This window comes from Moheibacter sediminis (assembly GCF_900176425.1).
Classification (GTDB): domain Bacteria; phylum Bacteroidota; class Bacteroidia; order Flavobacteriales; family Weeksellaceae; genus Moheibacter; species Moheibacter sediminis.
Genome location: NZ_FWXS01000003.1, coordinates 1 through 57,671, shown reverse-complemented (window position 1 = coordinate 57,671; position 57,671 = coordinate 1). Strand labels below are relative to the sequence as shown.

The 57,671-nt window shown below is 36.5% G+C and carries 52 protein-coding genes and 1 pseudogene (1 of these 53 running past the window's edge); 19 read left to right on the top strand and 34 right to left on the bottom strand.

The window, feature by feature from the left end:
• Together B8977_RS05310 and B8977_RS05305 are read left to right on the top strand one after the other, a co-directional pair.
• Nucleotides 1-882: the 3' portion of a 3-hydroxybutyryl-CoA dehydrogenase gene (locus tag B8977_RS05310; protein WP_084016651.1), read on the top strand. It extends 9 nt beyond the left edge of the window; 882 of the gene's 891 nt are visible here — the last part of the coding sequence; its start codon lies off the left edge, out of view; the stop codon is at nucleotides 880-882.
• A 77-nt stretch (nucleotides 883-959) separates the two neighbouring features.
• A complete protein-coding gene (locus B8977_RS05305; RefSeq protein WP_084016650.1) occupies nucleotides 960-2,225 on the top strand; it encodes an OmpA family protein in 1,266 nt (421 codons plus the stop codon).
• Nucleotides 2,226-2,297: 72 nt separating this feature from the next.
• Here the strand turns inward: B8977_RS05305 and B8977_RS05300 are convergent, their stop codons facing one another.
• Both B8977_RS05300 and tpx read right to left on the bottom strand, forming a co-directional pair.
• Nucleotides 2,298-4,010, bottom strand: coding sequence for a T9SS type A sorting domain-containing protein (locus B8977_RS05300; protein WP_084016649.1), 1,713 nt, complete (start codon nucleotides 4,008-4,010; stop codon nucleotides 2,298-2,300).
• A gap of 155 nt (nucleotides 4,011-4,165) precedes the next feature.
• Nucleotides 4,166-4,666, bottom strand: a complete 501-nt coding sequence (gene tpx, locus B8977_RS05295) for a thiol peroxidase (RefSeq protein ID WP_084016911.1) — start codon at nucleotides 4,664-4,666, stop codon at nucleotides 4,166-4,168.
• Nucleotides 4,667-4,770: 104 nt separating this feature from the next.
• Between tpx and B8977_RS05290 the strand changes: the two genes are divergently transcribed.
• From B8977_RS05290 to B8977_RS05280, 3 genes are all read left to right on the top strand, one after another.
• The gene (locus B8977_RS05290; protein ID WP_084016648.1) at nucleotides 4,771-5,949 is read left to right on the top strand and encodes a pyridoxal phosphate-dependent aminotransferase; all 1,179 of its coding nucleotides are present in this window, start codon (nucleotides 4,771-4,773) and stop codon (nucleotides 5,947-5,949) included.
• 96 nt (nucleotides 5,950-6,045) lie between these two features.
• A complete protein-coding gene (locus B8977_RS05285) occupies nucleotides 6,046-7,098 on the top strand; it encodes an NAD(P)/FAD-dependent oxidoreductase (RefSeq protein ID WP_084016647.1) in 1,053 nt (350 codons plus the stop codon).
• Between the two features lie 220 nt (nucleotides 7,099-7,318).
• Nucleotides 7,319-8,242: a PfkB family carbohydrate kinase gene (locus B8977_RS05280; RefSeq protein ID WP_084016646.1), complete on the top strand. Its 924-nt coding sequence runs from the start codon at nucleotides 7,319-7,321 to the stop codon at nucleotides 8,240-8,242.
• A 65-nt stretch (nucleotides 8,243-8,307) separates the two neighbouring features.
• Here B8977_RS05280 and B8977_RS05275 read toward each other — a convergent pair whose 3' ends face one another.
• From B8977_RS05275 to B8977_RS05260, 4 genes are all read right to left on the bottom strand, one after another.
• Complete coding sequence (locus B8977_RS05275) at nucleotides 8,308-9,201, bottom strand: DMT family transporter (protein WP_084016645.1); 894 nt, start codon at nucleotides 9,199-9,201, stop codon at nucleotides 8,308-8,310.
• A gap of 265 nt (nucleotides 9,202-9,466) precedes the next feature.
• Nucleotides 9,467-10,051 carry a porin family protein gene (locus tag B8977_RS05270; RefSeq protein ID WP_084016910.1) on the bottom strand — a complete coding sequence of 195 codons (585 nt, stop codon included), beginning with the start codon at nucleotides 10,049-10,051 and terminating at the stop codon, nucleotides 9,467-9,469.
• A 139-nt stretch (nucleotides 10,052-10,190) separates the two neighbouring features.
• Nucleotides 10,191-11,066 (bottom strand): lysylphosphatidylglycerol synthase transmembrane domain-containing protein, encoded by an 876-nt coding sequence (locus tag B8977_RS05265; protein WP_143736339.1) that lies wholly within the window; start codon nucleotides 11,064-11,066, stop codon nucleotides 10,191-10,193.
• The gene (locus B8977_RS05260) at nucleotides 11,026-12,012 is read right to left on the bottom strand and encodes a glycosyltransferase family 2 protein (RefSeq protein ID WP_084016643.1); all 987 of its coding nucleotides are present in this window, start codon (nucleotides 12,010-12,012) and stop codon (nucleotides 11,026-11,028) included. Before B8977_RS05260 ends, B8977_RS05265 begins: the two co-directional genes overlap by 41 nt.
• A gap of 56 nt (nucleotides 12,013-12,068) precedes the next feature.
• Between B8977_RS05260 and B8977_RS05255 the strand changes: the two genes are divergently transcribed.
• From B8977_RS05255 to B8977_RS05245, 3 genes are read left to right on the top strand one after another with little or no spacing between them, the layout of a single operon-like run.
• Nucleotides 12,069-13,655, top strand: a complete 1,587-nt coding sequence (locus tag B8977_RS05255) for an ArnT family glycosyltransferase (RefSeq protein ID WP_084016642.1) — start codon at nucleotides 12,069-12,071, stop codon at nucleotides 13,653-13,655.
• Nucleotides 13,652-14,449 (top strand): SDR family oxidoreductase, encoded by a 798-nt coding sequence (locus B8977_RS05250; protein WP_084016641.1) that lies wholly within the window; start codon nucleotides 13,652-13,654, stop codon nucleotides 14,447-14,449. Before B8977_RS05255 ends, B8977_RS05250 begins: the two co-directional genes overlap by 4 nt.
• A 1-nt stretch (nucleotide 14,450) precedes the next feature.
• A complete protein-coding gene (locus B8977_RS05245) occupies nucleotides 14,451-14,897 on the top strand; it encodes a GNAT family N-acetyltransferase (RefSeq protein ID WP_084016640.1) in 447 nt (148 codons plus the stop codon).
• A 2-nt stretch (nucleotides 14,898-14,899) separates the two neighbouring features.
• Here B8977_RS05245 and B8977_RS05240 read toward each other — a convergent pair whose 3' ends face one another.
• Nucleotides 14,900-15,346, bottom strand: a complete 447-nt coding sequence (locus tag B8977_RS05240) for a hypothetical protein (RefSeq protein WP_084016639.1) — start codon at nucleotides 15,344-15,346, stop codon at nucleotides 14,900-14,902.
• Nucleotides 15,347-15,370: 24 nt separating this feature from the next.
• On the bottom strand, nucleotides 15,371-15,859 hold the full coding sequence (locus tag B8977_RS05235) for a hypothetical protein (protein WP_143736338.1): 489 nt from the start codon (nucleotides 15,857-15,859) through the stop codon (nucleotides 15,371-15,373).
• Nucleotides 15,860-16,097: 238 nt separating this feature from the next.
• Between B8977_RS05235 and B8977_RS05230 the strand changes: the two genes are divergently transcribed.
• On the top strand, nucleotides 16,098-16,706 hold the full coding sequence (locus B8977_RS05230) for a bifunctional nuclease family protein (protein ID WP_084016637.1): 609 nt from the start codon (nucleotides 16,098-16,100) through the stop codon (nucleotides 16,704-16,706).
• 22 nt (nucleotides 16,707-16,728) lie between these two features.
• Nucleotides 16,729-18,108, top strand: coding sequence for a nucleoside permease (locus B8977_RS05225; RefSeq protein WP_084016636.1), 1,380 nt, complete (start codon nucleotides 16,729-16,731; stop codon nucleotides 18,106-18,108).
• 100 nt (nucleotides 18,109-18,208) lie between these two features.
• On the opposite strand, the gene B8977_RS05220 is transcribed toward B8977_RS05225, so the two are convergent.
• The 5 genes from B8977_RS05220 to B8977_RS05200 form a co-directional block, all read right to left on the bottom strand.
• Nucleotides 18,209-18,694, bottom strand: a complete 486-nt coding sequence (locus tag B8977_RS05220) for a dihydrofolate reductase (protein ID WP_084016635.1) — start codon at nucleotides 18,692-18,694, stop codon at nucleotides 18,209-18,211.
• A 67-nt stretch (nucleotides 18,695-18,761) separates the two neighbouring features.
• On the bottom strand, nucleotides 18,762-21,302 hold the full coding sequence (locus B8977_RS05215; protein WP_084016634.1) for a M1 family metallopeptidase: 2,541 nt from the start codon (nucleotides 21,300-21,302) through the stop codon (nucleotides 18,762-18,764).
• A gap of 89 nt (nucleotides 21,303-21,391) precedes the next feature.
• Nucleotides 21,392-22,093 (bottom strand): hypothetical protein, encoded by a 702-nt coding sequence (locus B8977_RS05210; RefSeq protein WP_084016633.1) that lies wholly within the window; start codon nucleotides 22,091-22,093, stop codon nucleotides 21,392-21,394.
• A 36-nt stretch (nucleotides 22,094-22,129) separates the two neighbouring features.
• Nucleotides 22,130-22,870: a subclass B1 metallo-beta-lactamase gene (gene bla, locus B8977_RS05205; RefSeq protein WP_084016632.1), complete on the bottom strand. Its 741-nt coding sequence runs from the start codon at nucleotides 22,868-22,870 to the stop codon at nucleotides 22,130-22,132.
• Between the two features lie 37 nt (nucleotides 22,871-22,907).
• Nucleotides 22,908-23,702 (bottom strand): thymidylate synthase, encoded by a 795-nt coding sequence (locus B8977_RS05200; protein WP_084016631.1) that lies wholly within the window; start codon nucleotides 23,700-23,702, stop codon nucleotides 22,908-22,910.
• Nucleotides 23,703-23,833: 131 nt separating this feature from the next.
• Here B8977_RS05200 and rlmB point away from each other — a divergent pair, with 131 nt between their 5' ends.
• The 4 genes from rlmB to B8977_RS05180 all read left to right on the top strand — a co-directional run bounded on the left by rlmB (nucleotide 23,834) and on the right by B8977_RS05180 (nucleotide 28,135).
• Nucleotides 23,834-24,583, top strand: a complete 750-nt coding sequence (rlmB, locus tag B8977_RS05195; protein ID WP_084016630.1) for a 23S rRNA (guanosine(2251)-2'-O)-methyltransferase RlmB — start codon at nucleotides 23,834-23,836, stop codon at nucleotides 24,581-24,583.
• A gap of 31 nt (nucleotides 24,584-24,614) precedes the next feature.
• Nucleotides 24,615-24,992: a hypothetical protein gene (locus tag B8977_RS05190; protein ID WP_084016629.1), complete on the top strand. Its 378-nt coding sequence runs from the start codon at nucleotides 24,615-24,617 to the stop codon at nucleotides 24,990-24,992.
• Between the two features lie 66 nt (nucleotides 24,993-25,058).
• Nucleotides 25,059-27,755 carry a TonB-dependent receptor domain-containing protein gene (locus B8977_RS05185; protein ID WP_084016628.1) on the top strand — a complete coding sequence of 899 codons (2,697 nt, stop codon included), beginning with the start codon at nucleotides 25,059-25,061 and terminating at the stop codon, nucleotides 27,753-27,755.
• A gap of 128 nt (nucleotides 27,756-27,883) precedes the next feature.
• Nucleotides 27,884-28,135 (top strand): hypothetical protein, encoded by a 252-nt coding sequence (locus B8977_RS05180; RefSeq protein ID WP_084016627.1) that lies wholly within the window; start codon nucleotides 27,884-27,886, stop codon nucleotides 28,133-28,135.
• Nucleotides 28,136-28,142: 7 nt separating this feature from the next.
• Here the strand turns inward: B8977_RS05180 and B8977_RS05175 are convergent, their stop codons facing one another.
• Nucleotides 28,143-28,598 carry an exosortase F system-associated membrane protein gene (locus tag B8977_RS05175; RefSeq protein ID WP_084016626.1) on the bottom strand — a complete coding sequence of 152 codons (456 nt, stop codon included), beginning with the start codon at nucleotides 28,596-28,598 and terminating at the stop codon, nucleotides 28,143-28,145.
• Nucleotides 28,582-29,133, bottom strand: coding sequence for an exosortase family protein XrtF (gene xrtF / locus B8977_RS05170; RefSeq protein ID WP_084016909.1), 552 nt, complete (start codon nucleotides 29,131-29,133; stop codon nucleotides 28,582-28,584). The genes B8977_RS05175 and xrtF overlap by 17 nt, the downstream gene beginning before the upstream one ends.
• Nucleotides 29,134-29,210: 77 nt before the next feature.
• Between xrtF and B8977_RS05165 the strand changes: the two genes are divergently transcribed.
• From B8977_RS05165 to gyrB, 3 genes are all read left to right on the top strand, one after another.
• The gene (locus B8977_RS05165) at nucleotides 29,211-29,657 is read left to right on the top strand and encodes a GAF domain-containing protein (RefSeq protein WP_084016625.1); all 447 of its coding nucleotides are present in this window, start codon (nucleotides 29,211-29,213) and stop codon (nucleotides 29,655-29,657) included.
• Nucleotides 29,657-30,283 (top strand): 16S rRNA (guanine(527)-N(7))-methyltransferase RsmG, encoded by a 627-nt coding sequence (gene rsmG, locus B8977_RS05160; protein WP_084016624.1) that lies wholly within the window; start codon nucleotides 29,657-29,659, stop codon nucleotides 30,281-30,283. Before B8977_RS05165 ends, rsmG begins: the two co-directional genes overlap by 1 nt.
• Before the next feature lie 96 nt (nucleotides 30,284-30,379).
• The gene (gyrB, locus tag B8977_RS05155; RefSeq protein WP_084016623.1) at nucleotides 30,380-32,320 is read left to right on the top strand and encodes a DNA topoisomerase (ATP-hydrolyzing) subunit B; all 1,941 of its coding nucleotides are present in this window, start codon (nucleotides 30,380-30,382) and stop codon (nucleotides 32,318-32,320) included.
• A gap of 64 nt (nucleotides 32,321-32,384) precedes the next feature.
• Here the strand turns inward: gyrB and B8977_RS05150 are convergent, their stop codons facing one another.
• From B8977_RS05150 to B8977_RS05140, 3 genes are read right to left on the bottom strand one after another with little or no spacing between them, the layout of a single operon-like run.
• The gene (locus B8977_RS05150) at nucleotides 32,385-32,966 is read right to left on the bottom strand and encodes a Maf family nucleotide pyrophosphatase (protein WP_084016622.1); all 582 of its coding nucleotides are present in this window, start codon (nucleotides 32,964-32,966) and stop codon (nucleotides 32,385-32,387) included.
• 60 nt (nucleotides 32,967-33,026) lie between these two features.
• Complete coding sequence (locus B8977_RS05145) at nucleotides 33,027-33,554, bottom strand: KdsC family phosphatase (RefSeq protein ID WP_084016621.1); 528 nt, start codon at nucleotides 33,552-33,554, stop codon at nucleotides 33,027-33,029.
• The gene (locus tag B8977_RS05140; protein WP_084016620.1) at nucleotides 33,526-34,308 is read right to left on the bottom strand and encodes a Rossmann-like and DUF2520 domain-containing protein; all 783 of its coding nucleotides are present in this window, start codon (nucleotides 34,306-34,308) and stop codon (nucleotides 33,526-33,528) included. Before B8977_RS05140 ends, B8977_RS05145 begins: the two co-directional genes overlap by 29 nt.
• Nucleotides 34,309-34,529: 221 nt before the next feature.
• Here B8977_RS05140 and B8977_RS05135 point away from each other — a divergent pair, with 221 nt between their 5' ends.
• Nucleotides 34,530-34,955: a carboxypeptidase regulatory-like domain-containing protein gene (locus B8977_RS05135; RefSeq protein ID WP_084016619.1), complete on the top strand. Its 426-nt coding sequence runs from the start codon at nucleotides 34,530-34,532 to the stop codon at nucleotides 34,953-34,955.
• 166 nt (nucleotides 34,956-35,121) lie between these two features.
• Nucleotides 35,122-37,512 carry a TonB dependent receptor gene (locus B8977_RS05130; protein WP_245828449.1) on the top strand — a complete coding sequence of 797 codons (2,391 nt, stop codon included), beginning with the start codon at nucleotides 35,122-35,124 and terminating at the stop codon, nucleotides 37,510-37,512.
• A 437-nt stretch (nucleotides 37,513-37,949) separates the two neighbouring features.
• On the opposite strand, the gene B8977_RS05125 is transcribed toward B8977_RS05130, so the two are convergent.
• The 16 genes and pseudogenes from B8977_RS05125 to B8977_RS05055 all read right to left on the bottom strand — a co-directional run.
• A complete protein-coding gene (locus B8977_RS05125; RefSeq protein ID WP_084016617.1) occupies nucleotides 37,950-38,963 on the bottom strand; it encodes a T9SS type B sorting domain-containing protein in 1,014 nt (337 codons plus the stop codon).
• Nucleotides 38,964-39,026: 63 nt separating this feature from the next.
• Nucleotides 39,027-39,716: a hypothetical protein gene (locus B8977_RS05120; RefSeq protein WP_143736337.1), complete on the bottom strand. Its 690-nt coding sequence runs from the start codon at nucleotides 39,714-39,716 to the stop codon at nucleotides 39,027-39,029.
• A gap of 21 nt (nucleotides 39,717-39,737) precedes the next feature.
• The gene (locus B8977_RS05115) at nucleotides 39,738-40,430 is read right to left on the bottom strand and encodes a hypothetical protein (protein ID WP_084016615.1); all 693 of its coding nucleotides are present in this window, start codon (nucleotides 40,428-40,430) and stop codon (nucleotides 39,738-39,740) included.
• Between the two features lie 18 nt (nucleotides 40,431-40,448).
• On the bottom strand, nucleotides 40,449-41,363 hold the full coding sequence (locus B8977_RS05110; protein ID WP_159447454.1) for a lamin tail domain-containing protein: 915 nt from the start codon (nucleotides 41,361-41,363) through the stop codon (nucleotides 40,449-40,451).
• Between the two features lie 404 nt (nucleotides 41,364-41,767).
• Nucleotides 41,768-41,896, bottom strand: a pseudogene (locus tag B8977_RS15340) (IS1 family transposase); the annotation flags it as partial.
• A gap of 389 nt (nucleotides 41,897-42,285) precedes the next feature.
• Nucleotides 42,286-42,576: a hypothetical protein gene (locus B8977_RS05105; protein WP_084016613.1), complete on the bottom strand. Its 291-nt coding sequence runs from the start codon at nucleotides 42,574-42,576 to the stop codon at nucleotides 42,286-42,288.
• A gap of 6 nt (nucleotides 42,577-42,582) precedes the next feature.
• Nucleotides 42,583-42,906 carry a hypothetical protein gene (locus B8977_RS05100; RefSeq protein WP_084016612.1) on the bottom strand — a complete coding sequence of 108 codons (324 nt, stop codon included), beginning with the start codon at nucleotides 42,904-42,906 and terminating at the stop codon, nucleotides 42,583-42,585.
• Nucleotides 42,894-43,553 carry an RHS repeat-associated core domain-containing protein gene (locus tag B8977_RS05095; RefSeq protein ID WP_084016611.1) on the bottom strand — a complete coding sequence of 220 codons (660 nt, stop codon included), beginning with the start codon at nucleotides 43,551-43,553 and terminating at the stop codon, nucleotides 42,894-42,896. The genes B8977_RS05100 and B8977_RS05095 overlap by 13 nt, the downstream gene beginning before the upstream one ends.
• A 284-nt stretch (nucleotides 43,554-43,837) precedes the next feature.
• Nucleotides 43,838-44,116 carry a hypothetical protein gene (locus B8977_RS05090; protein ID WP_084016610.1) on the bottom strand — a complete coding sequence of 93 codons (279 nt, stop codon included), beginning with the start codon at nucleotides 44,114-44,116 and terminating at the stop codon, nucleotides 43,838-43,840.
• 109 nt (nucleotides 44,117-44,225) lie between these two features.
• Entirely contained in the window at nucleotides 44,226-44,615 is a 390-nt protein-coding gene (locus B8977_RS05085) for an Imm63 family immunity protein (protein ID WP_084016609.1), read from the bottom strand.
• 17 nt (nucleotides 44,616-44,632) lie between these two features.
• The gene (locus B8977_RS05080) at nucleotides 44,633-45,433 is read right to left on the bottom strand and encodes a TNT domain-containing protein (RefSeq protein WP_143736336.1); all 801 of its coding nucleotides are present in this window, start codon (nucleotides 45,431-45,433) and stop codon (nucleotides 44,633-44,635) included.
• Between the two features lie 541 nt (nucleotides 45,434-45,974).
• Complete coding sequence (locus B8977_RS05075) at nucleotides 45,975-46,331, bottom strand: hypothetical protein (RefSeq protein ID WP_084016607.1); 357 nt, start codon at nucleotides 46,329-46,331, stop codon at nucleotides 45,975-45,977.
• 427 nt (nucleotides 46,332-46,758) lie between these two features.
• Nucleotides 46,759-47,199 (bottom strand): DUF4304 domain-containing protein, encoded by a 441-nt coding sequence (locus B8977_RS05070; RefSeq protein ID WP_084016606.1) that lies wholly within the window; start codon nucleotides 47,197-47,199, stop codon nucleotides 46,759-46,761.
• Nucleotides 47,200-47,202: 3 nt separating this feature from the next.
• On the bottom strand, nucleotides 47,203-50,910 hold the full coding sequence (locus B8977_RS05065; protein ID WP_084016605.1) for a DUF6443 domain-containing protein: 3,708 nt from the start codon (nucleotides 50,908-50,910) through the stop codon (nucleotides 47,203-47,205).
• 3 nt (nucleotides 50,911-50,913) lie between these two features.
• Nucleotides 50,914-57,015 (bottom strand): SpvB/TcaC N-terminal domain-containing protein, encoded by a 6,102-nt coding sequence (locus B8977_RS05060; protein ID WP_084016604.1) that lies wholly within the window; start codon nucleotides 57,013-57,015, stop codon nucleotides 50,914-50,916.
• Nucleotides 57,016-57,080: 65 nt separating this feature from the next.
• Nucleotides 57,081-57,671: T9SS type A sorting domain-containing protein (locus B8977_RS05055; protein WP_143736335.1), on the bottom strand; the 591-nt coding region annotated here is incomplete at its 5' end.

Here is a 57,671-nt window from a genome sequence, read left to right as displayed (position 1 = left end):
ATAGCTGTAATCGGAGCCGGGACGATGGGAAACGGAATTGCCCATACTTTTGCTCAGAAAGGATTTAAAGTAAATCTGATTGATATTTCAGAAAAATCTTTGGAAAAAGGAATCGCAACTATTTCCGGAAATCTGGACAGAATGGTTGCAAAAGAAACCATTTCAGAACAAGATAAACAAGATACTTTAGCCAACATCAAAACTTTTACTCAAACAGAAGAAGGTGTAAAAAATGTTGATCTGGTTGTTGAGGCTGCAACTGAGAATGTTGATTTAAAACTAAAAATATTTAAACAATTAGATGAAATTACAAGTTCCAATACAATTCTTGCAACTAACACTTCATCGATTTCTATCACACAAATCGCTGCCGTAACTAATCGTCAGGACAAAGTAATCGGAATGCACTTCATGAATCCGGTTCCAATCATGAAGTTGGTGGAAATCATACGCGGTTACAATACTTCAGACGAAGTAACAAAAGCGATCATGGACATGTCTGAAACACTTGGAAAAGTTCCTGTGGAAGTAAATGATTATCCGGGATTTGTTGCCAACAGAATTTTGATACCGATGATTAATGAATCTATCGAAGCACTTTACAATGGAGTTGCCGGTGTTCAGGAAATAGATACGGTAATGAAATTGGGAATGGCACATCCTATGGGACCACTTCAACTTGCAGATTTTATAGGATTGGATGTTTGTCTCTCTATTTTAAATGTAATGTACAATGGGTTTAAAAATCCAAAATACGCACCTTGTCCATTATTGATAAATATGGTTACAGCAGGGAAATTGGGAGTAAAATCAGGAGAAGGATTTTATGATTATTCTGAAAGCAAAAAAGCAGAAAAAGTATCTAAATCGTTTATAAATTAGCTCATATTAACATAAAATTAATAAAATTTTAAAAAATGTTTATATATTAGTCTATTCATAAATTCTAAAGCTTGAATATGAAACAATTTTCTATTTTATTTACAACAATTTTATTATTTATATCGGCAGATTTATTTTCGCAGAATATGCTGAAAAAATGGTACATCAGCGGGGGTGTACATGCTGTCAATCATGTTAGTGCCAGAGGATTTGGCGAGGGATTAACCGATACAGACAATTGGTCTTTTGTTCCTCCATTGTCACAAATTTCCGTTGCAAGGACGCTAAACCGTTCCTTTGCCGTTGATTTACAAGCTTCAATCGGAGAAATAGACAACAAACGATTGATGATTGACAATGAATTCATGGTCTTAATTGGAATGGGATTGCGTTATCGATTTGCTAACGGATATATTTTAAAAGAAACCTCCTGGTTCGATCCATATCTAAGATTCGGTGCAAATTATTACAGAATGCCTTACCGTGGATTAGAATTCAATCCTGTAGTATATGGTGATGATGGATTGGGAAATCAAATTCCTTTGAGTGGTGTAATTGACGTACACGGAGACGCTTTGGAAAATGGGTCTATAGCCAATGATGATCACTTTGCAATTTCTGGAGGATTGGGGATGAATTTCTGGATTTGGCCTAAAATAGGTTTAAATATAGAAGCCCAATATGTAGCAATTCCGGGAATGAAATCAGATTATATTGACTTTTTCCAGGCAAAAGCCGGATTGGCATTTAGATTTGGCAAAAATGACCGTGATAAGGACGGAATTCCTGATGAAGAAGATGAATGTCCGGATACACCAGGTTTGAAAGAATTCAATGGGTGTCCTGATACCGACGGAGACGGTATTGAAGATAGACTGGATGAATGTCCACTAGAACCATGTCCTAATGGAGAAGAAACAGACGAATACTACTGCCAGAACGGATGTAAGATTATGAAAGAGAAACCTGTTGAGCCGGTAACTCCGATTGAACCAACTCCAGTTGTAGTCGATATGAAATTTGATGATGTTTTATTTGAATTTGACAGCAGCAAATTAACTTCAGAAGGTGAGCAAAAAGTAAAACTTGCAGCTGATAAAATCAAGAAAGATGGTGGAAACTACTTTGTAGATGGTTTTGCTGATAGCGTAGGAACTGATGCTTATAACATGGGATTATCAAAAAGACGTGCACAATCGGTAAAAGATGGCTTGGTTAAGGAAGGTGTTGATGCAAAAACATTAGAAGTTCGTGCATTTGGAGAACAATATCCGAAATGTACAAACGATACTGAAGAAGGCAGAGCTTGTAATAGACGTGTAATTGTATTAGAAAGATACTAAAAATTGGTTTTTATTATAACGAGAAAAGGTGAGCAAATGCTCACCTTTTCTTTTACACAAAAATTAAAAGAATTAATTAATCACTAATTTCTTAGAGACTGATTTTCCGTCGATATTTAATTTCAAAACATATACACCTTTTGGTAAAGATGAAACGTTGATTGAATTGTCTGAATTTAATTTTACATCTAGTTTTCTTCCTTGTAAGTCGTACAATTCAACTGAATTTAATTTATCAGCTTTTACGAAAACTTTGTCAGAAGCAGGATTTGGATAAATCTGTAAATTATTTACAAAAGCATTTTCAGCAACAGAAAGTTGTCCTTCGTCAGAAGCATCTGAATAAACTTTAGAAGCATCAATTGATTTTACGCTCCAGTAAACATTTGCAGGAATTTCTTCCAATTCCAAAAACCAAGATGGCGTTGTCACTACATATTTTGCTATGTCTTGTGCACCAGAAATTGTACCTACTTTGATTTCATATTGCAAAGCTTCAGTTGGCGTTTTGTCATCCGTTGCACCGTTCCAAGAGAAATTCAATCTATTTCCTTCTTGTTCCAAATTCAATTCCGTCGGTGCAACCGGTTTTTGATTCTCTTCTGTTGAAAGGTTTTTAAATAATTTAGTCAAAGAAGGCATATCTTCATGTGCCCAATCAAATCCCGCCATCAAAACATCTAAATGATTGTCATTATTAAAATCCAATAATTGAATATTCCCTTGGCTTCCTAAATTGAAAAGTCCGGTTTCTTCTGCTTTGGTAAACCTTTCCTCACTTGAATCATACAAAAATATATTAACCCATCCATTGTAATCCGCATCATTTCCCATCACGATGAAATCGTAATATCCGTCATTATTTAAATCACCTGTCTCTACACTAGAACCGGAAAGTCCCTCATTTTCGATGACTTCCGTGGTAAAATTACCTGTTCCGTCATTCCATAAAATTGCTAAATATTCAGTATAATCTTCATCAACTCCAGATACAACCAAGTCTAAAAATCCATCTGCATTGAAATCTGCGTATGCCATTTTTCCATCACTCATAACCGGAAGATCCTGAGAAAATTCCATCGTACCTTCATTGTTCAGATAAACTTTGAATATAGGTTCCAAATCTGCATCAAATCCAAAAATTACTGCATCCAACAAATTATCATTGTTCAAATCAATTACCTTAAAACTTCCATTTTGAGTTCCGGCAAGCCATGCCGCAGAAATATCAAATCCGTTTCCATTGTTTTGGTAAAAATCTACATCATAAGTAAATCCTGTTCCTTCCACATATTGGGTTCCGTTCAAAGCATAATCAGTTTTTCCATCATGGTTAAAGTCAAATATTTCCAATCCTCCGTAAATTTTTCCAGCTAGGTTTTCTTCCAATTCAAATCCTGTTCCTGTGTTCAGAAAACGGTATTGCTGATAATTCACAATGTCATTATAACTCAATCCGGTTGAAACGATATCCAACCATCCATCGTTGTTAAAATCAATGAATTTGATATCTCCTAAATGTGTAGAATTCAATCCCAAATCGTCTGACAAAGTAAATGTTCCACCATTATTTTTATAAATTTCATTCAAAGTCGTGTCAACATTTCCATCTCCATCAGAATCAATCGCTCCGTTGTGGACAATATCTATAAAGCCATCACCATCGAAATCACCTACATGACTTGATGAATAGTAAAAATCTTTGAATACAGTTTCTGTTTCTTCAAAGATTTGCGCCTGAATCACAAATGGAAGCAAGGCGGCTAAAATTGTAAACTTTTTCATTTTTTGCTTTTTATTTTTATTTAGTCTAAATTAAATGCAAATTTATCAGAACTAAATCACAGCACAATGAAAAACCACCTAACCTTTGTCATCATCAATAAAAAAATCCCAAACTTAACGTTTAGGATTTTATTCTTTTATGGAAAAATTTAATTCTAATTCAAAACTGCCAAAGCATTTTCATAATTGGGTTCGTCAACAATTTCAGGAACTTGTTCCGTGTAAACTACATTTCCTTCTTCATTGATAACCACCACTGCACGGCTCATCAATCCTGCCAGCGGGCCATCCATGATTTTCAATTGGTAGGCATCAGAAAAATTATTGTCTTTGAATTCTGACAATGACACTACATTTTCCAATCCTTCCGCTGCACAAAATCTGCTCTGCGCAAAAGGCAAATCTCTCGAAATGCACAACACAACTGTGTTTTCCAATCCAGATGCTTCCGCATTAAATTTTCTAACAGAAGCCGCACAAGTTCCCGTATCTACACTTGGAAATATATTCAAAACCACTTTTTTTCCTTTAAAATCTGAAATTGATTTCTCTGACAAATCAACTGCTGTCAATTTAAAATCAGGCGCTTTTGCACCCACAGAAGGTAAATTCCCTTGTGTATGAATCGGGTTCCCCTTTAATGTAATATCTGCCATATTTTTTTCTTTGCAATTTACAGCATTTTTTACTTCTATCATCCAGCTTCGGACTTCCGGCAAAAAATATTTATCTTCGCACCGCAAAACAAACAAAGAAAAGTATGTTACTTTCAACCAGATTACAAAAATTGCAGCCACCCGCGACGATTGCTATGACGCAAAAGGCAAGGGAATTAAAGCAACAAGGAAATGATGTCATCAGTTTAAGCATCGGCGAGCCGGACTTTGACACGCCTGATTTCGTAAAAGAAGCCGCCAAAAAAGCGATTGATGAAAATTACTCTCACTATCCACCTATTTCCGGTTACCCTGAGTTGAAAGACGCCATCGTTCATAAATTCAAAAGAGATAACAATTTAGATTATAAACCTTCACAAATTGTAGTTTCGACTGGTGCGAAACAATCGATTTACAATGCTTTTCAAGTAATTATTGATGAAGGTGATGAAGTGATTATCCCAATTCCGTATTGGGTTACCTATGCTGACATTGTGGAATTGGCAGGTGGAAAACCTGTTTTTGTGGAAACTTCGATTGAAAATGATTTCAAAGCTTCGGCTGAAATGATTGAAAAAGCAATTACACCCAAAACCAAAGCCATCATTTACAGTTCACCTTGTAATCCAAGCGGAAGTGTTTATAATTATGATGAATTGAAGGCAATAGCAAAATTGGTCGAAAAACATGATTTAATTGTCATTTCAGATGAAATCTACGAACACATCGTTTACGGAGAAAAACCTGTAAGCATTGCAACTTTTCCGGAAGCGTATGACCGCACTGTTACCATCAACGGGTTGTCAAAAGCGTATGCAATGACAGGCTGGAGAATCGGCTACATCGGTGCACCGCAGTGGATTGCCAAAGCTTGTGACACTTTGCAAAGTCAGGTTACCTCCGGCGCGAATTCCATAGCGCAACGCGCTGCCATTACCGCATTGAATACCGATCCTTCAGAAACACATTATATGATTGAAGCATTTGCAAAACGTCGTGAACTCATGATGAATTTGGCAAAAGAAATTCCGGGCTTCAAAGTAAGCGAACCCAAAGGTGCATTCTATATTTTTCCTGATATTTCTGAACTATTTGGGAAAACTTTTCATGGAGTGACCATCAATAATTCTGATGATTTGGCAAATTTAATTTTGGACAAAGCATTCGTAGCAACGGTTCCCGGAAGTGCATTTGGGATTGACAATTGTTTGAGATTTTCGTATGCCGCTTCAGAAGAAAATTTGACCGAAGCAATGCGCAGAATCAAAGAATTGCTGAGTTAAAACCCGAACTGATACAAATCACAGATTAGTTCCCGATTGAATCGTACTTTTGCAGGATGAATTAATTTTTAATTCACTCAAATTCATACTATTAAAATGATTCAAACAGATATATTAATCATCGGAGCCGGACCGACCGGACTTTTCACCGTTTTTGAAGCAGGCTTGCTCAAATTGCGTTGCCATATTATTGATGCATTGCCACAACCCGGCGGACAATTGGCAGAATTATACCCAAAAAAACCAATTTTTGACATTCCGGGTTACCCAAGCGTGATGGCGGGTGAATTGGTAGATAATTTGATGGAACAAATCAAACAATTTGAACCCGGATTTACCCTTAACGAAGTTGCTGATACCATTGAAAAACAAGAAGATGGTTCATTTATCGTGACGACCAACAGAGGAACGCAGCACCAAGCAAAAGCCATCGCAATCGCAGGTGGATTAGGAAGTTTTGAACCGAGAAAGCCTGAATTAGAAAACATTTCCAAATTCGAAGAAAATGGAATCGAATATTTCGTGAAAAATCCTGAACAATTCCGTGACAAGCGAATCGTGATTGCGGGCGGTGGGGATTCTGCTTTAGATTGGAGTATATTTTTAGCTGAAGTAGCTTCGGAAGTGACTTTGGTTCACAGAAGAAATGAGTTCAGAGGTGCATTGGATTCGGTTGAAAAAGTACAGGAATTGAAACATTTAGGAAAAATTAATTTAATTACGCCAGCAGAAATTACAGAATTGCATGGCGATGATAAATTGACTGCAATTACGATTGAAAAAGAAGGAGAGAAGCAGATTTTCGAAACTGATTACTTCATCCCATTGTTTGGACTTTCACCAAAATTAGGTCCGATTGCAAATTGGGGATTGGAAATAGAAAAAAATGCCATCAAAGTAAACAATGCTTTGGATTATCAAACCAATATTGATGGAATTTACGCCATCGGCGACATCAATACCTATCCTGGAAAATTGAAATTGATCCTTTGCGGATTTCACGAAGCAACGATGATGTGCCAGAGCGTTTACCAAAGAATCAATCCCGGAAAAAAATATATCTTGAAATATACAACTGTTTCAGGCGTAGATGGATTTGACGGAACGAGAAAAGAAGCGGAAAAAGCGGTGGTAAAATCAATAGATTGATTTTGCCGGATGCTGGTTGCGGTTCCTGGAAGTCATTTATACAAGGCAAAAAAACAGAAAAATGAAGAAGAATTTCAACATTTGTATAAATTTCATTATGAATTAATCAATTCTTTAATCGCATTAAGAAGACAAATTTGACAAGAATATATAGACATCCAGCTTCCAACTTACAGCATCCCGCAAATTTGTTATCTTTGCCCAAAATTAAAAAATCAGAATGAGCCTATTAGTAGTTGGTACCGTTGCATTTGACCAAATCGAAACTCCTTTCGGAAAAAGTGATAAAATTCTTGGTGGAGCTGCCACCTTCATTGGTTTGGCATCTTCGATGCTGGATGTGAGAACCGGATTGGTTTCTGTTATCGGAGGCGATTTTCCGCAAGAACATTTGGATCTGCTTACAGATAAAGGAATTGACATTTCCGGAATCGAGAAAATCGAGGAAGGAAAAACTTTCTTTTGGGCAGGTCGTTACCACAACGATATGAATTCCCGTGATACTTTGGCTACTGAGCTAAATGTATTGGAAAATTTCAATCCTGTAGTTCCGGCGGAATGGAAAAAACCTGAGGTTTTGATGTTAGGAAATTTACATCCATTGGTTCAGAAAGCTGTTTTGGAACAATTGGAAGAACGTCCGAAACTGGTAATTTTAGATACTATGAATTTCTGGATGGATTTGACTTGGGACGAACTGATGGACGTGTTGAAAAACGTTGATGTTTTGACCATCAATGATGAGGAAGCTCGCCAGATGAGCAAAGAATACAGTCTGGTAAAAGCTTCGAAGAAAATCATGGAATTGGGCCCGAAAACATTAATCATCAAAAAAGGTGAGCACGGAGCTTTGTTATTCCAGGATAAGAATGTGTTTTTCGCTCCGGCATTGCCTTTGGAAGATGTATTTGACCCAACTGGAGCAGGCGATACTTTCGCAGGAGGTTTTTCAGGATATTTGGCCAAAACGAGAAACTACTCGTTCGATAATATGAAACGCGCTATCATTTACGGAAGTGCGCTGGCTTCGTTTACAGTGGAAAAATTCGGAACGGATAGAATTGCTGAATTAACTGAAGAAGAATTAAATGACCGCTTAGAGGTATTTAAATCTTTGACAAATTTCGATATTGAATTGGATTAAAAATGAATAAACGTTTTTAAAATATGAAATCCTTATCTCATAAGATAAGGATTTTTTTATTAGAATTAATCCAATTCTTTTTTTACTTTTTTAGAATTCATTTGAATTAAATAAACGCCTGCAAGAATCAAAACTCCGCCCAGTGCATGGATAATTGTAAGTTTTTCACCATCTATAATTCCCCAAATGACTGCTACAATCGGCATTAAATAAGTCACAACCGAAGCAAAAATAGCAGATGTTTGTTGGATTAATTTATAGAATAAAATCATCGCAGTTGCTGTACCAATCAATCCTAGAATGGTGACGTATCCCAGTCCTTTCCATTGTTCAGTTGTCCCTTGGAATTCATTGAAAAATCCTGTCAAACCTAAAATTATCAATGCCGGCCCAAACCAAATTGTAAAAATTACAGATGATAATTTGAATGATTGAATTCCTGACAGATATTTACTGATGATCAACCCATTCATTCCATAAAAAGCAGTTGCCAAAACGATTAACATTGAATTGAACAAATCACTTTTCCCGCCGTTACCGTCATCACTCATCAAAATTGCCGCTCCGGCAAATCCGACCAAGGCACCTATGATTTGTGTCCATTTGCTTTTCATTCCAAAAAATAAAAATCCGAAAAGTAAAATGAAAATCGGCACGAGTGAATCCAAGATTCCCGCCATCGAACTGCTCACTTTTTCCTGTGCCAGTGGAAATAAAAACATCGGGATGAAATTCCCTAAACATCCACCGACAATTACCCATGGAAATAATTTTTTAGGGATATGCTTGAAATTCTGAACTCCAAAAAATACCAATGCCAATCCCGCGATTGACAGCCTCAGCGCTCCGACTTGCATCGGGTCATAAACTGCAATACTCTGTTTAATGAGGATGAATGAACTGCCCCATGTAAGGGATAAAATTGCGAGAAGCGCCCATTTATTTGAAAGGATTTTCATGGAGCAAATGTGGGAAAGATTTTGGAATAAAAATAAAAAAAGTTGCTCCAGTTTGATGGCAGAGCAACTTTCCAATAAAGGGTAGCAAAAAGCGAAAAAACTAATCAAAACAATTATCCACTCTTATGGAAATTTTTGTTTCTATACCTTAGACGAAAGAGTTTCAAAAAGGTTGCGTCATTTTTTTGAAAAAATTTATAAAAAATAAAAAAGCACTTGAATTTTTCAATTCAAATGCTTTTAAAATAGTTATATGTAGTGGTAATTATCTGTTACCCGGCAAGTAAATCTGGAACCCTACTGCAAATCCTAATCCGCTCTGCGCCTCAGCTCCCGTTACATTCGCTTTACTATAATTGTACCCAACTGTTCCTTCCAAAGCCACTGTCTGAGAGATGAAATGCGCATAACCTGCATTTACACCAAAAGCAAAACTTGTTTCGCTTTCTCCTTCATAAGCTTCTCCACTGATACCTACGCTACCTTCTCCAAAGAAACGTCCTGTAGAGCTTGCTCCTTCAGGAAAATAATATCTCGCAAAAGGCATAACACCATATTGCCACGTCGGCTTTCTGTCACTTGCGGCAACTACACCTGCATTCAGACCTATACCTACTGCAAATCCATCACTTAAGAAATAACCTGCTTTAGGCGCTAAATTTAAACTGAAGGCTTCTGATTCAAAACTGTAACCCGCCGAACCGACGCTACCACCGACCATCCAGTTTCCTTTTTGAACCGGGGTGCTCCCAACCTCAGCTGAAGTTTGTGGAGTCGTTACATCTACTTGTGCATTGGAAATACTAAGTCCTCCTAATACAATTGCTGATAACAATACTAACTTTTTCATATTCATTTTTTTTCTGTTAACAACTTCAATTAGACAGAAACTATGCCAAAGGAAACATACATTGATTCCTTTAACATTTGAATTCAATTTAATTCTATTGAAAATCAGTAATTTAATTTTAACAAAAAAAGTGAAAAAATCAGTTTGGTTTTGATGAATTTTGGAACTGGATTTTCTTAAAAATGAAAATTATTCCTAAAAAAGAAATGGCGGCTGTCATCAATGAAAATGAAAGTGCAATGATTGTTGAAGTATTTTCATTAAAATTAAACCAATGTGCTCCGTAGTAAAAAACAGCTTCGCGAATCCCCAATCCTGCAAAAGAAACTATGCCTAGTACGCTTGAAATTAAAAACATCGTCAGATAAATAACTGTATTTCCATCAACCGCAAATGACTGCATGATGCACCAAACACTTAACAATTGCAACCCCTGAATAAGAATTGAATACAGAAAACCCCAATAAATTCGCTTTTTGTGTGTATGAAAAAATCGATTGGCAAGCCTTAAAACAATTACAACTCCTATCAATCCAACTAGAATTACAATCCATTTCAGATAATCGGAATAAGGAATTTCAATAAAAACCAACAAGATACAAACCGTAAATCCGATTGCGACCAGTCCAATGAATCTGTCTAAAAAAACAATTTTACCTAAAGATTTCAGAGATTTTTTATAAGCCTTACTCAGCACATAGGCTTTATACGCGTCTCCGCCAATTCCACCCGGAATGAAAAAATTGTAGAACATTCCTAATAAATACAATTTTGAATTGGTCCAAAATGAAATTCTGATGCCTATTTTTCGGATAAACAAGTTGAATCTGGCTACTGAAACCAATTGCGAAGCGATGTAAAAAACAACAGATAAACCAAAGAAGAAAATATTGACTTCCTGAAATATTTCACCGATGTGTTCCCAATCTAGCCTTTGAAGCACCCAAGCCATCAAACCAAGGCTCACACCAATTTTAAGGATGGTAAGTAAACTCTTTTTTAACTTCGGATTCACCAATGAAAATTTTTCTGATTTTATAAGGTTTTTTTTGCTGCGATTCAAAATAAGTGCGCATCTGTAGGTCGATGATAAATCCGGTTGTAAAGAATTGTACCCCAACAAACATCAACAGTATTCCTAAAATTAATAAGGGACGATTTCCAATGTCTTCTCCAAATCCAAATTTGGAAATCAAAAGATAAACCAGCATTATACTTCCCGTTACAAAAGAAAGCAAACCGATATTTCCAAATAGATGAATTGGTTTTTGCAGATATTTCCTTTGAAACAAAAGCAGAATCAAATCATTGATCACTTTAGTCGTTCTTCCCAATCCGTATTTGGATTTTCCAAATTGACGCTGATGGTGTTTTACTTTTACTTCCGTGATTCTCGCTCCATTCAAAAATGCCAGCAGCGTGATGTATCGGTGCATTTCACCATAAAGATTTAATTCTCTAGCAGTTTCTTTATTGAAAACTTTCAACGCACAACCGTGATCTTGGATGTCCAAATGTGTAGATTTTCTGATTATCCAATTGGCAATTTTAGAGGGAAAAGTTCTGACCAGATTGTCTTGTCGTTTCTGGCGAATTCCCGTCACAACATCCCAATCTTCCGTTTTTGCTTTATGAAGCATTATCAAAATATCGTCAGGGTCATTTTGCAAATCACCATCCATCGTGATGATGTAATCACCTGTTGCATAATCAATCCCCGAGGCCAAAGCCAGACTTTGTCCGTAATTTTTCTTTAACTCAATCAATACAACATTGGGATTGTTCAGTTTCTTCACTTCCTGCCTTGTATTGTCAGTAGAACCGTCATCAACAAGAATTATTTCATAATCAATGCTGTGCAAAGCTCCTTCTACTCTACCCACCAAAAGCGCTATGTTTTCCTCTTCATTGTAAACCGGAATGACTATGGATAACTTTTCGGAAATTGAATTTTGAATCATTTTAAATGTTTAATTTAGCGCATTGCCAAACTTTCAGCGAAGATAACACAAATTGAATGAGCATCGATTTTCGTAACGAATATTTCTATTATTTCCTTATCTTGTTTGCAGCAAGTTTTCTGTGTTTTGTCAATCTGGGCGGGCACCCGGTTTACATTTTAGATGAAGCCAAAAACGCTGAAGCGGCACGCGAAATGTTTGTAAATAATAACTGGATTGTCCCTACTTTCAATGAGGAATTGCGCACTGACAAGCCAGCTTTGCATTATTGGTTTATGATGATTGCTTACAAATTATTTGGTGTAAGTGCATTTTCAGCGAGGTTTTTCTCTGCAGTTTTTGGAATTTTAACCATTGTTTCAACTTACCATTTTACGAAAAAATTTACGACTAGAAAATTAGGATTGATCACCACGTTTGTCCTTTGTTCCGCCATATTTTTCATGCAGGAATTTCATTTGGCTGTGCCCGATCCTTACCTCATCTTTTTTGTGAGTTTTGCGTTGTTTAATTTCTTTGATTTTTATTTAAACAGAAAAAGAAGCAATTGGCTATTTTTCTATATTTCTCTGGGTTTAGGCGTACTGGCCAAAGGTCCTGTCGCAATAGCTCTTCCCGGTTTGATTATCGTTTTATTTTTAATTTTCAAAAAAGATTTCAAATTAAAATCCATTCTAAAATTTCATCCCATTTTAGGTGGATTGATCACGTTTGCCATCTGTATCCCTTGGTATTATTTGGTTCACAAAGCAACCGGTGGTGCATTTACCGAAGGCTTCTTTTCCGAACATAATTTAAATCGATTTGGAGGCGGAATGGAAGGACATGGCGGATTACCATTTATCACTTGGGCTTTTGTTTTGTTGGGATTATTGCCTTATTCCTTTTTCATCATTCAGGGATTTATTCATTCGTGGAAAAAAAGAAATACCAATGATTTCATCATGTTTTCATTTTTGGTTTCTGCTGCATTCATTATATTTTTCAGTATTTCGGGAACTAAATTGCCCAATTACCCGATGCCTTCATATCCATTCATAGCAGTTTTAATTACTTTTTATCTCAATGGAATTCTCGACAAATCTATTTCGCTCAAAGGCTACAAAATCAGTCTTTGGGTTTTGTTGGTTATTACGATTTTGATGCCGATTGGCGGATATATCGCCTTAGCTTACGCCGAACCGCAATTGTATTCCGTGCGTTTTTCCAGTTTTCTTTTATTGATTTTACCGTTGGGAAGCACCATGGCATTGATTTATTTAAGAAAAAATAAAATCCTTGAAAGCATCATTTCATTGGGACTCGCTTCCATGTTCTTAACCATGGAATTGTTCTCATTCATTTATCCGAGATTAACAGCACAAAGTCCGGTCAGTTTAGCCGTAGAAAAAGTTGATACAAAAGGAAAAGCAATGCTTTACAAAGGATTTGACCCGGCATTTTTATTCAATTTCCAACGCACTTTTCCATTTTCAGATGACAAAGCAACTGCATTAAAATTCCTTCAGGAAAACCCAGACGCATATATCATTACCAAAGAAAAATTCTTCAATTCCGAGTGGAATGATGTAGATTCGGAAATTATTTTGAAACAAAAATCTTTGTTTGAGAATTATACAACTGTTATTTTCAAGTTAAAATGAATCAAAAAACCATAATTATCACCGGGAGTTCTTCTGGAATAGGAGAAACACTGGCAAATTATTTCGTGCAAAAAGGACACAATGTGTATGGACTTTCGCGTTCGCGACAAAATAAAATTTCCTTCAACCATATCGCCACAGATATTACAAATAAAGAAAACATCATCCAATCCATTCACCAAATTATCAACGAAACCGGACGAATAGATGTGCTCATCAACAACGCTGGTGTTGGAATGCTCGGTGCCATCGAAGATGTAACCAAAGAAGATTTGGAAAAACTCATCAACGTCAACATCCTCGGAACAATTTATACTATGCAGGCAGTTTTACCGCTGATGCGTTTGCAGAAATCAGGTCATATTTTAAATGTTTCATCTATTGCGAGCAACCATGGATTACCATTTCGCGGATTTTATTCGGCTTCGAAAAGTGCTGTAGACAGGATTACAGAATCCGTCCGATTGGAAAATAAAAAAACAGGAATCGAAATCACAACGCTCAACTTTGGCGACATACAAACGCCGATTGCTGAAAGCAGAATACAAAGTACAGTTTCCGGGTTTTATAAAAACAATTTCGACAAACTTCTAAAATCTATCGATGAAGAAGTGGAACATGGCATGAAACCCGAACAACTTATACCCACTATTGAAAAATTAATCAACAAAAGAAATTTAAAACCGCATTATCACATAGGAAAACCGATGCAAACTTTTTCCATTACGCTCAAGCGAATCATCGGACAAAGGAAATTTGAACAATTATTGGCAAAATATTCTAAACTGGATTAAAATGACTGTAATCTGGCATTTCAAAAATTTTGATGAATTAACCACGAAAGAATTGTATGAAATTCTACAACTTCGTGCTGAAGTTTTCGTAGTCGAGCAAAATTGTCCTTACAACGATATAGATGGAAAGGACTTGAAGTGCGGACATCTTTGGGCCGTTTTAGAAAATAAAATCATAGCTTGTACACGCATCGTTCCGCCAGGTGTTTCTTATAATGAAGCCTCTATCGGCAGAGTTGCCAGCCATGCAGATTACCGTCATTTGAAATTGGGGTATCAGCTTATGAGCCATTCACTCGAAATCATTGAAAACGTTTACGAAACAACTTCTGTACGGATCAGCGCACAATCTTACCTAAAAAATTTTTACGAAAAATGTGGTTTCAAACAAGTTTCAGAGGAGTATCTGGAAGACGATATTCCGCATATGGAGATGTGGAGAAGTTAAACTTATTCCGTCAACAAACCTTCAGACTCTATTTTATAAGAGTGAATTTTTATAGAATCCAATGCTTCTTTTATTAAATAAAATGTCTCTACAGAATTATATTTTTCACGCTTGATTTCATAAATAAATAAGTATTCTGAATTAGAAGAAGTTCCGCTTACAACAGCCGTTTCCCAATGTTTCAGCTCCTTCCCCAAAAGTTTTCCTAATTTATTTTTGATGAATTCATTTTCCTTCATCAATTTCTCTTTACTGCTTACTTTATAAAATTCTTTCCCGAAAAGCGAAAGATTTTCATTTTCCTTGTCCAGCAATATATTATCGAAATAAATATCCATTATCCTTTCCCCTTCTCGCTTGTCGCTTTCATTATTTTTTTTCTGAACCGTAAACTCATTTGTACATGAACAAATGATAAGTGTAAAAGCAATAAATAGTGTTGTTTTCATAATTTATTTTGGTAAAGATTTTAATTAGTTTAAATTAAGCAAAATAATTCCTCCTGCGATCGCTTGTATCCCTAAAACCAAGAACACAATTGCACCTACTTTTTGATAAGCAGGAATGGTTTCCCTAATCATTATTTTTGTTTTGTTTTCTCCAGGCTCGTCTTGTAGCAAAGCCAAATCAGCAACCTCAAATCTATAACCAGCATCATGTTCAGGTGTTAAATAAGCATACTCAAAAGCCGGCATCCCACGATACCTAAACTTATAACTTATCATCATTTTCCGCAAAGGGATTAAATCATTAAGGTTACCAAAAATCTTTAAAGAAAATTCCCTGTCATAATTCAAATGACCTCCCATAACACATACAGCATAAAGTTGATTGGCTTTCAAGACCAAATCAAAAATTCCGTCCCCGGAATCAGAATTATATAATTCTTTCGCCGTCCTCATCGTATAAAACCAGAAACTTGAGCAGCTAAGCAAAAGCAGACCTATTAATAGAATACCCATAAATTACATTTAATAACAAAACTCAATCAGCAAATAAAACAAAAAATCCTATCAAACAAATTTCAATCTGGATAGTAAGATAAATCGATTCTAGTAAAAAATCAAAATGAGTAAAATTTTTATGTTCATCTTAAATTTTGTTCAAATGTGGTAAAATGGATTAATTAATAGGAGAATTTTGATTTTAATCTATAAAATTATTTCCCTAAATTGTAGATTTTATTAGATTTACAGCCTGATGGAAAATTTGGTGAAATTAAATATCAAAGGCATTTCGTACAGCCAGACACAAACTGGTGCGTATGCTTTGATTTTGGAAGAAGAATTGGGTGGGAGAAAATTACCGATAATCATCGGAAGCTTTGAGGCTCAATCTATTGCATTGGCCTTAGAGAAGGACATTCGTACGCCACGTCCGTTGACACATGATTTGTTTGTATCTATCGGCAGGGCATTTTCTTTTAAGGTCAAAGGAGTTTTCATCCATAAATTAGAAGACGGCGTTTTTTATTCGAACATACTTTTTGAAGACAAAGATGCGATGGAGGAGGAAATCGATTCACGTACTTCGGATGCGATTGCTTTGGCAATCCGGTTTGATGCACCGATTTATGCTTTGGAATCCGTGATGGAAAAGGCTGGAATTCATCTGGAAGTTCAGGAACAAGAAGAGGAAAGTATCGCAAATGCTATCAGAGAAATCGAAGAAGAAGTAGCTAAACAAGAACACAAACATGATTTTTCGTCTAAATCCAAAGAGGATTTGGAACGGGAAATGAAAGAAGCCGTGAAAAATGAAGACTACGAAACGGCTGCACGTCTGCGCGACGAATTAGATAAACGCTAAAATTTAATACCACAACACATTTATGTCAATAAAACTCAGATTGATCATCATGAATTTTTTCCAGTTTTTTGTCTGGGGAGCATGGTTGATCACAGTTGCGAACTATTGGTTTGGAACTAAACAATGGGATGGAACACAATTCGGGATTATTTTTTCCACAATGGGTATTGCTTCTTTGTTTATGCCAACAATAACCGGAATAATTGCTGACCGATGGGTAAATGCGGAAAAATTATATGGAATTTTACAGATAGGTTATGCAGCGGCGTTGTTTTATCTAACGACGGTTGATGACCCGAATACTTTCTTTTGGGTAATGCTTGTAGCAATGTGTTGCTATATGCCGACGATTGCTTTGAATAATTCTATTTCCTATTCTTTATTGAAAAGAAATAATAATTATGATGTGGTAAAAGATTTTCCACCGATTCGCGTTTGGGGAACGGTTGGTTTTATTGCGGCCATGTGGTTGACGAATCTAACGGGAAGCAAGGCTTCTGAATTCCAGTTTTACATTGCTGGGATAGCAGCTTTGGGGTTAGGTATTTATGCATTTATGTTACCTGCGGTTCCGCCGGAGAATTTAACCAAAAACGAAAAATCAAGCTGGGTACAAGTTTGGGGGTTGGATGCGTTTAAACTTTTTAAGAGTTACAAAATGGCATTGTTCTTTGTGTTCTCTATGTTTTTGGGTGCTGCTTTGCAATTAACAAATGCTTATGGTGACGTTTTCTTGGATGAATTTAAACATTTTCCGAAATATGCGGACTCTTTTGTGATTCAATATTCTACGATTATCATGTCGATTTCACAGATTTCCGAAACGCTTTTCATCTTGGCAATTCCATTTTTTCTGAAAAGATACGGCATCAAAAAAGTGATGCTGATATCGATGATTGCCTGGTGTTTACGATTTGGATTGTTTGCGTACGGGAACCCAACAGATGGATTGTGGATGATCATCATGTCTTGCGTGGTTTATGGAATGGCATTTGACTTTTTCAATATTTCGGGCTCATTATTTGTGGAAACAAATACGAATTCTAAGATTCGTTCTTCTGCACAGGGGCTTTTTATGATGATGACCAACGGTATCGGAGCGGTTGTAGGAAGTGTGCTTTCAGGCTGGTTAATTGATAAATTTTATACGCGTACGTTTGAAAATACAGCTGAGCTGGCAACTTTTTTAGAAACAGAACCGACGAATAATTTGTTGGTTGAATTCATTCAAAAACAAAAAATAGATATTTTGGATAACGGTGTTTTGAGCAATGTAATCATGATGAAAGACTGGCAGGGAATCTGGACGGTATTTGCTTTGTATGCTTTGGTAGTGGCGATTTTGTTTGCGATACTATTCAAACATAAACACGACCCGAAAGATATAAATGTTTCGCATTAATTATATCAAATCATTTAGGTTTTAAAGTTTCCACATCATTATACTTAAGTTGCTTCATAATTCATAAGAAACTTGAAGGATTACCTTATTATACAGCGAATTAAATCCTTTCGTAGCGGACGAATGAGTATTCGTACAAATGTTTTTCATCTTTAGAGAATTTTTCTCTTGCAGTTTCAGTCCATGTTTTCGAATTGATTTCAGGAAACTTTGTATCTCCCTCAAAAGGATGATGAACTTCCGTCACTTCCAATGCATCTGAAATGTCCAACGCTTGTTCATAAATGTTTCCTCCGCCAATGATAAAAATATTCTCATCGATTTCCTTTGCTTTTTCAATTGCTTCTTGGAGTGAGTTGACCACCAAAACGCCTTCAAAATTCCAGTCTGAATTTCGTGTAATTACAATGTTAGTTCGGTTGGGGAGTGGCCTTCCGATGGATTCAAATGTTTTGCGTCCCATAATAATAGGATGTCCTGAAGTCAACGCTTTGAATCGTTTCAAATCATTAGGCAGGTGCCAAATCAATTCATTGTTGTTTCCGATGATATTGTTTTCTGCTTTTGCGACGATGGTTGTAATCATTAGTACAAAATTAAAATCCTTGCCAAAGTTAAATAACCCTGACAAGGAAGTATTATTTTTCTATAAATTATTTAATGCTTTCCAAAGCTCCGTTCAAAACAGTTACCTGTTCTTCTAAATTTTTTGAAGGATTCGCAATGTTTGCTTGATTTTTCAAAGAAATCGCTTGTTGAATCGTTTGTTTTAAAACCATGACAGCGCCCGGGTTGTCCTTCAGATAATTTGCAACTTGTTTATACAATGAAGCTGCTTTTTTGGTTGAATTCAAATCATCTGCAGCCATCATCCAATTGAATCCTTTTTCCAATTTACCACCTAAAACCGGATCTTGGTATTTGGTGAAAGTGAATAACGCAACCGATTCTGCTATCACAGGTAATTTGGTTTTGTCATTGTTTTGAATCCAAGTTGGCAATAATTCAGCAATCAATTCAGGGCTGTTTTTCAAAACTTCATCGTCTAATTGTGTCAATTCTGAAATTTTCGTCGGATCCAATCGCATCAAGCCTGAAGCCGCAGCTGCCTGCACACTGAAAGATTTACTTTTCAATCCATTCTGGAAAATTGAAATGTCTTTTTCTTCCATTTGATTCAAAACATTTAAAGCTGCCGATTGTACCAAAGTTTTCGGATCTGAAGCGGCCAGTTTTTTCAAAACCGGAATTGCTTTTTCCTTCACTTTTGAATATTGAGGGTCTAATTTGTAAATCGCATGAGTTCTGATTCCGTAATAAGGATCATTCAACGCGGAAATCAAAGTATTCAACGCCAATTCATTCGTAGATTGCGCATCAGCAAAGGCATCGATCGCCAATAACCTCGAAATGAATTCATCTTTGGCAGTTTTGTACTGCGCCGCAAAAGCTTCGATAGATTTGTTGTCGGTGATGTCACAAAGGATATCCTGATCGGCATTTGGAATCACAACTTCCGGATTTTTATTTGCCTCAAATTCAAATGAATTTTCTTTTTTCTTCGCAATCCAAACATGATGACGCGTCGCTTTTCCATCTACAACCACATCAAATGCAAACGGGAACTCAAACAATTGGTTCGTTTGATTTTGAACCACCGTTACTTTTACTTTTTTCGAAGAAGCATTGTAATCATACGCGATGTTCATTTGTGGATGCCCGTTTGCGAAATACCATTGGTCAAAAAACCAATTTAAATCACGTCCGCTCACGGATTCCATCGACAATCGCATTTGCACTGCTTCGGCCGTTCCATATTCGTAATCGTGTAGATATTTACTCAATCCTGCGAAAAATGCTTCATCACCCAAATATCCTCTCAACATGTGCAAAACACCCTTTCCACCTTTATTGTAAGAAACGCCGTCGAACATATCTTCGCGTGCATTGTAGTGTACACGAGCCAGGTTTTTATTGAAATTTGCAGGATCCATTTTGTATCCTTGCAAATCATCGTAACGGTCTTGTTCGGCTTTGTCCTTGCCGAATTTGTGTTCAAACCAAAGGTATTCTGAATAATTAGCCAATGATTCATTGACTGTTAAATTCCCCCAGCTTTCTGTCGTTACCAAATCCCCAAACCAATGGTGAAACAATTCATGCGCGATGGTTCCTTCCCATGTATTTTCATCGATCAATTGTCCCGGTTTTTGCTGAACGCCTTCGGCGAAAATTACGGCTGTAGTGTTTTCCATCGCGCCGCTAACATAATCTCTTGCTGAAATTTGATGGTATTTATTCCAAGGAAATTCATATTTCAACAATTCCGAAAAGAAACCAATCATTTCGGGGGTATTTCCGAAAATTTCTTTGGCATAAGGCGCATATTCATGTTCGACGTAATAATCCACATCGATATTTTTCCATTTGTCTTTCGTAATCGAATAATCTCCAATTCCTACAAAAAACAAATAAGGCGCGTGTTTTTTGTCAAATTTCCAGTAATCTGTTCTCGTTCCGTCCGAATTTTTGGTTTGTTTTTCCAATTTACCATTCGATAGCGAAACAAATTTATCGGGAACCGTAAGGTACATTTCCTGTGAAGTTTTCTGATTGGGCTTGTCAATTGTTGGAAACCAGCAAGAGCTTGATTCCGTTTCACCCTGCGTCCAAACCTGCGTCGGCTTGTCCGGATCTTGTCCGTGTGCATTGATGAAATACATTCCTTTCGCATCTGTAATCGCAGAGCTTCCCTCTTGTTTTACTTCGTTGGGACGCGCTGTGTATTTGATATAAACAGTATATTCCTGATTTCTTTTGTAAGTTTTATCCAATTCAATTTTTAATTGAAATTCATCGTTGGTAAATTTCAAATTCTTTTTAGAACCGCCCGTTACCAAAGCAACTTCATGGATGAGCATTGCTTTTGCATCGAGCAACAAAGTATTCGTATCGTAAAAGTGAGGTTTTGCCGTTACCCAAGCTTCACCATTGACTTGTTCTTTCTGGAAATCAAATTTCAAATCCAATTTGGTGTGAACCAAAGAATTGATTTTTTCTGCTTCCGCGCGGTAAATATCCATTTTATTGGATTGATTTTCACGGTAACTCGGTGGCAAGGTTTCTTTGACTTGTGCATAGGTTGTGGCACTTACCAAAAAAGCAAATGCGATGCTGAATATTTGTTTTTGCATTGTAATGATTATGAATTGAATTGGTCGAAAGATAATAAAATTTGTTACAACTGGCTTGCAAAAGGGGTGTTAGGATTTAATCTTTTAAATTATTTTGAGTTTAGATTATTGACATTATCAAACACTTGTTGTCTGTATGGTAATGCGAACTTTTCATCTAAAACTTCTATAAAACCATCATTTGTAATATGGAAAATGGAGTAGCCATTTAGAATGTTATTCACCGGAGGAGCAAAATCATAATCATTCATTTGGTATAAATTTTCATTTAGTTTTAAAATCGAATTTTCATAGGAGTGAAAACCATCTGTCCAACTAGAATAGATTTTTGAAATTGATTTTAAATTGCTTCCTGATTTTATAGCAAGTATTTTCATGTGTTCGCTATTTCCTGCGAAAAATCCTTTTGAGTTTTTAGTTTCTGCTTTTAAAATTAAAAAAGAAAGAGAATCATTAATCATTTTTTCTTCCATAAATTCGGCTTTAACAATTGAATCAAATAAAGGATTTCCAGCCATAAAAATTAAGTCGGATAAAGATTTGTTAATATGTAAAGCGCAAGGTTTGGATGCTTTCTGAACAAAGTAAATTTCTAAATTATCTTTTCTACATGAACTCAAAAAATCAAAATTAATAATCTTTCCTTCTTTAAAATTTTTATATTTAACTAATCCATCAGAATATAAAATAGCATCTGGATGTTCGGTGCTGACTGTATATATTGAAGTAAATTTTTTATTACAAGAGAATAAAATAATACTAAGCAACAATAGGATAGTTAAGTTTTTCATGTGTACTAAACGAAAAACATAATAAATATTTTAAAACTATTTCCGAAACAACCCAATCGTATAATCCACCAATTCCATTCCGCCGCGTTCACCATGTCCTGGGATCACGGTTTGGATGTCGGGATATTTTTGTTTGAGTTTGGTTACGGTTTCTGACCAAGCACTTTCATTTGCATCACACAGATAACCTTTTGTAGCATCCATTTCTTTGAGCAAACAACCGCCAAACAAAGTTTTTTCATCGGGGAAATAAGCGGTGATATTGTCTTTTGTGTGACCTTCTCCGAAATAATTCAAATAAACTTTTTTGTTTCCAACTTTTAGCTTGAATTCTTTATCGATTCCATTTTGAGGAATGTTTTTTCCATTGTCTTTCAATAATTCAATAGTCAGATGATTTGCATAAGAAGGTACGCCGATTTTATGAAACTCATCCAGTCCGCCGATGCAGTCTTCATGAAAATGTGTAGCAACGACAGATTTGATTTTCATATTTCGATTTTGTAAAAATTCGATTAATTCTTCAGAACTTTCGGCATCCGCCGGCGTATCAAAAACTGCTGCTTCGCCATTGTCAACCACAATCATTCCGTTGCAAGGAACCTTTCCAAAATCATTTGTTTGTAAATAAGAAATGTGCTGATAAACGTTTTCTGAAAGTTTGATTACGATTAAATTTTTGGACTCGTAGGTCGTATATTGTTGTTGACTTTCTAAAATTTGTTTGGAACAAGAAATAAACATAAAAAATAGAAATAGGAACGAAATTGATTTCATTGAAAACTCGAAATTTATAATTTAAAATAGAATAAAACTAAACCGCCACAGCGCCTTTGATATGCGGATGCGGATCATAATTTTCCAAAATGAAATCCTCAAATTTGAAATCGAAAATATCTTTCACTTCCGGATTGATTTTCATCATTGGAAGTGGTTTTGGATCACGCGAAAGTTGTAATTCGATTTGCTCAGAATGATTCGAGTAAATATGCGCATCTCCAAAAGTATGTACAAAATCTCCCGCTTGCAGTCCACAAACTTGCGCCACCATCTGCAACAACAAAGCATACGAAGCAATGTTAAACGGCACTCCCAGAAATACATCGGCGCTGCGCTGATAAAGCTGCAAAGACAATTTTCCTTCCGCCACATAAAACTGGAAAAAGGCATGACAAGGTGCCAAAGCCATTTGATCTAATTCGCCTACGTTCCACGCAGAAACGATAATTCGCCTAGAATCAGGATTGTTTTTAATTTGATCAATCGCAACTTTTATCTGGTCGATGGTTTCGCCATTTGGTTTTCCCCAGCTTCTCCACTGATGACCGTAAACAGGTCCTAAATTTCCGTTTTCATCTGCCCATTCGTTCCAGATACGCACACCATTATCTTGAAGATATTTCACATTGGTATCACCATTCAGAAACCAAAGCAATTCATGAACTATAGATTTCAAATGCAGTTTTTTGGTCGTCACTAGCGGAAATCCATCCTGCATGTTGAAACGCATCTGATAACCGAAAACGCTCTTGGTTCCCGTTCCGGTGCGGTCTTCTTTCATTGTTCCGTTTTCTAAAATATGTCTGGCTAAATCGTGGTATTGCTGCATTTTGAGTTAAATTGAATTGCAAATTTCGGATAAATTAAAACATAAACCGAATTAAAATATTCACAAACTTATAAACGAAACTCGAATTTTTAACTTCGAATTTCGTCAAAGTTATTTCGTAAGTTTGCCCAATGGAAAGAGATAGAGAATCAGGAATATTTGGATTGCGTCCGGTAATTGAAGCGATTGAGGCAGGAAAAACAATCGATAAACTTTTTGTGCAGACAGGTTTGCAAGGTGAAATTCATTCGGAATTAAGAAAATTAATTACCGAATTTGAAATTCCTGCGCAGTACGTTCCGGTTGAAAAATTAAACCGATTGACACGCAAAAACCATCAGGGCGTTTATGCATTCATTTCTCCGATTGAATTTGATTCCATAGAAAACATCCTTCCACAAATTTACGAACAAGGCAGAACACCTTTCCTTTTGATTTTGGATCGCGTGAGTGACGTCCGCAACTTCGGTGCGATTGCCCGAACGGCAGAATGTGTCGGTGTTGATGCGATTATCATTCCGCAAAAAGGTTCCGCTTCCGTAAATGCCGATGCGGTAAAAACTTCAACGGGTGCTTTGTACAACATTCCGGTTTGTAAAGAACCGAGTTTGAGAAGGGTTTTTGATTATTTGCAACAGTCAGGAATTCAGATTGTGAGCGCAACAGAAAAAGCGGCAGATTATCTTTATGATGCCGATTATGCCATGCCGACTGCAATTGTAATGGGTAGCGAAGAAGACGGAATTTCTCATGATTTGATTAAAATCTCTGATAAAATTGTTAAATTACCTGTATTTGGCAAAACCTCATCTTTAAATGTTTCCGTTGCCTGCGGTGCATTTCTTTACGAAGTGGTAAGACAAAGAGGTGAATTCAAATAAGTTTAAATTAATTTTTTAACTTTGTCCTCAAGTGGAGAAAATTCAAAAAATATTCATCCTTTTCATTACCTGCATCATGCTGGCTGCTCCGGCAATGGCCTATACTTCGATTATGGTTTTGCCCGATAAAAAAGAAGTGGGTTGCTGTGCGGAAAAATTGGATGAACATCATTCTGAAAATTCCCATGATTCCAAAAGCTGTAAAGACGAAAAGCATTGTGGTGACAATTGCCCCACGCACGATTGCTGTGTACACATGAACGTTCTGAAAAATTTCGTTCAAAATTCAAATCCAAAATTAAATTCCGTTTCATTTCCTTTGGAGCAAATTAAAAACGAACATTACCTCAGTTTTTATTTCAAAGACATTTCTTATTCCTTCTGGCATCCGCCAAAATATGTTTCATAATCTGATTTAAGCGAATTTCAAACTTCGAATTTCGTAAAACCTTATTGAAAATTTTAATCAAATGAAATGTATAAAAAACTTATTTATATATTCCTGTTGTTGATTTCCGTAGGATTATCTGCACAGGAAAAAACAGAAACTTTAAAAGTAAAAGGCAATTGTGACATGTGCAAAGAGCGCATCGAAAAGGCCGTAAAAGAATTGCCGTCAGCAAAAGGAAATTATGATTTGGAATCAAACACATTGACTGTGACTTTTGATTCGAAATCCACTTCTCTCGATGCAATTGCAAAAAACATCGCTAAAGTCGGACACGACAACGACTTATATTCGGCAGAGAAATCAGTCTATGAAAACCTTCCAGGATGTTGTTTATACACCCGTGATGATTCATCCGATGAAGTTCATTCTGAAATGAATTCAACCCTCAAAACCGAAACAATAAAGGTCAGAGGAAATTGCGGTTCGTGCAAAAAACGAATTGAAAATGCCATCAAAACTTTTCCTTCCGCAAGCGGGAATTGGGACATCATCACCAAAGTTTTGACTTTAACGTATGATTCTACCCAAACTTCCAAAGATGCAATAATGAAAAAAATTGCAGAAGTAGGACATGACAATGAATTATACACAGCTCAAACTTCTACTTACGATGCACTTCCCGGATGTTGTTTGTATGATCGCGAAGTCGATTGGGAGAATGTCGAAAATAGCGAAGGAACACACGTGATGGAAGGTGGAAATCAACATAACCAAACATCAAATGACGGTCACGACAATTCATCCCATGACGGACACAACCACGATGACGAAGCAGTTGATTTAACTACAGCAACCATTACCGGAAACAAGGCAGCTCATGGGTTTGATAAAAATGCGGTGGGTTTGATGGAGAACATCAGCGACAAAGAATTACTGAAAGCGGCTTGTTGCAACTTGTCTGAAAGTTTTGAGACCAATGCAACAGTCGATGTTTCCTATGCCAATGCGGTTTCAGGGACGAAACAACTCAAAATGCTCGGGCTCGACCAGAAATACATTTTGCTTACCAAAGAATTATTACCCGAGATCCGTGGGATTTCTTCCGCTTATGGGATGAATTTCATTCCGGGAAGATGGATTCAAGGAATTCAGCTAGCAAAAGGTGGCGGTTCGGTGACAAATGGATATGAAGCGATTGCCGGACACATCAACACGGAATTGTACAAATCCCACGACAAAGCCAAAACTTCCATCAATTTCTTCGGAGACATCAATACCCGATTCGAAGGAAATTTTGTGCATAACGATGCGATAGATGATCACTGGACACAGTCCATTTTATTACACGCAAATGCGACTACCGACCGACAAGACCACAACGACGACGGATTCATGGACCAACCAATTGGTAGAAATATCAACGTGAGTTATTTATTGAATTACAGCGACGCCGGACATTCGGGACTCATGACTCATTTCGGAGTAAATTATGTAAATGACCACAGATTGGGCGGACAGACGGCATTTAGAGAAGATGCTGATAAAGGAACCACAAACGCTTACGGAATCGGAATCGACATCCAGCGTTTTCAGGTTTGGAACAAATCCGGATATGTTTTCGAGGGAAAACCTTATCAAAGCATCGGTTGGATGAACCAGTTCAATTACAATGAACAGAAAAGTTATTTCGGACTCCGCACTTACGATGCCTCACAACGAACTTTTTATTCAAATTTAATTTTTGAAAGTATCTTCAGCAACACCGCTCACAAATACAAAACTGGATTGAGCTTTTTGTATGACCAATACGATGAATTATACAACTTGATTAATTTCAAAAGAAACGAAACTGTTCCGGGAGCCTTCTTTGAATATACTTACACCGGAGATAAATTGACGGTAGTCGGTGGCGCAAGGTTGGATTTACACAACTTAGCCGGAACGCAGTTCACGCCAAGGTTAAATGTGAAATACGACATTACACCTAAAACAATTTTACGCGCTTCAGCCGGACGCGGATTCAGAACCGCCAATATTTTTGCAGAAAGTCAGGCTTATTTGGCTTCCAACCGTCAGATTGTTATCAACGAAAACGGAGGTGATATTTACGGATTGGAACCGGAAATTGCATGGAATTACGGAATCAGCTTACAGCAGGAATTCAAATTTTTCGGTAGAAAAAGCACCGTTGTAGCCGATTTATTCCGAACCGATTTCCAGAATCAGGTAGTTTTAGATTTGGATGATTCTCCACAGACCATCTTGTTTTACAATTTAGACGGAGATTCTTATGCCAACAGTTTACAGATCCAGTGGGACTTCCAGCCGATAAAAAGACTCGAAGCACGTTTGGCTTATAAATTTTACGACACCCAAACAGACTACATTTCAGGTAAAAACGAACTACCATTCACCTCTCAGCACCGTGGATTCTTAAACCTCGCTTACAGCACTTTAAGAAAAACAAACGGTTCCCTTTGGAATTTCGACACGACTTTGCAATGGGTAGGCAAACAACGTTTGCCGAGCACAGCATCTAATCCACATGAATTTCATACTCCCGATTATGGCGAATCTTATTTCTTGTTAAATGCACAGATTTCCAGAAATTTCAACAAAGTTTTGCGTTTATATGTCGGCGCAGAAAACCTGTTGAGTTACACACAGCACCATGCGATTATAGATGCGCAAAATCCTTTCAGCAATTATTTTGATGGCGGAATGGTTTATGCACCCATTATGCCGGCGAATTTTTACATAGGAATCGATATTGATTTTTAAATTATTTTGGATTAATTATTTAGTGAAAACCTCACAGTTTTTAAAAACCTGTGAGGTTTTTTAGTTTTGAATTGATTAAATTTGAATTCATATCTTAAATCTAAATTCTAATATCTAAAATAGAAATCATGAAATACACAACCATTATCGGAATACTTCTCATCGCCATCGCCATTGTCGCATCATTTGTCGGTAAAATAAAATTCGGCGATTTATTGACTCAGCCTGAATTCGTTTTAGGACTTTTATACGGCGGAGGACTAGGGATTTTAATCGGAGGAATAATCGGCTGGATGTACAAAAAGCGCAACAAAGCACAAACCATTCAAACCACAAAAGTACAAGATACAACACCGCCCACCGGCAGCCACAACCTCTAATTTATTGTTATTCAGAACTTGCTGAAGTATCTTTTTTAGCTAAATACTTCTGATAATAAAAAGCCGGAATCAAAATCAAAAGTAAAACAGGCTGTATCAAAAACCGCCTGATGTAGAATCCCATATTTTCCCCAAGAGAAAATTCAGTTTCCACAAAATAAATATAAATCGGCAGCAAAATCAGAAAGAATCCAGCATAAATATAACTAGTAAACAGTATATAATTTCTGCTCCAAAAGATCAATCCAATAATTAAAATTGAGATTATTGTGTTGATCAGATACCTCGAAATAACACTCAAAACCACACGTGCTAAATCATATTCAGGATATTCACTATTGATGAAATCACCTTTGAAAAACTGCAGGAAAGGATCATAAAACAATTCTTTTTCAAAACCCCTCACCAAAATCAAACAAACAACCAAAACCGCTGCCAGCAAATACCTAAGCCATTTGTTCATCTGATTTCTTTTTTGGTTTCAAAGCAAAGTATTTCACCCACACAATCCACAAAATAACTATCGTTCCGTAAAGTATTGCAGGGAAGAGATAATCATGCGCCATTTTGGCATAATCTTTATGAAAGGCAAAAATGTAGTTCAGCAACGAAATCCGCAGAATATTCATAATTTGAATAACTATCAATCCACCTAAAATATAAAGTATCGTTTGTTTCCAAGTAGTAGAAAAAGCTATTACAAATGCAACGAAAATAATCATTATTGAAATCGCATTACACCCTTCATTTATGTAAGAAGTTCTTTTTCCCTCAGTATAAATCCACGTCCAGGGGCGCATTTCATCGTCTTTTTGATAAGATTCAAATCCAGCAATATTCATGCAGCCGACTGTCCATTTTGCAACCGTTTGACTATAAGGATCGGGCTTGTTTTCAGAATGGTATTGCGAAAGATAAATATTGTAAATTCCCACCATCGCAATCCATGCAATTATGAATTTCAACAAAAAAATCAATACAGGTTTAAATTCTTTCATAGGTTTCAAACGAAAAACAAAGTTAATCATAAATTTAATCATGTAAATCCCTTAAATTTGTCATTCAAATTAAATTAATGGAAACTTTAGAAAAACGCATCGACATCATTTTTGCATCAAATATAGAGAATGAAGGTAAGCTTCAAAAAACTTGTCAATTGCTTCACGACGAAGTCTCACATTACAATTGGGTTGGATTTTATTTTACCAATGGCGACAAGCAAGAACTGATGTTGGGTCCTTATGTGGGCGCAGAAACCGACCACACCATCATTCCATTCGGGAAAGGGATTTGCGGTCAGGTTGCAGTTTCCAACGAAACTTTTGTCGTTCCGGACGTTTCGAAACAGGACAATTATCTTTCGTGCAGCATCGATACTAAATCTGAAATCGTTGTACCGATTTTCAAAAATGGGAAAAATATTGGACAGATAGACATAGACAGCCATGAAATTAATCCATTCACCAAAAAAGATGAAGATTTGCTGAATTATGTTTGTAAAAAAGTTTCTGAAGTAATTTAATGAACGAAATTCTCAAATATTTTCCAGATTTAACTCAAAAGCAAATCGAACAATTTTCTGCTTTAAAAGATTTGTATTTCGAATGGAACGAAAAAATCAACGTTATTTCTCGAAAAGACATTGATGAACTCTACACCAAACACGTACTTCATTCGCTTGCCATTGCCAAAGTGATTTCTTTTGAAAATGGAACACAAGTTCTGGATGTCGGAACTGGCGGTGGATTCCCTGGGATTCCACTTGCTATTATGTTCCCGGAAGTGGAGTTTCATTTGGTAGATTCTATTACTAAAAAGATTTTGGTTGTAAACGAAGTGTCTTCAGCAATTGGCTTGACCAATTTAAAAGCCGAAGCAAAACGTGCTGAACAAATCAAATCCAAATTTGATTTCGTGGTTTCGCGCGCAGTTACAGCCATGCCTAAATTCGTAGAATGGATCGAAGATAAATTTGAATCCAAAGAGCAAAATTCAATGCCTAACGGAATCCTTTATCTGAAAGGTGGCGATTTAGAAGAGGAATTATTTACATTTCCACAAGCGCAGATTTTTGAAATCCCCGACTATTTTGACGAGCCATTTTTTGAAACTAAAAAAGTGGTTTACATTTCTGCAAAATCACTTTAAATTTTGTTGAAAACTAACGGTTTCGAGAGAGTTATATGCTTGAAAGCTCGTTAAAATTCCGTACCTTTGTTAGGTTAATTCAGTAAGAAAAGATTTATGAGTAATAACACTTATACGGCTGATAGTATTCAGGCGTTAGAAGGTATTGAACACGTGAGGATGCGTCCGTCCATGTACATCGGAGATGTAGGGACGAGAGGATTGCACCACTTGGTATATGAAGTTGTTGACAACTCGATTGACGAGGCGCTTGCAGGACACTGCGACAGAATTTTTGTAACGATTCACGAAGGAAATTCAGTAACCGTAAAAGACAACGGTCGTGGAATTCCTGTGGACATGCACAAAAAAGAAGGGAAATCTGCCCTTGAGGTGGTAATGACCAAAATCGGTGCGGGTGGTAAATTTGACAAAGACAGTTACAAAGTTTCCGGTGGTTTACATGGTGTGGGTGTTTCTTGTGTGAATGCACTTTCAACCCACTTAAAAGCTGAAGTTCACCGCAACGGAAAAATCTATGTTCAGGAATATGAGAAAGGACATAGCATTTATGATGTAAAAGAAGTGGGCGAAATTGACGACCGCGGAACTACGGTTACTTTCCAACCTGATAATACAATTTTCAACGAAACCGTTTACAATTACAATACGTTGGCTTTGCGTTTGAGAGAATTGTCATTCCTTAACAGAGGAATTACAATCACCATCACAGACGAAAGAGAAAAAGACGACAAAGGTGAATTCGTAACAGATACTTTTCATTCAGAAGGTGGATTGAAAGAATTTGTGGAATTCGTTGACGGAAACCGCGAAGCTTTGATGCAGGAAATCATCTACATGGAAGGCGACCGCGATGGTGTTCCGGTAGAAGTGGCGATGCGTTACAATACTTCATACAACGAAAATTTACATTCATATGTAAACAATATCAACACACACGAAGGAGGTACGCACTTGGCTGGTTTCAGACGTGCTTTGACGAGAACTTTAAAGAAATATGCTGATGAAAATTTCAACCTTGCAAAAGAAAAAGTTGAAATCGTAGGAGATGACTTCCGCGAAGGTTTGACTGCGATTATTTCTGTAAAGGTAATGGAACCTCAATTTGAAGGACAAACCAAAACTAAATTAGGAAATTCTGAAGTAAGTGGTGCGGTTGATAAAATCGTTGGAGAAATGTTGACCAATTATTTGGAGGAACATCCGAACGAAGGGAAAATCATCGTGGAAAAAGTAATTCTTGCTGCCAAAGCAAGACAAGCTGCGAAGAAAGCCCGTGAATTGGTACAACGTAAAAACCCGATGGGTGGAAGCGGTTTGCCTGGTAAATTAGCCGATTGTTCCTCTAAAGATCCGGCTGAAAGTGAACTTTATCTTGTCGAGGGTGATTCCGCAGGGGGAACAGCTAAACAAGGTCGTGATCGTCATTTCCAAGCGATTTTACCATTGAAAGGAAAAATCTTAAACGTAGAAAAATCCATGGCGCATAAAGTTTTGGAAAATGAAGAAATCCGAAACATTTATACTGCTTTGGGCGTTTCTATAGGAACGGAAGAAGACAGTAAAGCATTAAATTTAGCCAAATTACGTTACCATAAAATCGTAATCATGACCGATGCCGATGTCGACGGTAGCCACATTACAACTTTGATTTTGACATTCTTCTTCAGATATATGAAGGAATTAATTGAAAATGGCTATATTTACATTGCTACTCCACCTTTATATTTGTTGAAAAAAGGTGCAAAGCAACAATATGCTTGGGGTGAAAACGACCGTGAACGTTTGGTGGCAGAATGGTCCACAGACGGTACCGGAAAAGGAATTGCAGTACAGCGATACAAAGGTTTGGGAGAGATGAATGCTGAACAATTATGGGAAACAACCATGAATCCTGAACACCGAACGCTCAGACAAGTGACGATTGATAATGCAACGGAGTCTGACAGAATTTTCTCAATGTTGATGGGCGATGATGTTCCACCACGTAGAGAATTTATAGAGAAAAATGCGATGTACGCAAAAATTGATGTGTAATTTATTTTCTGATTAATACTACTAAGAATGCCTTGAATTTCATCTGAATTTTAAGGCATTTTTTTTAGAAGAACAAAAGTTCCTGGTATAATTTTCTCAATGGCAACCCCATTACATTGTAGTAGCAACCATTGATTCTGGAGATTTTTGCATAACCCAGCCAATCTTGGATTCCATAAGCACCGGCTTTGTCAAAGGGTTTGAAATTTTCGATGTAAAAATTAATTTCTTCTTCGGAAAATTTATCAAAAGTAATTTCGGTCGTTTCTGAAAAAGTCAGGATTTTTTCAGTAGTTTTTATAGTTACAGAAGTGAAAACTTCGTGTGTAGTATCAGACATTTCTGCAATCATCTCAAAAGCTTCCTGGGCATCTTGTGGTTTTCCCAAAACGCGATTATTCAGCCAAACCAAAGTATCTGCGGTAATCAGAATCTCATTTGGATTCAATTCTCCACAAGCATTCGCTTTATTTTCTGAAATGAATTCGGTGATTTCTTCACGGTTCAATTCTTCGGGAAAACTTTCATCCGATTCGATTCTTATAACTACAAAATCAATTCCCAAACCTTTCAAAAGTTCTTGTCTTCTAGGCGATTGCGAAGCGAGAAATATTTTTTTATCAATTAATTTTTCTTGTAGTAGCATCTTAATTAAATTTAGAATTTATTTGAAATTTGTCATTTCGAGCAGAATCTAGAAACAGTCTTAAATCGACTGCGTAGTATCAGCTTCATCATACCATTTTCTTTGTACTTTCATTGTTTGTTCGATAATGTCACGGACGCATCCTTCGCCTCCGTTTAACAAAGAAATGTATTCTGAAATTGCACGTACATCGGCAACTGCATCATTTGGGCAACAAGCGAGTCCAACGTCTTTCATGATGTCAATATCCGGCATATCATCGCCCATGTAAACAATTTCTTCAGGCTTTAAATTATAACTAAAAATTAAATCTTGATAAGCATCCCATTTGTCATGAACACCCGAATATATATCCGTCATCCCCAAATATTTCAGCCTTTCAACTACCATTTGGTCACGACCGCCTGTAATCGCCGCAACACGAAATCCTTTTTTGATGGCAAACTGAATGGCATAACCGTCTTTTGTATGCATCGTTCTGACCATTTCGCCGGTAGGCATCAAGGTTACGGTGCCGTCTGTAAGTACGCCGTCAATGTCCAATATAAATGTGGTTATATTATTTAACTTTTGCTTGTAGCTGATCATGGTAAGTTCTTTGAATGGAATCTGTCAATAATTGATACAATTGCTGTAAACGGGAATCTTCCAGAATTTCTAAATGTTTTTGGATGATGATTTCATCATTTCTTCTTGCCGGACCGGTTTGCGCATCGTAAGGACTCATGTCCTGAACTTTCAATGCTGTTTCCTCAATCAGCGGTTTCAAAACATCAAATGGAAGGTCATTTTCCTCACAGAGTTTATTTCCTAAATAATATAGATGATTCACAAAATTCCCCACCCAAACGGCTGACATGTGAAGTTTTTGTCTTTTGGTAGTGTCAACGCGGTGAACTTCATTCGAAATTTTATCAGCTAAAGCATAAAGTGCATCTTCATCTTCTTTATTATCCGCTTCTACAAAAAATGGAATTTCTTCGTAACGAAGATTTTTTCTTTTGGTAAAAGTCTGTAAAGGATAAAAAACACCTTTTCTGTAATCGCCCTTCAAAACATCTGTTTTCAAAGAACCCGAAGTATGAACCACCAAACAATCATCAAATGGAATGTAATGAGAAAGTTCCTCAACTGCCGCATCGGATGCTGCAATTATATATAAATCAGCTTTTTCCAATTCTGAAATTTTATTTGTAAAACTGATGTTGTGCGATTCGCCTAATTCTTCTGCTCTGGAAAGTGTACGGTTAAAAATTTGACGGACATTGATTGTATTTTGTAAAAGCGCTCTGGTCAGGTGGAAAGCAACATTTCCTGCGCCTAAAATGACTACTGATCTCATATATTCATTCTGATTAACATTCACAAATATAGAAGAATTAAGCTAATTAGTTATTTGGATTAAATGCGAATAATGAAATTTTTAAGAATTTTTTTTCTGCCAAGTGTAACATATTTTAAAAATAGTCGTCTTATGATTAAAGCACGGTAAATTGTTCTTAATAATTAGGCAAAACAAGGTAATGTGCAAAACATAATAGTTAACATTAAATAAATATACAAATGAAAATTCAAGGTTTAATTTCAGGATTAGTTTTTATGAGTGCAATCGTATTATTGGCAAATGGAAACAAAACAGGTTTGACGGGTAAAATCCAAGACGAGTCAGGATTTGGAATCATCTCAAGTTCTTTAGAAGTTTATGACATTAATTCAAAACATAAATTAATTTACAAAGGAGATTCTCAAGAGAATGGAACTTATATGTTGTCAGATTTAAAACCGGGCGAATATAAATTCATTGTAAAGGCAAAAGGATTTGATGACAAAATTGAAACCGTAAAAGTAGAATCAACTTCATTTGATTTGGGAACAATTGTTTTGTGTGAAAATGACATTTCTCTAAACGAGGCCGTTATTTATGGCAAAGCTTCACAGAAAGAAGTTGTGATTTTGGACGAGGTTGTCATCTATGGAAAAGCAAAATAAAATAAGAATTTAACCCAACTAAAACTGTTTAGAAATTAAATTTAATGTTTTTTGTAACAAGTAGAAATTTCTAACAACTTATAGAAGTAAGAAATAGAAAATGATAGAGAAGTTTGATTTTTCTACTTGTTTAACAAGGTAATATGTAAAGCAAAATAATATGAATATGAGGTTATTAACGATGGTTTTCTTTTTGATGTTGAGTGCAATGTCATTTGCAAATGACAAAAAAGGAACCATTACAGGAAAAGTACAGGATGGGGCAGGAAAAGCAATTCCTTATGCATCGATAGAAATTTATACAAAAGGTGAAACACAAAGTCTGGTTTCAGGAGGAATGAGCGAAGATGACGGAACTTTTGTCATCGAAGGCATCGACTACGGGACGTACGAATTGGTAATTACAGCCGTGGGATTTAATGATAAAGTACAAGACATCAACGTTCAAAATGCTGCAACAGATTTGGGTGGAATTGTGATGGGTTCGGATATCGTTGTCCTCGAAGGAGCGGAAATTCGTGCTGAAACGTCTCAGTACAGAACTGAAATCGATAAAAGAGTTGTTGATGTCGGAAAAGATTTGGTAAGTGCCGGAGCAGATGCAGCTTCAGTTTTGAACAACATTCCTTCTGTAAGTGTTGACCAGCAGACAGGAGCACTTTCGCTTCGCGGAAATGAAAACGTAAAAGTAATGGTGGACGGAAAACCATCAAACATTCCTGCTGCGCAATTATTGAAACAATTACCTTCTAATGCAATCGCAAAAGTGGAAATCATTACCAATCCTTCTGCGAAATATGATCCGGAAGGAAACTCAGGTATCATCAATATCATTACCCATAAAAACAAAAGAAAGGGTTACAATGTAGGCCTGGATTTGGGATATACTTTAGGCGACAATTCACGCCACAATGGTTCCGTAAATGCAAATGTAAACACAGGAAGTTTCAACTTCTTTGGGAATTACAATGCCAATTTCGGAAGAAACAGATTTCATGGTGAAGTAAACAATTATGATACTTTATTAGATCAATTTTTTGATGTAAATGACGAAAATAATTCACAAGTATTTAAAGTAGGATTTGACTGGTTCATCGGAGAAAAAACAGCTTTGACATTGTATACAAGCCAATTCTATAACAGAGGAGAAGGTGGTGCACAAGCTAACGTTTTTGATAATGAAGTCAACACACTTTTTTACAATCACAGCGATGTAGATGGTAAATATGACAATCAGGATTATAGTTTAAATTTCAAACAAGATTTCGGAAAAGAAAACCACAATATTGTTTTGGATGCAATTTATTCCACTTCAGACAATAAAGACACACGTAATTATGTAAACACATTCCCGATAGAAACTTTCTCTGAATGGAGAAAAGGTAAAAATGAAAATACCCGTATCAATTTAGATTATACTAATCAAATCATCGATGGCGGTAAAATCGAAGCCGGATTACAATTTAGACAAGAGAAAAATGAAAACGATATGCTTTCAACTCAAGTATTGGATAACGAAGATGATCAGGGGAATCCATTTACCTATTCACCTGATGTAGATTACCAGTTCACAAGAGATATCTATTCAGCTTATGTAAACTACGGACAGACATTTGGTAAATTCGGAATGCAGTTAGGGGTAAGAGCAGAAAGAGTAGAAGAAAACGCAGATTATAATGTAGTTCCTACAGGTGTGGGTACTTTTAAGAATGATTACACAGAATTCTATCCATCTGCATTTTTGACTTATGATGTGACAGAGCGCGGGCAGATATTATTGAACTACAGCCGCCGTGTTGACCGCCCATGGATAGGACAGATGACGCCTGTTCCGGAGTGGACTACACCAACAATGACAAGTGAAGGGAACCCTGAGCTCAGACCGCAGTTCACAAACTCTTACGAATTAGGTTATTTACAAAGATTCAAAGGAGGAAGCCTCAACGCTACCGCATTCTACAGAAAGGTAAACGACGTGCTTTTCCGTTATTTAGAAAACAAAACAATTATCGTAAATGGTGTCGAAACTCCGACAGTTGTACAGAAATACATCAATTATGAAGACTCAGAAAGCTATGGCGTAGAACTAAGCGCAAACTATAAACCAGTCAAATGGTGGAGCTTCAATGCAAGTTTCGACATATTTGCAAACAAATTCTACTTAGGCGAAGAAGAAGTAACCGGAACGCCATGGAACTTCCGTATCAACAACAACATCAATCTTACCAAAGATTTGAGCGTCCAAAACTTCTTCATGTACCGTGGCCCATTCAAATTCATACAAGGAGAAATGCAGCCGATGTGGCGCATGGATTTAGGGATGAGATATTCTTTCATGGATGGAAAAGCCGCATTCACAGCCAGAGTAAGCGACATATTCAAAACATTTAACGCTGAAGCGCACATTACCAATCCAACGCCGGGATTAGGGCAATTCTTCTGGGAATCACAAACCCTTTATGTAGGATTCTCATACAACTTCGGAGGTGAAGTCCGTAAAAGACACCTTAACCAGGAAAGCAACCAGTCAGGCGGCGGTGGCGGCATCGGATTCTAAGTTTCCTTATTACATATATTTTTAATTTTTTATTTCATTACTCAGAAAATCCTCTCAATTCATTTTAAGAGGATTTTTTATTTCAATTTAGGCATGTGCGCCGGCTTCCCTTTAGTCAGGTATCCGCCGCACCGGGCTCTCGGCACTCGCTCTCCGGCGAAATGCCGGAGGAGCTCAAACAGATGCCTCCATCCCTCATGCAATAAACCCAGAGATTGGCTGCACACCCCGATCATTTGTAAGGATATAATTCAAAATCAAAGGAAAATTGATTCCTATCAGTAGGAATTATAAAGTTTTTTTGAAAAATATTTTAGGGATTAATTTGAATTAAAAATATCAGTTAAAATTTGTTTAAAATCAATTTTGATTTCTTAACCAGACTTAATAATATTATTTTAAATCTAATTCCTTAATGTTAAAAATTGTAAAGAGAATTAATTCTTAATCAATAAATATCCGGTGAATTTCTCACCACCGATTTTCATGATATAGACATAAGAGCTTGAAGGAAGCGGTCTGCCAAGATAATAGCCGTCCCATCTGAAATTATTTTCTTTACTCAACGCATGGATGAATTTTCCGTATCGGTCATAAACCTCAACGCGTGCATCCGGTGCATAATTTTGTAATCGGGAAAGATCCCAATGGTCATTGTATCCATCGCCGTTTGGAGTGATGGCATTTGGAATGCTTACAGTGATTGCCGTTTTATAAGTATAGCAGCTGGCATCCCAAGTACGGATTCTGATGATGTAGATTCCTTCCTTTACACCGTTGAAGATATTTCCAACTTGCCAAGGTTTGATGACATTCCCTTCCATGTCTTCTAACTGGTATTCCAGTTCGTCCACATTTCCGGCGATGTGTTCTACCACAATTGAATTGTAAACATCTGTATTCACCACAAAAATTGGGAATTCAATCGGAACTGCTTCCACTAATTCTGTGGCAGCACAATTGGCGCTTCTTACTTCCAATCGGTAAGTTCCCGGTATTTCCACCGTAAGTTCTCTTGCTGTTGAAAGAAGTTCATCAGCATCATTGTACCAGGCATAGGAATCATATCCAAATCCTGCGTTGAAAGTCACACTTCCGCCATCAGGGCAGATAAGTAAATCTTCCAATGTATCAATTTCAATTCCGTCTCTAAGTGTTACAGTAATTTGTTGAGGATTACTACAACCGTTAAATGTTTCCGTAACGATTAAAGTATATTGACCTTCCGGCGTGCTTCCCCAGTTGATTTCAATTTGATTTCCTGATGGAAATCCCGGAATATTGCTGATGGTTCCCTGAAAAGCGGGTTCCACAACAGTCCAGCTATAAGTAGATCCGGTCGTTCCGTTTCCACCGTTTTCATTTTCATCTACACGGTAGATATGAGATGAACCGATACAGGTAGTCTGTTGCCCATACAAGGTGCTTCCCCAGAAGAGAAGCACTTGCATGAAAGCAAACTTTATTAAATTTTGTATATACCTGTTTGGGTTCAAATCTTTTATTATATCTGATTAATCAAATGTAATTGTTGACGTTGTGATGATGATTACAGTTGTATTTGCTGTTACCGGAGGAGTAATGGCTACTACAGTTCCATTTGGCAATTCCATACTTGTAAGTGTTACATCTATCTGAGCAGTCGTTCCATCATGTGTTACGATGATCGTTCCATTGCCTGAAGCATCGACAGTGATTGGTGAAACCGGAGCAGCTGTACCGCCTGTTACCGTAAATGTGATGATACTGTTTGCAGAAGCACCTGTGATTTCAAATTCTGCAGTTTCACCCGAACAGATATCTGTGTCTAATGCTGTCAATACCGGACTTCCGATAGGGCTGATGATTACATTGATGAATTCTTCTGTACCCTCACAGCTTCCATTTGTTTCCAAAACGTGTAAAGTATATTGTCCGGCCGGAGTCGTATCCCAGTTAATCGTCACCGCATTTCCTGATGTGGAAGGAGGTGTGTTTGTGATTGTCATCGTAGTTCCGGTGATGTCTGTATTGGTAGCATCAAATACCGTCCATGTGTAAGTAGAGCCGGTGGTTCCGTTAGGCCCTCCGTCAGGAGCCACAGTATCTACACTGTAGTTTTTAGTTTCACCCTCGAAAATATTCTGGGTAAGCTGAGCCTGTAGCGAATATCCCAAAAGCGAGACAAATAGTACTGCAAATAATTTTAAACTTAAATTTTTCATTTTTTTGTTTAGTATGTTTTGTTATGGCACCAATTGAATTGCTGAAGTCTGAACGATATTTACCTGAGCAGTAGCCGTGATAGGAGGAGTAAACGTTACTGTGTTTCCACCTACATTCATCGAGGTCAAAGTCAATACAACTTGAGTAGCCGGAGCAACATGAGTGATCGGAATAGATACAATTCCACCTGCCAATACCGTTGCGGTTCCTGTTGCCGGAGTACCACCCGTTGCAGTATAAGAAATAACCGCACCTACAGGAGCACCTGAAACATCAAACGTAGCTACATCTCCTTCACATATCGCGTTTGGAGCATCTGCCCATACAAGCGTTGGATTATTTGGCTGAATCACATGCACTTCAAATTCCACTGTTTCCGGAGGACATCCAGCATTCGTTTCGATTACCTGAACATGATAAATTCCTACGGGAACAGCAGCCCAGTTGATGGTTGCTTTGTTTCCAGTTGGAGTTAATACTGCACCCGGAGCCGGTAAGTTCACAATTGACCAAGCATAAGTTGAGCCTGGCGTACCATTCGGCTGGTCATTCAATAATGGTTGTGCCGGGTCAGAAGAGGTATCCACCGTATAGTTAAAAATGGTAGTGGTTCCCAGAGGAACATCCTGATCAGATTGTGCATTCGCAACAAATGCCAATAACATAAATGTCAGAGCAGTTAAAGTTTTCAGAGTGAAATTTTTCAGTTTCATTTTTTAGTGATTAATTTTTTATGGATTGAGTAAAATTATCGGCGATGTTTCTGTTCCTCCTGTGATGTTAAACGAGACTATATGTGTACAGAAAAGAATATTGTTTCGTCTTATCGTTATAGTCAATGTATAGGTATCTTCCTCTAAATTGCTGAATATTCCTGTGGTATTGGTTACATTTACAGGTGTTGTTGTTCCTTGCAGATTGTAACTATAAGTAAATCCTCCTCCCGTAGTATCCATTTGAACTCTTACCCGTGTGGGAGTATTACAAAAAGTATAAGGCAAAGTTCCGGGATTGTCTCTGTATCGGCTGATGTTATCTATTTCCGGAACAGGAGCATTGTTTATGGTGTGATTACCTAAGCTGCCACAATTTTGACCTGTAATATTCCAGTCTGCACTGTTAAAAACTGCTTTTGGAACCTCAGCATCAGGTTTTCTTACAAGTGAAAAACCTGGAGAACCAGGGAATCCAACATCATCTATCGTAACTCCATTTTTACGCAATTGTACCTGATCATTGCCATTGATTCCTGCATTTTGTCCCAGTGACATATTGTAAGTCACATTATTACAAACATTTCCATTTGTACCCACCATAATGAGGTAAATTCCGCCCGGCGGAAGATTTCCTGATAAATTGGGATATCCGCCCTGACCTGTTTCCCAAGCCCAGATTCCCGAACCATAGTCTCCACTTCTCCTTACACTATAGTTAGACAAATTAACGGTTGCATTCGTGGGATTGTATATTTCAATTGCCCCGTAGCTTCCTGCTTGACTATCATTTACATCAGATATAAATATGTCGCTAGCAATCTCCACCTCATCACAGTCTCCACCGCTCAAAGCCGTAAATGCCAGAGGCTGCCATTGGGAGAATCCCACAGCAGATAAGAATAAAAGGAATATCAGTAAATATTTTTTCAAGAAAATGTCGCTCAGTTAATCCCTGCAAAAGTACTATCTCGATTACCCTTAAGCGGTTAACCTACTGTAAACAAAATGTGTGCAAATGATTAAATTCAAAACAATTCCTCCCTCCGATTTTTGGAAGAACTGCAATATGCCTCTTGTACATTGGAACACGCAAGAAAATGTTGGTAAGAAGTTTAAAGCGGTTGTGAAGAATCTCTGTGAAGTAAGGAAAACGGAGCGTGAAGTAGACAAAACGGAACATAAAATTACAAAAACTGACTGCGCAGTAGAGTAAACGGAGCATAAAGTTGCGGGAACAGAGCGTGCAGTAAGTAGTACGGGCAGAGTTGTGGTTGCTTATATCGTTTTCACGACCAGAAGTAGATTTTTAATATTGAATTTAAAATAATTATACTTCAGGAAAAGCAAATCGTTCTACGGTTCAATCTTTTGAGGTGGATTCTTAAGTCTTAGTTTTTTCTTTCGATTGAATTGGTTCCGAAACGGGTAGTTTGATCAATACTTTTATCTATCAGGTGTTTATATTTATCATTCTTTATAATTTGATTTGCTTTACAATGAGGGTAGATTCCTGTATCACTAACTTTGAAACACTTGGTCTCAGTTTTCATATTTTCAGGCGGTTTAAGATGCTAAAAATAGAAAGAGTGGACGTTATGTCCACTCTTAAATTAAAATATTATGAATATTATTTTCTGATTTTCAGTGATTTAAAATAAATATTTATTTCATAACTAACTTTGATACATGACCGAACTTGCGCTACTTAATAAATTCGCAAAGGTATATTCCGCACCTACAATATTTTTACCACTGCTCCAGGTGTTCCCCAATCATCGCTTTTAATTGCTTCGAAATAAGCAATATGGTCTTGTGTCATAGTTCTACCCAATCTGCAGCACGTTAAGAATATTTATATTATCTCAGTTGTTAATCTTGCATCAGAAAAGTATTCTATCTTTACTACCATTAATTCTGATTTAATCATCAGTGCTATTTCTTTTCCTTCTTGGTCAAGTTCATTAATAATGTTATCATCAGCAAAGTTGTTGTAGTGTTCATTTTCATATTTTGACAACCATGCATTTAATCTTTGCCTTATTGCCAAACTTAAACTTAAGTCTTCAGGGTTTATATAGCCCCCTTCGTACTTATTTCTAATGCCTGTGCCGCTCATTGCTGCATCTATAACTAAATATCTCATTTATTTTTATTTAATAGGTCTAAAAAACCGATGGTCAATAATACCATCTTTAGTAACTCCTATTTCAAAAACACCATTTTTATTATTCATAGTACCTTGCTTTTGAAATATATTATATCCATTTTTTTTAGGAATTGGTTTAGTTGATAGAATTCCATCATCAAAACTGTATGGAAAGTTATGACTTACTGGATCCTCTACCCCTCTCATTCTAACTCTAACATCATAAGAAAAGTTATGTCTAAAGGCATTACGCTCAGTAGACAAAGAATTCCTCATCAGTCCTCTTGTAGCTCCTGAAACTCCACCAACTACACTTACACTACCCATAATATTTTAAAAGTCCATTGATCCTTTGTTAGTTGCCAATTTGCGCTAAAGACATCTCCTAAGGTGCCCTCTCGCGTAGCTGCCCAGTAGTTTAAAATATGTTCTTGATTACCCGTCTGTAATGCAAAAGACAACCAATCAGCAGATTGATAATGACCGTCAATATTTCTAGTGAAATCATTAAATTTCCCTTTATCAATTACATAGTCAAGCCTTCCTTCACCTGTGGCAATTCCAAATCCAACTAATCCTGAAGAATTGCTATACAATGGAGTTGCAAAATAGGAATGATTATTTCCCACTAATTCCATTTGATTCTGAGCAACGCTGTAATCATAGTGAATCAGTCCGTTCATATGATTTTGGACAGGATAGTATTCTACTGGTGCACTTTTTCGAGGGCCGAATTCCACAGTATCTAATTCTACCGGTTTTGATTGTTTTGTTTCACCCGTGACATCGTTCACAAGAATGGTTTCAAGTCCTTCTAATTCAAATCCATCAATTACACGATTCTCAGAGAAGTTGTACACTCCATTGTATGCGAAGCTCTCACTGAGCGGATCTACATTAAAGAACCTACCAATGGCTGGGTCGTAGTTTCTGTAGCGGTACGAATACCAGTTGAGGTCATGCTCGTCCTGCAATTCCTGTGACTGGAATTTATACTTCTTATTTTAATGAACGTCTCGGTTTAAAAACTAAAAATAGTTTTTTCTTTTCAATATTTCTTCATCAACACTTCTTTCTGATACACTTAAAATGTTAAAATCCATTTTCAGGCGATTTAAGGAATCAAAAGACAACCAAACAACCTTTTGGTTATCTCGTTTTTCATTTTTTGTATTTTCTAAATTACTGAAAATCAATTCTAAATTCTTTTTATTTTACCGTATCAACATATTTGATACGTTACCACATTTGATAAAGTTCAATTCTTTCGAAAAATACTATCTTCAATCTTCTTATTATCTATAAGACGTTTATAAACATATTCACAAGCCTCAGTCTCATTTGTAAATATTTTCAAAGAATTTTTTTCTCCCCTTTCCTTATAATAAATTTCATATTCTATTGAACATTTCCCTCTTTTTATCACAAGAGCAATCTTATCCTCATCATTAGTAGAGCCGTATAGACCTTGTAAATAGTATTTGCTCTCCGAAACCCCTATTTCCTTGAGGTTTTTGTCTAATTCTTCTATTGTCATTTTTATATTTAATTTACAATGGTGTTATAACTCGTCTTTTAATCAATATATCACCACCAACTGGCGATTGAAATTGAATGCCAAAGCCTGGCTTACCACACATTATTAATTATAATATTTTGAGGAACCTGTCATTCTCTGACTTTATGCGTATACCCCAATCCAGATATAACAAGCTCATCAATTCTTCTTGTTTTTTAAACAATAGAATCCTAAAATCTTTGTCATTATTTCTATTTTCCAATTCATATTTTGTTGCAATTTCAAATGTTACATCTTTGAAAACTCTATAAAGTAACTCATCTTCATTTCTATATAAAGTTCTCTCATATTCTAATCCACGTTCTTTTATTACATAATAAAAAATATCTCCCTCTCCTATATCAATAAAAGGTCTTGCAATATCGTTAGATATATTAAACTCAGGGATAAGATTATATGGAGCATTTATTTTATTCTGTAGTTCTTTTATTTTTAATTCTAGTTTATTTTCTTTCATATAAAATTTATATTTCTCTAAGGTATAGGTTTTATAAATCCTCCTTGAATTAATTCTTGAGCATTAAAAATAGGTGAATAATATTGTTTTCCCAAGCCTGGCTTACCAAACCAAGGAGCAATAGTGGAGGATTGAACCTGAAAAGGCTTAATAATTTCATATTTAGTCGGTGCTCCATAAGTACCAGGAGGCAATGCTCTCATATTAAAAGGAGTTCCAATTGGGGAAAAATATTTTCCAGTCGGTAACCCAAATCTATCTATTCTAGTTCCCGCTGTCAAGGTTGTGGATGTCCATTTTCCTAAGGCACCACCATTCGGTGGATAATAATGTGTTAAAGCCGTTGTTTTTGTTGCACTAGAAACTTTTGAGCCCTTAGAAAGCAAACTGGCTTCACCACCAAGAAAAAATGACAAACCAATTGTTCCATAATAACCCGCCAATTCTTGTTCATCCATTTTTACCTCAAATCTTGGCATTACTTGGTAGTCAGGGTTTCCTGTCGCTAAAGAACCTATCAAATTTACCGGAGCTTCCCAACCGACTCCTGCCAAATCCATTACTGTATTCCCTAAAGCTTTCCCTACACCTGCCTCCAAACTTCCGGCATATGATACGCCATCCCATTTGACAGGGACAAAACCATCTCCATAAGTCCTGAAGTGAGTAGGCTGATGTATACTCATATTATCAATACGAGTAGATACGTCAACACCTTTGTTTACACTCTTTGTAATTACTGCTTCATTTAAGATGGCATCTCCAAAAGCTTCTTGGTTACTAAGTTCACCTGTAAATTCTAATCCTCTCTCTACCATTCCTTCTTTGGTAAGTTCAGCCTCCAGACCTTCCAACTCAAAAGCATCTATAACACGATTTTCTGAAAAGTTATAAACCCCATTATAAGCAAAGCTCTCACTGAGCGGATCTACATTGAAGAACCTACCTATGGCAGGGTCGTAGTTTCTGTAACGGTAAGAATACCAGTTCAGGTCAAGCTCATCTTATAATTCCTGTCCCTGGAATTTGTATTTGAAAGGGTTGTTGGGAATGGGTGCGACGGTAACTCCTGACGGTGACCAGATGAGTCCGGAAGTATTATATTTATTTTAATGAACGTCTCATTTTTTAAACTAAAAATAATTCTTTCTTGTTAATATTTCTCCATCAACACATCTGGAACATTACCCATTAGTTACATCTCTTACATCTAAAAAGCCTTTTCCGTAACCCATATCAGGAAAATACTCATTTACTTTTAAGCCTCTGTTACCATACAGGCTCTGATATTTTTTAAAAAAGTTGTGGCGTACGTATGTTTTGTTGTTCCAGCAAACCTACCTGTACCCCCAACTGCTATTATTTAAAATATTTAATTAAAACCGATATGCTTCTAGATTTTATATCATCAAATATTTCTATTTTACCCCAAAAATATTCTTGTTCGCCACCTAGTTTCTCAATAATATTTAAAACAGTAGCTCCCTCATTCTCTATTGGGGAAATTTGAATAAATTGCAAAAGATTATTTTTGAAATGCAAAATAAAAATCATCCTATCGTTAAAAAAGCGATATTGCCTCCAAATATCATGAGAAAACCAAAGTTCAATATCTGAAGAAAGTAACATTTCACTTAAATAGCTTATTTCGGTTTTTGATGAAAAGCGAAGTTGATTTACTTTTAACTCACCTGTTTTTATGTCTATAGTTATCATTTTAATGGTATTGTTTTAATCAATTTTAAACCTGAATAATCAGGAATAAATATTTGTGGTAATCTGCCTACTCCAAATTGAGGGTTTGCATAAGTTGTACCAAATGCTGCAGGAGTTTTTCCAGTTACTTGATATATTCCAACTTGGTTTCTATATCCAAACTGAGGGTGCTTAGCTACTTGAAGTCCTTCAAATAAAGTGGTTTTGTTTAATCCAGATCTTCTTAAACCACTTAAAGTAGTATAATAATTTGATTGCCCCGGTAGCCCTCCAACAACATATTTTCCTTCTCCTAATGTTATATTCCGCCATTTATCAACTCCCGTATATAATCCTTTCCCCTGCCAACCAGTCGCTAAATCGGCAGCTCTCTCAAACGTCCTTACTGATGTAAAATAATAAAAGCCCGATTAAATCGGGCTTTTGCTTATGCTAATTCTTCTTTGACTGCGGGTAGTAAAGTAATTTCCCCTTTTTCTGCTAACTCCCTTATACCTGATTTTGATAATGCCTTATCTGAAAATGGTACGATAAATTTACTAAACAACTGTTCTAATTTTTCCTTTCGCTTCTCATCGTCCATTGGCTCGTCAAAATCAAAAACTGATTTATATTCGGGTGGCTGTCTTGTGAAGATATTTCCAATATCTCTCTTTACTAAATCTTTACTTCTGGAATAACTATTTCCGAACATTCCTTGTATAAAAATCTTGATGTTCATTTCGTAATAATCCCCAAAGTTCGATTTCTGCAAATCAAGTACAACGATACTTTCGGCACTGTCTTTGAACCAACCGCCAAAAGCACTTTCAAAACCGTTAGACTTAGCTACTTCGCCAAATAATTTCTTAAACTCTTTACTATCCATATATCAATAGGTATCTAAAACGGTTTTCCAATTAATTCCTTTAAACTGTGGCATTGTTTGTAACTCCTGCATATACATATTAAGCTGCTTTTGTCCCTGTTGCATTGCTCTTGGGTTAAAGGGTTTCAACTCGTAAATTGTCCTATTGTTAATATCAAGGAAGTCAATACGTTTTCCACTTGGCAACCTAAATTCTTTAATGCCGTCTGCTCCCACTTTATAGGATTTGTGCATCTGCTGTCCAAGCTTCAAACTTGACTTGGTATATTGAGTACTCGCCTTAGTTGCAAAATTAAGAGAATTTCTCGTAAGCCCTCTTGTAGCTCCTGAAACTCCACCAACTACACTTACACTACCCATAATATTTTCAAAAGTCCATTGATCCTTTGTTAGTTGCCAATTTGCGCTAAAGACATCTCCTAAGTTGCCCTCTCGCGTAGCTGCCCAGTAGTTTAAAATATGTTCTTGATTACCCGTCTGTAATGCAAAAGACAACCAATCAGCAGATTGATAATGACCGTCAATATTTCTAGTGAAATCATTAAATTTCCCTTTATCAATTACATAGTCAAGCCTTCCTTCACCTGTGGCAATTCCAAATCCAACTAATCCTGAAGAATTGCTATACAATGGAGTTGCAAAATAGGAATGATTATTTCCCACTAATTCCATTTGATTCTGAGCAACGCTGTAATCATAGTGAATCAGTCCGTTCATATGATGTTGGATAGGATAGTATTCTACTGGTGCACTTTTTCGAGGGCCGAATTCCACAGTATCTAATTCTACCGGTTTTGATTGTTTTGTTTCACCCGTGACATCGTTCACAAGAATGGTTTCAAGTCCTTCTAATTCAAATCCATCAATTACACGATTCTCAGAGAAGTTGTACACTCCATTGTATGCGAAGCTCTCACTGAGCGGATCTACATTGAAGAACCTACCAATGGCTGGGTCGTAGTTTCTGTAGCGGTACGAATACCAGTTGAGGTCATGCTCGTCCTGCAATTCCTGTGACTGGAATTTGTATTTGAAGGGGTTGTTGGCTACCGGAGCGATGATGACTCCCACAGGAGACCAGATGAGTCCTGCGGAATTATATTTTGAATGCTTAAGACCGAAAGGGTAGTGATGGGACTCGTCTAAAACCCTGAGATTTCCGGTCTGCGGGTCTTTGGTATAGCTGACCCGTATGTTACCCAAGTGGTCGTTATGGTTGTAAACATAATTGAAATATTTTATTTCACCTCCGAGGAAAGAACTCTGTGTGGTTACTTTTACATATCCTTCTGCATGTGGGAAAAATTCAAGTATGGGAGTGGTAGTTCCGGTATAATTATATTGGAACCCGTCCAGGTATTCTGTGGTAATGACAGATGAGCCATTGGTTACCAGCTTCTGTACTTTTTGTCCTGAGGCATTGTACTGGTATTCAATTTTTTTGGTTGATGACCAAAATACTTGTGTGGGTTGATTGAGATGATTGTAAATAATATTTGAGATGCCTTTGTTTAAATCTTTCTCCATATTTCCGTTGGCATCGTAGCTATAGTCATTGGATGTTCCGCTGGTACCATTACTGAAACCTATTGTACTATTGGCTGCATCTGTAACTTTTATCAGTTTATTGGAATTGGCTGTGTAAGTGTACAAAAGGTCATCTGTCAGCATAGTTCCGGTAGGGACATCCGTTTCAGAAGAATTTCTTTTAATAGATGTGATGTTTCCATTGAGATCGTATGTCAGTCTTTCATTAAAGTTACCAGGGAATGGGACCGTTGTACCCGGTTTATGGTAATGGGCATTGCGCAACCTGTTGAGCTGATCATATTCGTATGCATAACCTCGTATAGTATTGTCCGATGCTGTTCTCCACTTTGTCTGGGAGATATTCCCGTTGAACAGTCCATCTATTCCTAAGTCTGCAGAAACATCATCATCAGAAGTGTTGTAGTATATTTTAAATGCAAATAAATCTATTGGGAATCCTGACTGCGTGAGAGTTTCAACATTGTTGATGTCCGTCATCCATCCCCGTATGTTGTATTTATAATCTACTTTTTGCAATGCAGCAAGTGTAGTGGTATTTCCTACTCCTTTTGAAACCAGATGGCCTAAAGCATCGTAAGTATTGCTGGAAATGCGCTCTACGTTCCCTGATCCAATTTTATTGGTAGCGCCAAGAAGCCTTTCCTGATGGTCATATGTATAATTATCCTGAACGACTATCTCTTCGTCTGTAGTGAGTCTTTTATGATATGTTTTGGTATATTCAGGTTTTCCTCTGAAGTCGAGTTTAGTGTCAATATAGGTATATCCGCCTAAATAATTAACCTTGTAGTTTCTGACAGGCTGTAATTTGTTATCATAATATAAATAGGATTGTTCCCATCTAGTGGTTCCAAGGATTCTGGTATAAGAGGCAACAGGAACTCCATTTAAACTATTGACCTGACTGATTACGGTTTGTCCTTCAACTGATGAGGGAACTGATAATCCTGTTGGGAGAATATTTGCATAATTGTCATAATAATTGACACTCAGAAGCGAAAAACTACTTATAGGAAAAGCAGTTTTGGTATAATAAACCGAAGTTCCGTCTTGCGAGAAAGCTGTAGTAACTCTTTCTTCATTATTGCTTCCCATTCCATCTACACTATTTTGTAGGTCAATTCTGGTTTCAGGTCGATTATAAGTTCCTGAGTAAGCTTCTCTTCCAAATTTATCATACTTGATAAATATCCAGGGATTTATTGCATCTTTTGTCGCAACAAGCCTGTCTTGTTTGTCATAAACAAAAATTTCCAGTCCTTTACCGGGAAGCTGTTTCTCTACTAATCTATTTCTTTTGTCATATTTATACTGATACCCCATTTCAGTGATATTCGCTGCAGTAATAGTTGCAAGATCAGATAACTTTGGGGGAAGCATGTAAGTAAGGTTTCCATAGCTGTCATAGACGTAATAAGTGTCATGTTTGGTAATAGTATATGTAGAACCTGTAGTAGAAAACTTTCTGATCAGCACTGTTTGCCCTTTTCGATTTACAAATTGTTCGGTTTTATGACCATTTTCGTCAGTCTGAGTCGTTTTATGAAGAAGTCCTGCACCATAGTTCCCTACTTTCTGAAGACTGATGTCATAAATTTTATTAGTGGAATTCCATGTTGTAATTGCTTTGTAATTAACTACTGTTTCACTGGCAGGCGTTATAGGTGCTATTTCATATTTGTATTCAACTTCATTTCCTGAACCCAGAGACCATGCTGTTCCCGGTGCAGATTTTTTGAGAGGACGATTGAGCGGAGGTGCTTCGAGCTCGACTTCGAAATAAAAATATTGGGGTTCGTTGTAGTTGGTCTCGTAATAGTTTGTGTAAAGATCCCGAAAATCTGCTTCGTCAATAATCGCCCCTCCTGACTGTGATGTTGGAACCGGAAGCATTTTTTTGATTAACCTTCCATAATCTCCATAAATTTGCTTTACGGCAACATCCTTTTGGTCAGGAGTTCCTGATATATTGATAACCTGAGTCGTTGCGCCAAAGTTATTTGAATAAACGATATTGTCAATTTTACTTCCGTTTTCACCATTTTCGGTTAAATACTCGGTACTTTTTATATAATTATAAAATACCGTTATTGGTTCTTGTCCTTTAAGATTAAAAAGACATAAAAAAGCAACTGCTATAAGAAATATTTTGTTCTTCATGGTTTAATTTGTTAGGGAATCATTCATGTGGTATTCAAATTTCTGCACCAGCTTTCCATTATTATCTATTATCTGATGGAGTTTTCCATTTGGATAATATATATATTGGGTTTTTAATCCATTGCTTGACACCATCGTCCTGACACCAGTATTAGGATAATAGGTATATCCAGTAATCAATCCCTTTACGCTGACCGTGGAATGAGTTCTCAAATTATTGATATAAGTTAATAATGTAGTTTCATTATTCGGATTAGTCGATGATTCAGTCTTAATCTGTGTAACGATGGAAGCAGGTAGTTGTTCATAAGTCATTCCTTCAACTGTTACAACCGGATAACGGTCATTATAACCCCAAATTACAGAGATAACTTTTCCATCAGGGGTACTTTGTTGAATTATATGTCCTGCGTCATCATATTTGTCTATAGTAAACATCGTTTCGAGTTCATTTGTCCCTTTAGCGGAAGATTGTTCAACAGACCTTATTTGATTGACTGTATTGGTATTGTTTGCATAATCAGATTGGCTAGTTGATAAAATAGCAGTGCCTTCTTTCGTTATTGTTTTAATAACGGTATTTAGCCTGTGAGCATTTGTCAATTCCTGCATCAATGAAAGTGATGTGTCGGCGAGCAATTGATCAGGATAATAGAATTCTTTTTTCAAATTCTCTTCGACATTTGTTTGAGATAACAAACGTTTATATGCATCAAAATTGTATTCTGTAGTATTGATTATGGGGGTATTACTGTACTCAAATAATCTTGTTTCGGTTTTTCGCAATAAAACAGCAGCTGTGCTCCTTCCTTCCTGTCCTCCTACATCAAAACTTTCAGGAAGATCGGTAGCCGCAATATCAATCAGACCTCCTGAGGTAGCAGGTTTTAACGAATAAATATTCTTAGTCTTTGAATAAAGTCTATTTGTTGGAATGGTTTCAGGCGAAACCCCATTATAATCTCCTTTTAAAATATATTGTTCTTTAGGCTTTCCTTTCAGATAATAATTCTTATTGTAAAAAGTATTAATGGTCTGTGCTTCTATGGTTCCCCGAAATGCAGTTTCCCCCATTAAATTAGCTTCTAATAAAGATTTAGGGCTCATATAAGATTTTACCATTCCAAATCCATAGAACTCTCTTTCCCGTCTGTCATAGTAACCATTCTTGTACTCAAAAAACTGATTTATCATCGTATAGTCTCCCATATTTGAAACGTTAGTTTTTTTTGTAGTTCCTTGAGTAACATTGTTCAAAACCCACTTACTGATGGGCATATCATACGTGTTTCCTATTGGAACATAATTCATTCCAAAATATGAACTACGGTCATATGATATATTAGAACCCTGATCATTGCGTATTGTTGTAACAAGTAAATTATTTACAACTGATAATTTATTAACATCCCCAAATGTAGAATTGTATATTTTAAATCCGGTGTCAGTTTCCACTAATAAATCAACAAAACCATCACCATTGATGTCTTTAAATACTTTATTAACTTCTGAAGATGTAACATTTCCATTGAACATCATCCATGCACCTGCTTTTACATAAGCAGGAATTACCCAGATCATAAAATTCCATGATACAACGATTCCAACCGTAATATTACCAGCTGCCGAAGAGTCCTTTGTAAATTCCTTTAAATCAAAGAAATCATATAAAACCACACCTGATGTTGAAAACGCATTACCCAAATTGTACTTGACGTAAGCTTTGTCGTCATGCTCGTAAACAAGATCCATCAATCCATCATTATTGATATCTACAAACTGGGATTTTACATCGCTTTGAGAGAAACTACCACCGATTGAAACGTCTACAATACCTCCCACATTGGTGTTGGCTCCCAGATTTCCGAGTGCACCACCAAATCCTCCTCCGATACTTACTCCAGTTGACCCTGCAGGACTAGAATTGGAAGGTGTATAATTAGACCCTGCATCAACGGTAACAAATGAAGTGCTCATAGTTTGTCCTAAACTGTAATAAACTTTGTAAGTATTGTTGTCTTTGACAATCCAGTCAGTAAAACCATCTCCATTTATATCCATCCATAAATCATCTTGCTTGATGTCTCCCTCCATTTCATCATGTGACAATCCTACTCTTGCAGAGGCATTGTTTTGATCTCCTGCAGTTCCTCCTGAAGCTGCAGCCTTAATAGAGGAAACTAAATTGGAAATATCTGAACTATTAAATGATCTTGAAAAAGATTTACCCTTTACTTTACTGCTAACAAATTCCAGAGGTCTGTTCATGATTGATGTAACAGCATTTTTCTGCCCTCCTGTCATGGTTGTGAAGTAAATTTTATTATTGTGGATGATTTCAGGGTATCTATCTCCATTCAAATCCACAAAACGTGTTGTATATTTATTCTCGCCTTCACTTTCGCTCCAAATAAACTTGCGCTTAGATTTATATTTACCTGTTCCGTACATTGAAATGGCATTCATGCCTGTTTCCAAGTCAGCTTGAAGAGTAGGGTAAACTTCAGGCTCATCTTCTCCAATTCCTCCTCCATTAAAAGGATTGTTGAAGACATCAAATTTGCCGGCACGTGCTGATGTTTTATCCACATACATATCTTCATGAAATCCGATCCATTTGTCTATAAATGTATTATCTACTTTTTTACGAAAAGGAGTTGCTGGTAAAATACATTGATTTCCTAATAAGAATCCCATCAAATCTTCTATGGTTGAAATTCCTAAAGATGCAAGATAGCCTTCAATCTCGCCGGTTTCTATTTCGTCTCCAGGTGTCAATCCTAAAGCGGCTAAAATGGCTGCTTCATATTCTTCAGGTGATTCATAACTCTCCGGTGGACCAACTCCATCCAATAAATCGTAAATTCCTTGTGTCATTGCACTGCTGTTAAGTGCATTTATATCTATTAATTTATCACCTTGGGCATCTACAGGTGTTGTAGAACTTGCTAACTCGGGGTTGTAGAAGAATTGGCCAAAGCCTAAATACATTGGCCCAAAAATAGAATTTTCATATTTTTTTATTGGATTAATAAAATGATTATCTATAAGAGGTCTATTATCAGCTAATAAAAAATTGTTTAATAAATCAACACTATTATTATCCAAATCATCATTTGTAGAAAAGATTATATAATACCCATTTCTTGCATCATAATTTGTAAAATTTAACATTATAGGATTTGTATTATCTACTGTTAGATTTCCGTTTGAAACTGTTATTTTTCGTTTTCCTATCATTTGTTGATCCTTCTTAACTATTAAATAAATAACTCCATTGTTATTATTTCCTATATTATAAGAATTATTTACTAATTTTAATTTAAGAGAATAATTTATAGGTAATTGATTTTGATAAATTGGACCCATGTATCTGATAGGAATTTCTGATGGAGGATATTTACTATATGCCTCAATTTCATTATTCTTATTAAAATAGAATGAATATTTAGGAACTAAATATTTTTCCCCATTTATATTCTGAATATTTCCTTCAGAAATTAAAGTTCCCGTATAAGTTATTTTTGGACGCCAGACTATATCTTGCCATTTTACATTGCTTGTTGAAATTAATTTACAAATCACATCTGTATAAGTATATTCACCAGTCTGAGTATTTTCTGTATACGTAGTTTGTAAATTTACATTTCCTGAAGATATTGAAGTTGAACCGTAATTGAATAATTGATTATTAATAAATTGCTCATTAATTACTTCGCCGTTTTGATTGATGGTTCTCTTAATTATTCGTAATCTTAAATCATCCGATAGAGGTTGTGTCAGATTGAAAGATTGCCATGAGATATTTGCTGTTCCATTAAATTTGAGTTGAAAAGGTTGGTTGTCTGATAATACAAATTTATCATTTATATTGAAATTAATTATATCGTCTCCATTATCATCTAAATACCATTGGTCTCCACTACATAAATCATTCGTTACTTCTGTTTGCCATTCTATTTCGGGATTGGGTGTATTTTTATTATAATGAACACGGAAAAAAAGTTGGTAAGTAAAGGATGTACAATTAAGGCAACTTTGATTCTGAGTTACATTGATTTGTGGCATATTAGAGGATAGATAACCACTAAAGACTATACATGTAGAGCCAGAATTTACATTAACAGCTTCAATTGACACCTTTATTTTCTGACCTACAGCTAATGAATTGGGATTTTTTAATTTTACTATACCCTGCAACCCATGTTCATGGCGTGGGAATAATGTTATTACTTTCACCGCATCATATCCCATTTCAGGCTCATCTTCTATATTATGCTCATCATCAGCCTCTCCTTCTGGAGATATAATATCTGCCACAATTAACATGTTTTCTGTAGGTTTACTGGAAGGCAAAAACCTACGTTTACCCTGAGCGTCCAAATGATTAAAATAAACCAATGAATTATCTCCCTGTTTCACTACGAAATCCGGTAAAAGATCTCCATTGGCGTCAACCATATAATGGGATAGCATGGATTTAGACTTATAATTTTTTATTCCAAATTTAGCAAATAGGTATTCCATAGAAAACCCAAATAGTCCGTTGATGAGACCTGCTTTTTGTGTTCCTTCTCCTTTTAGGAAATGATTTACATCTTCTAACTTTTTTGCAGTAGAACTGTATGTAACATTTATTGCAGGATTGTATATTAGTTTAAATTCACTTTTACAGCCTAAACATGTATTTTCAAAATATTTAAGCTGACCTGTTGAATCTTTGTAAAGAATGTCCTGCAGCCCATCTCCATCTATGTCAACCATTGCAATTTTACCACTGGTAAAATTTGCTTTTAAATCATACAATGGGATATTTAAAAAGGTACCGTTTGCAGACATGTTTTGCCAAGCAATCCCCGCTCCACCGGAGACATTTAATTCCCCTCCGATTCCGGAGTTTTGGGTTGTTCCTAAACGGGAAAGTTTTAAGTAATCATCCAAGCCTAAAAGCATGTCGGTATTTAATAAACTCGAAGATGGAGTTGTCGCTGAACTTTCTATAAAAGATACATTGCTCTTCGGGGTGACTACATATGAAAATGTGTGATGAAAAACCAAATTGTCATTTCCTTTGAATTCTTCTACTTTTTTAAGAGTAGTTTTCCCATAAGCTCCTGTTCCATAAGTAAAAACATGTTTTCTTATCACAACCGGATTGGCAGGACCGTTATATAATTCATTGATTTTTATGCCATTAAGCTTATTTACGATTACATCTTTGTATCCGTATCTTGCTGACATGGATTTATCTAATCTTGTTCCTCCATCTAGTTCGAAAAGAACTTCGTACATAGGTTGTTTGATAATTTGGACGGTTGTACCGTTTAATTTTTGTAAACCTGTGTAGCTGATTTTTTTCAAATACAAATGCTTTCCTCCAGCCAAATTTCCTGTAGGTAAAGTACCAGCTTGGTATTCATATTTAATAAAATAACCATGAGTATCAACCCGTTTTTTAAGCGCCCAAAATGCATTATTTGTACCTGATTTGGTAACGTATGATTGGTCAAACCCTGTTTGATCATCTCCTCCAAACCAACTGATACTTCCGTCCATATTGGTTACTTTCCAATAATAATTTTCAGGCTTATCTCCAATTCTTTCAATTTTCGCATACATTTCTTTCCTTCTGGGATGGAATACTTTTATTTTATTATTTCCTGTTCCAGTGGAAAAATCTCCTCTATTTTGAGCTATGGTTGTGTATAATGTCTGTCCATTTGAATTTTGAGAAGTTTTATGTCTATGAGGTAAAAAATTATCCGGATACATCAATTGCTCCCCAAACAAACTATACAATTCGCTTTCTAAGTTTGGATCAAATCTGGGAACGCCCCACCTTGTATCTAAATAAACTGCAGGAACACCAATATTCCAACCGATTCCCATCCAAGAGTTGCCTGCATCACTATTATAGTTAACAGATAAAGAGGGTGTCACTCCATTTAATCCTTCCGGCAAAACAATTGGATAATTCAAATTGGCACTTCCATCAGGTGAAGCAGTAGGAGGTGTTATAAAACTTTGAGGGAATAAACTTACATCTTGAGCAGTAGCAAAATGGCTAACAATGAAGATGCAAAATAAGAGTAATGTATTTTTCATAAGTTTAATTTCAGATAAGGAGGTTATGATGAATGTTTTCAAAATGTTTTAGATTAAGTTTTAGATTATTTATTACCTTTTTTAATGACTTTGACATCGTTCACAGCACCGTCAATTGTAATTTTGAAGATATAAACTCCCGGAGGGTAGCCCTGCAAATCAATAGGAGTGGTTCTGTAAGGTAAGTCTTTGGACTGAAGCTTTCTTCCCACCATGTCAAAGACTTCCACTTTGGCTGTGGTGTAGCTTTCTGAGATGACGATGTTGGTGTATTGATTCGTTGGATTCGGGTAGATTTCAACGAGCTGTCTCTGCTCATCCTGCCTGTTCTTTTCTCCCAGCTTTACCACCCAGAAGTCATTGCCGCCGATGCTTGCCCTGTCTTTGTCATCTGATTTCTTTGAATCTGAATTGCCTGCCAGGATGTATCCTCCGTCTCTTGTTTGGGTCAATCCTTTCAATTGGTCGGTGTCTTTTCCTCCAATGGTCTTGCTCCAAAGCATTTCTCCCTTGTGGTTTATCTTTAAGGCGATGTAGTCATTGATGCCTTTGTTGTCTGTCTTTCTGCCTAGTGTTTCTGTTGAAGCATAGCCTCCCAGCAGGTAAGTATTGTCTTCTGATTTTGTAGCTGAAACCAATACATCCCATTGTCCGAA

Bases quoted from the DNA above. Each gene is read 5' to 3' on its own strand.
- gyrB (WP_084016623.1), top strand. From the start codon at position 30,380: ATGAGTAATAACACTTATACGGCTGATAGTATTCAGGCGTTAGAAGGT.
- B8977_RS05260 (WP_084016643.1), bottom strand. From the start codon at position 12,012: ATGATTCAAAATTCAATTTCCGAAAAGTTATCCATAGTCATTCCGGTT.
- B8977_RS05140 (WP_084016620.1), bottom strand. From the start codon at position 34,308: ATGAGATCAGTAGTCATTTTAGGCGCAGGAAATGTTGCTTTCCACCTG.
- B8977_RS05065 (WP_084016605.1), bottom strand. From the start codon at position 50,910: ATGAAGAACAAAATATTTCTTATAGCAGTTGCTTTTTTATGTCTTTTT.
- B8977_RS05080 (WP_143736336.1), bottom strand. From the start codon at position 45,433: ATGGTAGAGAGAGGATTAGAATTTACAGGTGAACTTAGTAACCAAGAA.
- B8977_RS05250 (WP_084016641.1), top strand. From the start codon at position 13,652: ATGAATCAAAAAACCATAATTATCACCGGGAGTTCTTCTGGAATAGGA.
- B8977_RS05240 (WP_084016639.1), bottom strand. From the start codon at position 15,346: ATGAAAACAACACTATTTATTGCTTTTACACTTATCATTTGTTCATGT.
- B8977_RS05180 (WP_084016627.1), top strand. From the start codon at position 27,884: ATGAAATACACAACCATTATCGGAATACTTCTCATCGCCATCGCCATT.
- B8977_RS05275 (WP_084016645.1), bottom strand. From the start codon at position 9,201: ATGAAAATCCTTTCAAATAAATGGGCGCTTCTCGCAATTTTATCCCTT.
- B8977_RS05235 (WP_143736338.1), bottom strand. From the start codon at position 15,859: ATGGGTATTCTATTAATAGGTCTGCTTTTGCTTAGCTGCTCAAGTTTC.
- xrtF (WP_084016909.1), bottom strand. From the start codon at position 29,133: ATGAAAGAATTTAAACCTGTATTGATTTTTTTGTTGAAATTCATAATT.
- bla (WP_084016632.1), bottom strand. From the start codon at position 22,870: ATGAAATCAATTTCGTTCCTATTTCTATTTTTTATGTTTATTTCTTGT.
- B8977_RS05215 (WP_084016634.1), bottom strand. From the start codon at position 21,302: ATGCAAAAACAAATATTCAGCATCGCATTTGCTTTTTTGGTAAGTGCC.
- B8977_RS05115 (WP_084016615.1), bottom strand. From the start codon at position 40,430: ATGAAACTGAAAAATTTCACTCTGAAAACTTTAACTGCTCTGACATTT.
- B8977_RS05270 (WP_084016910.1), bottom strand. From the start codon at position 10,051: ATGAAAAAGTTAGTATTGTTATCAGCAATTGTATTAGGAGGACTTAGT.
- B8977_RS05150 (WP_084016622.1), bottom strand. From the start codon at position 32,966: ATGCTACTACAAGAAAAATTAATTGATAAAAAAATATTTCTCGCTTCG.
- B8977_RS05210 (WP_084016633.1), bottom strand. From the start codon at position 22,093: ATGAAAAACTTAACTATCCTATTGTTGCTTAGTATTATTTTATTCTCT.
- B8977_RS05085 (WP_084016609.1), bottom strand. From the start codon at position 44,615: ATGAAAGAAAATAAACTAGAATTAAAAATAAAAGAACTACAGAATAAA.
- B8977_RS05060 (WP_084016604.1), bottom strand. From the start codon at position 57,015: ATGAAAAATACATTACTCTTATTTTGCATCTTCATTGTTAGCCATTTT.
- B8977_RS05185 (WP_084016628.1), top strand. From the start codon at position 25,059: ATGTATAAAAAACTTATTTATATATTCCTGTTGTTGATTTCCGTAGGA.
- B8977_RS05135 (WP_084016619.1), top strand. From the start codon at position 34,530: ATGAAAATTCAAGGTTTAATTTCAGGATTAGTTTTTATGAGTGCAATC.
- B8977_RS05200 (WP_084016631.1), bottom strand. From the start codon at position 23,702: ATGCAGCAATACCACGATTTAGCCAGACATATTTTAGAAAACGGAACA.
- B8977_RS05100 (WP_084016612.1), bottom strand. From the start codon at position 42,906: ATGGGTAGTGTAAGTGTAGTTGGTGGAGTTTCAGGAGCTACAAGAGGA.
- B8977_RS05165 (WP_084016625.1), top strand. From the start codon at position 29,211: ATGGAAACTTTAGAAAAACGCATCGACATCATTTTTGCATCAAATATA.
- rsmG (WP_084016624.1), top strand. From the start codon at position 29,657: ATGAACGAAATTCTCAAATATTTTCCAGATTTAACTCAAAAGCAAATC.
- B8977_RS05225 (WP_084016636.1), top strand. From the start codon at position 16,729: ATGTCAATAAAACTCAGATTGATCATCATGAATTTTTTCCAGTTTTTT.
- rlmB (WP_084016630.1), top strand. From the start codon at position 23,834: ATGGAAAGAGATAGAGAATCAGGAATATTTGGATTGCGTCCGGTAATT.
- B8977_RS05130 (WP_245828449.1), top strand. From the start codon at position 35,122: ATGAGGTTATTAACGATGGTTTTCTTTTTGATGTTGAGTGCAATGTCA.
- B8977_RS05305 (WP_084016650.1), top strand. From the start codon at position 960: ATGAAACAATTTTCTATTTTATTTACAACAATTTTATTATTTATATCG.
- B8977_RS05145 (WP_084016621.1), bottom strand. From the start codon at position 33,554: ATGATCAGCTACAAGCAAAAGTTAAATAATATAACCACATTTATATTG.
- B8977_RS05285 (WP_084016647.1), top strand. From the start codon at position 6,046: ATGATTCAAACAGATATATTAATCATCGGAGCCGGACCGACCGGACTT.
- tpx (WP_084016911.1), bottom strand. From the start codon at position 4,666: ATGGCAGATATTACATTAAAGGGGAACCCGATTCATACACAAGGGAAT.
- B8977_RS05125 (WP_084016617.1), bottom strand. From the start codon at position 38,963: ATGCAAGTGCTTCTCTTCTGGGGAAGCACCTTGTATGGGCAACAGACT.
- B8977_RS05175 (WP_084016626.1), bottom strand. From the start codon at position 28,598: ATGAACAAATGGCTTAGGTATTTGCTGGCAGCGGTTTTGGTTGTTTGT.
- B8977_RS05245 (WP_084016640.1), top strand. From the start codon at position 14,451: ATGACTGTAATCTGGCATTTCAAAAATTTTGATGAATTAACCACGAAA.
- B8977_RS05075 (WP_084016607.1), bottom strand. From the start codon at position 46,331: ATGATAACTATAGACATAAAAACAGGTGAGTTAAAAGTAAATCAACTT.
- B8977_RS05120 (WP_143736337.1), bottom strand. From the start codon at position 39,716: ATGAAAAATTTAAGTTTAAAATTATTTGCAGTACTATTTGTCTCGCTT.
- B8977_RS05280 (WP_084016646.1), top strand. From the start codon at position 7,319: ATGAGCCTATTAGTAGTTGGTACCGTTGCATTTGACCAAATCGAAACT.
- B8977_RS05300 (WP_084016649.1), bottom strand. From the start codon at position 4,010: ATGAAAAAGTTTACAATTTTAGCCGCCTTGCTTCCATTTGTGATTCAG.
- B8977_RS05070 (WP_084016606.1), bottom strand. From the start codon at position 47,199: ATGGATAGTAAAGAGTTTAAGAAATTATTTGGCGAAGTAGCTAAGTCT.
- B8977_RS05105 (WP_084016613.1), bottom strand. From the start codon at position 42,576: ATGAGATATTTAGTTATAGATGCAGCAATGAGCGGCACAGGCATTAGA.
- B8977_RS05230 (WP_084016637.1), top strand. From the start codon at position 16,098: ATGGAAAATTTGGTGAAATTAAATATCAAAGGCATTTCGTACAGCCAG.
- B8977_RS05290 (WP_084016648.1), top strand. From the start codon at position 4,771: ATGTTACTTTCAACCAGATTACAAAAATTGCAGCCACCCGCGACGATT.
- B8977_RS05090 (WP_084016610.1), bottom strand. From the start codon at position 44,116: ATGACAATAGAAGAATTAGACAAAAACCTCAAGGAAATAGGGGTTTCG.
- B8977_RS05220 (WP_084016635.1), bottom strand. From the start codon at position 18,694: ATGATTACAACCATCGTCGCAAAAGCAGAAAACAATATCATCGGAAAC.
- B8977_RS05255 (WP_084016642.1), top strand. From the start codon at position 12,069: ATGAGCATCGATTTTCGTAACGAATATTTCTATTATTTCCTTATCTTG.